Here is a 51,143-nt window from a genome sequence, read left to right as displayed (position 1 = left end):
TGGTCCTGGATGGTGACGAGGTCGAGACCGCTGACCTCGGCGATCTCCGCGAGCAGCAGCACGTGGTCGAGCTCGGCGGCGTTGGGCGTCGGGAACAGCCCGAACTGCAGCTCCTGTCCGTAGTCCACGCTCCCAGCGTAGGAGGGACTCGTCAGAGGGCGGCCAGGGGAGGGCGATCAGGCCGAATCACGTTGACGTTCAATGGCTTTGGCCGTCGATGGGCGTTGACGGGGTGTTGGTGTTCTTGGTACGATTCGTACATCAGTTCGACTGGGGAGGCATCGTGGACGGGTGGCCGGCGCTGGGTCTGGGCGTGATGCCGCGCGACGACGACGTGCAGGCGACGCCCGCCGAACGGGCACGCTGGGCCGCGGTCGAAGCCTCGTTCCACGACCGGCCGGTGACCGACCTGGCGCAGGCGTGGGTCGAGGAGGAGCTGCGGGTCATCGAGGCCGCCGAGGCGGTCAAGGCGTGGGCCGACGCGCAGGGCCTGGCCGCGCTGCGCCGGTTGCACGAGGCGGTCGGCATGGTCGTCCAGGAGCAGGCCGACAGCATCTCGATGTACGACGACGGTGTGCTGTCGTATGCCGCCGTGGTCGCCGAGACGACCACGGCGGCCGTGGACGAGGTGGCCCTGGCGACCGGGCTGCCCGAGGGCCAGGTCGCCGCCCGGCTCGAGCTGGCGCTCAATGCCGAGCAGCGGTTCACCCCGCTGCTGGAGGCGCTGACGAGTGGTGGGGTGAACCTCGAGCGGTCGCTGCGCATCGCGGAGGCGGCGTCGGCGCTCGACCCCGAGGTCTGCCGGGCGGTCACGCTGCGACTGTTGGCTCCGATAACCGACGGTTCGGTCCGCTCGCACCGGTCATTCGTCCGCGAGCTCCGCCGCCAGGTGGCGGTGCACACGCCGGACCCGGCCAAGGCCCGAGCGGACGCCGTGCGGCGTCGGTGTGCTTATGGGTGGCTCGAACCGGACGGGGCCGGGCGGCTGACGGTCACCGGTGAGGCCGGTCGGGTGACCGCGGCCCTGGACCGGGTCGACGGTCTGGCCCGCAGCCTGCGGTCGGGCGGGGACGCGCGGACTCTCGCGCAGCTGCGCTCCGACGTGGCCCTCGACCTGCTGCTCGTCGGCTGGGCCTCCCCCGACCAGGTGCCTGAGGCGGCCCGGCCGACGTTCGCGGGCGAGGCGCCCGTGGCCCGGGTCAACCTGGTCGTCGCGCTGACCACGATGCTCGGACTCGACGACCAGCCGGGCGAGATCCCCGGCCACGGGTTCGTGCCCGCGTCAGTCGCCCGCAGCATCGCGACCGCCACCGGCTCGGTCTGGCGTCGCCTGGTCACCGACCCCGTCGAGGGGACAGCGCTGGAGCTGTCGACGACGCGCTACCGCCCCACCCGGCGGATGGCGCAGCAGGTGGCCGCTCTCGACGGGATCTGCCAGGCACCCGGTTGCACCGTCCCGGCCGACCGCTGCGATGTCGACCACGAGGTGGGGTGGCCGAGCGGCACGACCACGGTCCGCAACCTCAAGTCCCGGCATCGACGGCATCACAACCACAAGACGCGGGGCACCTGGAAGGCCCGACCAGGCCCCGGCGGCGCCACGCGATGGACCACGGTCTCCGGTCGCGACTACCTCAGCCACCGCTTCCGCTACGACGATCAGCTGAGCCGCCCGGTCACCGCGGTCGACAGCGAGCCACCGCCCTTCTAGTCCACTTCTAGTCCCGGTCGCGTGCCGTTTTAGGCTGGTGCGGTGACCGATTCGACGACGCCGCGGACGCGGGTCCGTTGGGGCTGGATCATCGGGTGCATCGTGCTCGGGCTGGCCGGGATCGCGGCGGGGTTCGCGCTGGTCGCGCCGACCGATCGCACGGCGTATGCGGCGAGCGTGCTCGCCGGGGTCGGCACGACCCTCCTGCTGGTCGGCTTCGTGGTGCTGCTGGAGCGGCGGATCATCGACACCACGGCCAAGGTGGTGCGGCGGGCGGTGGACGCCGAGCGCCAGGCGAGTGACGAGCGCATCGACCGAATGGTCGGAGACTTCGAGGACCGGATGGCGACGGAGTGGGCACGGTTCCACCCGGCCGACGCCGAGGCGGTGCGGCGCCGGAGCGCGCAGCTGACCGATGAGATGGTCGACCAGGTCGTCGACGAGGCGACCGGCTACGCGAAGAACAGCCGTCCGAGCCCGGAGTAGCCCGAAGTGACCCGAGTGGCTCGGAGCGGTTCTGGTAGGCAGGAGACGTGACCCAGCTGCCCGCATACCCACCCGTCCGCTACACCGGGGAGTCCGGCGAGGTCTCTGCGACGATCCGGCCGACCGGCCACGAGCCGGAGCTGGTCTATCCGAACGGCACCCGCGTGCACCACCTGGCCACCGGGGCCGCCACCGACGGACTGTTCGGGCTCTACCGCTGGGAGTTCGGCCCCGGCGTCGGCGGCCCGGACCCCCACTTCCACCGGACCATGGCCGAGTCGTTCTACATCCTCACCGGCGAGGTCCAGATCTTCGACGGCACCCGCTGGGTGACGACGCGGCCGGGCGACTTCGCCAACGTGCCGCCGGGAGGTCTGCACGGGTTCAAGAACGTCGAGGGCACCGGCGCGACGATGCTGCTGCACTTCGCGCCGGGCGCCCCGCGCGAGGCGTACTTCGAGGGTCTCGCCCGTCGCGCGGCCGGCGAGACGATGACCGATGCGGAGGACGACGAGTTCATGCGCTACCACGACAACATCTGGGCCGACTGACGCTCACACTCCGACGGCAGCGAGCTGGAGGCGCAACGCCAGCCGCTCGGTCGGGTCGTCCAGTCGCAGCGGCGCGACCTCGCTCATCCGGACCATCCGGTGGCGCAACGTGTTGACGTGCACACCAAGGGATTTCGCGGCCGCCGTCGGCTCGCCGGGATGGTCGAGCCAAGCGGCGAGCGACCGCAGGTATGCGGTGTGGCGCCGACGGTCGTGGTCCGCCAGGGCGGTGACCGGGCCGGCGAGCGCGGCCGGCGTGGCGCCCGGCCCGGTGATCGCGCTCACCGCCCGGTCGACCGTCAGGCGCGCCCACCGGTCCTCTGCGGTCGATGCCGGACCGAGAGCCGGGTCGTCCTGGCGAAGCCCGGCGACCTGCGCGGCGCTGCGCGCGGACGCGGCGAGATCGACGGGCGCACCGACGACCACTCCGGCGGCAACCCAGCCGGGCGGCGAGGAGGGGTCCGACTCCTCGGCCTCCGCGGCCAGGGCGGCGAGCCACGGCCAGGTGCCCGCTGCCGCGGGACGTCCCGGCTCGGTAGTGGTCGTCACCACGGCGTAGGGCAGGTCACCGAGCTCGGTGAGCAGCGGCTGCCGCCAACCTCGTCGCCGGAACCGGGACTCCCACACGTCGAGGTCGGCGTCGACGCCGACTGAGGCCGACACCGGTCCGGTGGGGCCGAGGGCGACCGCGCGCCAGGGTCCCGGCGGCAGCCAGGCCGCGGCCGCGGGATCGACCGGTCCGCCGCCGAGCAGCGTGCGGAGCCGCTCGGCGGAGAGCCGACGCGTGAGGTCGGCCAGGGCCCGGTTCCGGAGCAGGTGCAGGGCCACGACCGAGGCGGTCCGCCGCAGCTCGGCCACGGCGTCGTCCGGCGGCGTCCGGTCGATCACCGCCCAGATGGAGCCGAGCCACTCCCCGCCCGCTCGGACCGGGACGACATAGCGTGGCTTCTCCAGGCCAGGACCGGGCGGGACGAGGAACGGTTCGTCGGAGCGGACCAGCCGGCGGAACACGCCTTGGGAGCGCATGTAGGCGATCACCGGCGCGGGGACCCGACGACCGAGGACGGTCGAGACGCGCGCGGTGTCGGTGACGTCCTGTCGGGTCGAGTAGGCGACGACCCGGGACTGCGCGTCCTCGATGGTCACCGGTCCGTCGACCAGCGCTGCGGCCGCGTCGGCGAGCGCGAGGAGGTCCGCCTCGCCGCCGGGGTCGACCAGCACGGAGTCCGGAGCGGCGGCACGGTCGACGATCCCCTGGATCACACCGACCGCGTGAACGAGCGAGGCCGAGTCGTCCAGCTCCAACAGGGCGACGCCCGAGCGCTTCGCCGCGGCTCGGACACCGCGAGCGCGGGCCGTGCCTCGGCGCAGGATCACGCCGGCGGCACCGGCCAGCCCGGCCCGCTCGACCAGCTCGACCGCGTCGGTCGCGTCGGCGACCCCCGCCCCGATGACGAGGTCGCCGCGCAGGTCGGCCGCCCCGTCGCCGGGCTCGGCGATGACCACGTCCGTCACGGACACCCCGGGCGCCGGCACGAGGGTGCGCAGCAGCCCTCCGCCCAGGGCGTCGACGACATCGGCGACAGCAACCACGGCCCGCCCTTCCGTCGTCCTTTAGGCCTGATCTCATGCTGAGTGATTGTGCTGAGCGTACAACGAGGACTCACGACGCCGTCGGCATCCTGGGGGACAACCCACCGCATACCCGCTCGTCTCGAAAGAGGTCCCGATGCCCGTCACCGCCGCCGGACGCTCCGTCTCCCACCACACTCCGCACCACGTACCCCACCGGGTCGCCGTGGTCGGCGCCGGCATGGTCGGGCTCGCCACCGCCTGGTTCCTCCAGGAGCGTGGCGTCGAGGTCACGGTCATCGACCGCGAGGGCGTCGCCGCCGGGTCGTCGTGGGGCAACGCGGGCTGGCTCACACCGGGCATCACCACGCCGCTGCCCGAGCCCGCCGTCCTCAAGTACGGCCTCCGTGCGGTCCTCAGCCCCAACTCCCCGGTCTACGTGCCCCCGAGCGCGAACCCGTCGTTCCTCAAGTTCGTCGCCGGCTTCACGCGTCACAGCACCGCCGGCCACTGGCGGGAGTCGATGGGCAAGCTGGTCCCCATCAACGGGCTGGCCCTCGAGAGCTTCGACCTCCTCAAGGCCGGCGGCGTCCGCGCCGAGACCGTCGAGACGTCGTCGTTCCTCGCGGCCTACCGCACCGCCGACGAGCGCCGGACGCTGCTCGAGGAGATCGAGCACATCCACGCCGCCGGCCAGGACATCGAGTTCGACGTGCTCACCGGAGACGAGGCGCGAGCCATCGAGCCGGTGCTGTCGGACGAGGTCGGCGCGGCGATCCGTCTGCGCGGCCAACGCTTCATCAACCCGGGCGCCTTCGTGCACGCTCTCGCCGACGCCGTCATCGCTCGCGGTGGCAAGCTCGCCACCGGCCCGAGCTCCGAGGTCCTCGACATCGTGGATGCCGGCCGCGCCGTCCGCGTCGTGACCACCGGTGGTGTCGAGGAGTTCGACTCCGCCGTCCTGGCCACCGGTGCGTGGATGGGCCAGCTGGCCCGCCGGTTCGGCGTGCGGTCAGTGGTCCAGGCCGGTCGCGGCTACAGCTTCTCGGTCCCCGTCGACCGCGTCCCCGACGGTCCCGTGTACCTGCCCGCCCAGCGCGTCGCCTGCACGCCGCTCGGCGACCGCCTGCGCGTCGCCGGGATGATGGAGTTCCGCTCCCCCGAGGCGCGTCTCGACGAGCGCCGGGTCCAGGCCATCGCGGCCGCCGCGCGGCCGTTCCTGCAGGGGGCCGACCTCGACGCCCGCGAGGACGAGTGGGTCGGTTCGCGGCCGTGCACCACCGACGGGCTGCCGCTCATCGGCGCCACGCGGTCCCCGCGCGTGTATGCGGCGGGTGGCCACGGCATGTGGGGCATCACCCTCGGCCCGGCCACCGGGCGCCTGCTGGCCGAGCAGATGGTCAGCGGCCGGACGCCCGCCGAGCTGGCGCCGTTCAGCCCGACCCGCTGACGGCGCATACCGTTCGCCCGGAACGAGGCCCGCGAGCCGTACTCTCGCGCCTATGACGCGGTCCTCGCTCGGGCGGACCTGGCACATCGTGGCGTTCGTCGTCGCGGTGATCGCCCTGGTGCTGCAGCTGATCCTCATCCTGCTCGGCCAGAACATCCTCGACTCGTCGTCCGTGACCAGCGGGCTGCCCGAGCAGGTCCGGCGCTACTTCAGCTACTTCACGATCCAGGCGAACCTCCTGGTCGCGATCTCGATGTTCATGCTCGTCACCGGACGGACCGAGACCCAGCTGTTCCGGGTGCTGCGGCTCGCGGCCCTCATCGGCATCACCGTCACCGGGGTCGTGGCCGCCGTCGCCCTGCCCCCGTCACCGAACTACACGGTCGCCAACCTCATCTGCGACCGGCTGCTGCACATCGTCGTCCCACTGCTGACCTTCGTCGGCTGGATCGCGTTCGGCCCGAGAGGGTTCGTGACCCGCCGCGACATCCTGCCGTCGCTGATCTGGCCGGTGCTCTGGCTCGTCGCGACGCTCGCCCTCGCGCCCTTGACCCACTGGTATCCGTACCCGTTCCTCAATGCCGACGTCATCGGCTGGGCGCGGGTCCTGGTCAACTGCGCGGGCATCGCCGTGCTGTTCCTGGTCCTCGCGGCCGTCGCTCTCTGGGCCGACCGCAGACTGCCCGGGGACCGCGCGCGGAGTGCCGAGACCGCACCGGTCTGACGGTCCTAGCGGCATACTCGCCGGCATGGACATCACCGAGGTCATCCTTCATCAGCACGCCGAGCAGCGGCGGATGTTCAGCATGCTGGAGGAGTGGCCCCGCGACGACGAGGACGGGCTTGACGCCCTCTGGAAGCGGCTGGAGATCCTCCTCGAGGTGCACGCCGAGGCGGAGGAGCGGTTCTTCTATCCCGAGCTGGTCAAGCTCGGCGAAGGTGCTGGCGACGCCGACTCCGTCGAGGAGGAGGTCGAGGACGCGATCAAGGACCACAACGAGATCCGGGACGCCATCCGCTCGGTGCGGCGGTGCAAGGCCGGCAGCGACAAGTGGTGGGAGGCCGTCGTCGAGGCCAACGTCGCCAACAGCGACCACATGGCCGAGGAGGAGCGGCAGGACCTCACCGACTTCCGCCAGCAGACCACGCTCGCGCTGCGGCACGGGATCGCCGTGCAGTTCCTGCGGTTCGAGGCCGAGCACTGGGCGACCGGCGTCACACCGGTGGACAAGGACCCCGAGGAGTTCGTGGAGGCCCACGAGCCCTCGTGAGGGCCGATGACTTTTCGGTATGCGGGGTGTCTCACCCCTCATGACCACGACACCATGCCTCTGGTTCGACACGAAGGGTGAGGACGCGGCGCAGTTCTACTGCTCGGTCTTCCCCAACTCGCGCATTCTCAACGTGACCCACTACGGCCCGGACACCCCGCGGCCCGAGGGCACGGTGATGACCGTGGACTTCGAGCTCGACGGGCAGAAGTTCGTCGCGCTCAACGGCGGCCCCGAGTTCACCTTCTCGGAAGCGGTCTCGTTCATGATCGACTGCAAGGACCAGGACGAGGTCGACCGCTACTGGACGGCGCTCGGCGAGGGCGGCGAACACGGCCCGTGTGGCTGGCTCAAGGACCGGTTCGGGCTGTCCTGGCAGGTCATCCCGAGCCGGATGAACGAGCTGCTGGCCGACCCCGACCCCGAGCGTGCCGCCCGGGCCATGCAGGCGATGCTGAAGATGGGCAAGCTCATCGTCGCCGACCTGGAGAAGGCCGCCGACGGCTGACCCCGTGGCGCTGGGATAGTCGGCGTATGCCCTACGACGTCGCCGCCGTCCGCGCCCACTTCCCCGCGCTGCGCGAGGGCGCGGCCCACTTCGACGGTCCGGGCGGGAGCCAGACACCGGACGTGGTCGCCGAGGCCGTCGCGAGGACGTTGACGTCGGCGGTGGCCAACCGGGGGGCGGTCACCCCGGCCGAGCGCCGCGCCGACCGGATCGTCCACGACGCGCGATCGGCGATGGGCGACCTGCTGGGCGTCGTCCCGGAGGGGGTCGTGTTCGGACGCTCAGCGACCGAGCTGACCTTCATGGTGGCGCGAACCCTCGCGCAGGGCTGGGGTCCCGGTGACGAGGTGGTCGTGACCCGCCTCGACCACGACGCGAACGTCCGACCCTGGGTGATCGCCGCGGAGCACGCCGGTGCCGCCGTGACGCTGGCCGACTTCGAGCCCCTGACCGGCGAGCTGCCCGGCGTCGACATCGCCCACGTGGTGTCCGAGCGGACCCGGCTCGTCGCCGTCACGGGCGCGTCGAACCTCATCGGCACCCGACCCGACCTCTGCGGGCTGGCCGAGATCGCTCACGCCGTCGGCGCCCAGCTCTACGTCGACGGAGTTCACAGCACCGCTCACGTGTTCACCGACGTCGAGGCGAGCGGTGCCGACTTCTGGGTCTGCTCGCCGTACAAGTTCCTCGGCCCCCACCTCGGGGTGCTCGGCGCCCGGCCCGAGACGTTGGAGGCCCTCCGCCCGGAGAAGCTGAAGCCCGCCACGGACACCGTGCCCGAGCGGTTCGAGCTAGGGACCCTGCCGTACGAGCTGCTGGCCGGGACGACGGCGGCGGTGGACTTCCTGGCCGGGCTGGCACCGTCGGACAGCGGCGCCTCACGCCGCGAGCGGCTCGCCTCGTCGTATGCGGCGCTGGAGGAGCACGAGGACGAGCTGCTGGCGTGGCTGGAGCCCCGGATCCGCGCGCTCCCCGGGGTTCGGGTCTACAGCAACGCGCGGCGTCGTACACCGACCCTGCTGTTCACGTCGGATCGTCTCCCGCCCCAGGCGATCCGGGCGGCCTTGGCCGAGGTCGGGGTGAACGCGCCGGCCGGCAACTTCTACGCCTGGGAGACGAGCCACCACCTCGGTCTCGGCGCCGAGGGTGGGGTACGCGTCGGGCTGGCGCCCTACACCGACCAGTCCGACGTCGAACGCCTCGTCGCCGGACTCACCGACGTCCTGGGTTGACCCGCAGCGACTGGCGGTCAGAAGCCGCTTCCCGCGCTCCCGTAGCGACCTTCCCGGCCTCGGGCCGCAGCGGACTCGTCGTGCAGACTCGTGATGTGCCCGCAGCGTCGGCAGATCAGCAGGTCGGTTCCTGACTGCCGCTCGCGGCGCCACTGGTGTGTGGTGATCGCGCACCGCCAGCGGATGAGCCTCATGCCCTCCGATGGTCCTCCCAGCGACCGGGTTTGAGAAGCCCGGACTCGTCGAACGGTCAGCCGGCGGTCAGGAGAGAACGACTCGATAGACGTCCGCGACCGCCGCCGCGACCGCCTGCCACCGGGGCGTGTCCGACCGGGGTAGCGTCCCCGACCGGGCGCTGGGCTGCTGTTCGATCTGGATGCCGTGACGCCGGTCCCTGGTCAGTCGGTTGACGATGTTGGCTGATTCGGCGCCCCCGAGCGGGTCGTCGGCCGCCGCGATCTCGACCCGGAGACCGGTTCCGGCGACCGCCTCGGCGATCACGGCCCGCAACACCTGCTTGAGCGAATCCGGCGCGGCTCCGCCGACCAGGATGTCGGGGCGTCCGTGCTCGATGAAGCCGTGGAACGACACCGCGTGACCGAACCCTCCGGCGACGGCGGTCGCCAGCCGAGGGAAGCTCGCGGTGCTGATGTCGGTGGACGTGATGTGCCAGCGGGCGGCGGCCCCGCCACCCGGCTTCCAGCCCTTGCACCGCCAGCAGCTCACGCCCAGATCGCACAGCTGGTCGCGGACGTGCTCTGCCTGGTGGTCGGTGAACGGTTCGATGTCGCCTCCGTGCGGGGCGATGACGATCAGTCCTCGGTGATCGCCGTCGTCGAACAGCTCCAGCAGCTTCTCGCCGCGACGGGCCTCCTCCTCGGTAGCGACGGGGTCGACGGCAACGCTGTCCAGGCGAGCGCGGAACTGCCGCTCCTCGGCGCCGTCGAGCCGACGGCGTCCATCGCGACCCATGCGCACCGTGTCGGTGGAGACGTCTGCCTCCGCGTCTGCTCCCGCGTCGGTGAGCGTGTAGAGGGCGAAGGTGTCGACCCCGCGCCGGATGACTGCCTGCCGGCCGACGTCCAGGCCGACGGACCTCATCAGGTCCGGAAGCGCGAACGCGTGCTCCGCGTGCTCGCGGAGGTCGACCTGATCGGGTCGCGACGATCTGACCGAGATGCGGGTATGGGGCATGTGTCGCCTCGGCCTCCGTGATCCCCGGCCCTCAACCCAGCCAGCGGCCGTCCCGCATGATCTCGCGTTCGTCCAGCTCGTTCTCCTCACGCCAGGCCTGGATCCGCCGGGGTCTGACCCGCAGGTACGCGTACGGAGACGACAGCCCGCGGGGGTCGAAGCCGGACCGCTCGGCGAAGAGGTCGGCCTCCGCCTGGTCCACGTCGGCCATGGACACGACGTCGGCGAGCCCGTGGATGAGGACGACATCGCGAACCGCTCCGATCCCCAACCGGATCCACGGCTGCGCAAGCGCGTTGAGGACGGTGCGGCTGTCCGCGCCGGTACCCAGCACGACGACCGAGCTCGTCCACGCGAACGACAGCGGCACCATCCACGGTCGGCCCGTCGACGGGTCCGCCGTCGCCACCCAGGCGTCGACAGTGGTCTCCAGCAGGTGCCTCGTGTCGGCGATGCGCTCGGCGAGCGGGCGAGGGGGCGCCACGGGAGTCATCGCGGCAGGGTGTCACATCTGTGGCGTTCCGTCCGTCAGGGGTGGAGGGCACGCCGACCCCGGAGGATGACGACATGACCGACGAGCTGACCGAGCGTTTCGAGGACGTCCGACCGCACCTGCGGCGCGTCGCATACCGGCTGCTGGGTTCACCCGAGGAGGCCGAGGACGCCGTCCAGGAGGCATGGCTGCGGCTGCACCGCAGCGACACCAGCGAGGTCGCCAACCTCGACGGCTGGCTCACGACGGTGGTCGCCCGGATCAGTCTCGACATGCTCCGCTCGCGGTCGTCCCGGCGCGAGCACCTCACCGAGCTGCCGGACGACCCCGGGTATGCGGTCGCGCCGGCCGCCACCCAGGTCCCGGACCCCGCCGAGCAGGCGGTCCTCGCCGACACCGTGGGCGTCGCGCTGTTCGTCGTGCTCGACCGGCTCACACCCGGCGAGCGGATCGCCTTCGTCCTCCACGACCTGTTCGGGGTGTCGTTCGACGAGATCGCACCCGTCGTGGGCACCAGCACGGCCGCCGCCCGGCAGCTGGCCAGCCGCGCCCGGCGACGCGTGCGCGGCGCGGAACAGGAGTCCGACGGCGACGTCGCGGCCCAGCGCGTGGTGGTCGACGCCTTCCTCGCCGCGGCCCGGGGCGGCGACCTGTCCGCCCTGCTCCGGCTGCTCGACCCCGACGTGACGCTCGACGTCGACGCGGCGGCCGCCGGGACCGGAGCCGAACGTCGACGCGGCGCCGCAGCCGTGGCCGACCAGTTCTCGGGCCGCGCCCGGGTCGCGCGCACGGCGCTGGTCGACGGGGCGGTCGGCGCGGTGTGGTCGGTGGGCGGGAAGGTCCGGGTGGTCTTCGACTTCGTCGTCCAGGGCGGCCGCGTCACCGGGATCACCCTGCTGGCCGACCCCGACACCCTCGAGGGGATGGACCTCGAGGTGTTCGACCGCGGCTAGGGGTGCAGCACCGCGCCCTTCACGCTCTTGTCGACGGCGTTCCGCGGGCCGACCAGCGCCAGCCCGGCGAGGACGAGATCCGCTCCGGGGACCGCCGCGACGACGGCCCGGTTGTCCACGTCGTTCCCCGTCGTGAACATCTCGTCGGTGAACACCGCCGTCCCGAGTCCGCGGCCGACCGCCCGGTCGCGGACGGCCGAGAGCACCGGCCCCGACGCCGCGTACACCATGATCGGGATCCCGAACGTCGAGAGGTACACGGTGCCGTCCCCGTCCGCATACGCCTCACCGAGCAGGTCCGGCCGGCGTCCGGCGACCGCGCCGCTAAGGAACGCCGTGGCGTTGAGGGCCTGCCACGTCGGCAGGTCGTCGCGCAGGACGACGGCGATCTTCTGGGGCGGGGCGGAGGCGTCGGTCACATCAGCAGTCTGAGGTAGCGTCGGCCCACGCCGCGGTAGCCGCGGCTCGGCCGTGGGAACGGAGGGTCGTGGCACACTCCTACACCCTCGACACTGCGCCAATGAGCGTCCGGGCGGCGTCCCGACGAGCGCGTGAGGTGCTCTGGGCCCAGCCCCGGCTCATCTCCATCGCGGTCGGCACCTGGTTCTGGTGGGCCGCCCTGGTCCCGTCGCTGCTGCCGCGCTCGGGGTCCATCCAGGGAGTCATCGGCGCGGTGTCCTTCGCCGTCGGCTGGGGCGTGGGCTCCCTCGTCGGCCAGGTCTGGGACCGGGCGTGGACGAGAGCCGGACGGCGCGACCCCCTCCTGGCCGCGCGACCCTGGCCGCTGGTCGCCGTGGTCGTCCTCGCGGTCGTCGCCGCCGTGGTGGGGACCGTCATGTGGCTGCGCTGGCAGAACAGCCAGCGACGGGTGGTCGGCCCGGACGAGGTCCTCGGTCTCGGCGACGCCGTGACGCTCTGGGTCGTGACCCTGGTGCTCGTGGCCGTGGTCGTCCTCATCGGGCGGCTGGTCGGCCTGGCGGTGATCCGCGTCGACGAGCAGCTCCCCCGCCGCTGGCCGGGCCTCGTCCGGCACCTCGTGGCCGGCAGCGCGTTCGCGGTCGTCGTCATCGGCATGGTCATGGCCGTCCTCAGCTTCGGGGTCATGCGGTTCCTTGACGCGAAGTACGCCGAGGCCGACGCCACACCGACCCCCGGCCTGCTCGCCCCCCAGACCGCGACGGTGTCCGGAGGCAGCGGGTCCCTCGTACCGTGGACGTCGCTGGGCGCCGAGGGCCGGCTGTTCACCGCCGGTGCCGTGTCGACCGACGCGCTCCGGACGTTCCGCCCCGGCAGCGAGCCCCTGGCTCCGATCCGGGTCTTCATCGGCCTCCAGAACGCGCCGGACGCCGCCGCGCGGGCCGACCTCGCCGTCAAGGAGCTCGAACGCACCGGAGCGTTCCAGCGGAAGTACCTCGTCGTGTGGACGGTCACCGGGACCGGCTGGGTCGACCCGGTGGCCGCGGCCGGCCTGGAGTACGCCGCGGGCGGCGACACGGCCATCGCCGCGCAGCAGTACTCCTACCTCCCCAGCTGGATCTCGTTCCTCGTCGATAAGGACGAGGCCGCCGAGGCCGGGACCACGCTCTACACCGCCGTGCACGAACGCTGGTCGCAGCTCCCCCCCGACACCCGGCCGCAGCTGCTCCTCTTCGGTGAGAGCCTCGGGTCGTTCGGCTCGGAGGCGACGTTCGGGCGGGCCACACCTACCGAGACCCTCCGGGCCGCGGAGAAGGCCGCCGACTCCGTGCTGTGGGTCGGACCCACCGGCGACAACGTCGGGTGGAACGCCCTGCTGGCCAGCCGTCAGCCGGGCTCGCCGGTGTGGGCCCCGGTCTACGGTGACGGGTCCGTACGACTCGTCGACCACAGCCAGGAGCTCGCCGGAACCCCGGAACCGAAGGTTCTCTGGGTCCAGCACCCGTCCGACCCGGTCGGCTGGTGGAGCTGGTCGACGCTGTGGTCACGGCCCGCCTGGATGGAGCAGCCGACCGGCGACGACGTCCCCCAGGAGCCGAGCTGGTTCCCGGTGGTGAGCTTCGTCCAGGCGACGTTCGACCTGATGAACGGATTCAGCGCGTCCCCAGGCCACGGCCACAACTACAACCCGGACTTCGCCTACGCCTGGGCGGCCCTCGTCGCGCCGCCCGACTGGACCATCGCCGACACCGAGCGGCTCGCCCAGACCCTCATCGGCGTTTCCGGATAGGTCGTCCAGATCGCCGACAGCACGAAGTACCCCACCCACGAGGACCGCGAGCGGACGGCCCGCGACACTCCCGCGCTGATCCTCACCGTGAGCCTGCTCGCCGCCTACAACGTCGCCCGGACGTTGTGGATCCCGGAGTCCTGGCAGCTGCTGACCAATGTCGGCGTCGCGCTGTTGATCGGCGCGATCGCCTGGTGGTCGAGCGTCGACACCACCGAGCTCGGCCTGCACCGTGACCACCATTCCCTCGGCGCGATCTGGGGTGGTGGCGCGCTGCTGCTGGTCCTGGGGGTCGTGGTCGGGTTCGCTCTCGTCTCGGAGGTCCGCGGCTCCTCCCAGGGTGCCCTCGACGACCCGCGCCTGCAGGTGCCGTTCCTCGACATGGTCTACGAGGTGGCCTTCAACACCCCGCTCGGGACGGTGGTCCTCGAGGAGTTCGCGTTCCGGGGACTTCTGCTGGCGCTGTTCCTCCGCCACACCTCGATGTGGCGGTCGGTGCTCTGGTCGTCCCTGCTGTTCGGGGCGTGGCACATCCTCCCGACCCTGACGACAGCCGCGAGCAACGGCGCGATGGAGCAGCTGGCCTCCACCCCGGCAGGTCTCGTGCTCGTCGTCATCGGCAACGTCCTGTCGACGGCGATCGCGGGGGCGGTCTTCGCCTACCTCCGGCTGCGCTCCGGGAGCCTGCTCGCGCCCGCGCTGGCCCACCTGGCGACCAACGACATCTCGTACGTGGTCGGCTGGCTGTTCAACCGGTACGGCTGAGGCCGGCCCGAGCTAGCATGGCTGCCGCCGGTTCGTCGCGTCTCTAGGCACGCGGAGGTTGGTATGCGGCTCGTCCAGGTGGCGCTCCACGCCGACGACCTCGACCGGGCGGCGGCGTTCTACTCACGGCTCCTCGGTGACGAGCCGCGGGCCCGGTTCGACCCGCCGGGGCTGCTGTTCTTCGACCTCGAGGGCACCCGCCTCCTGCTCGACCGCAACGCCCCCGCCGCCCTGATCTACCTCGGGGTCGACGACGTCCACGCCACGATCGACGCGATCCGTGGCGAGGTACGGGTCGTCGCCGAGCCGAACGCGATCTTCACCCACGACGACGACCGTCTCGGCCCGCCGGGGCACGAGGAGTGGCAGGCGTTCATCGAGGACTCCGAGGGCAACACCGTCGGCCTGATCGGGTTCGTGAGACCCGCGCCGAGCTGAGCCGAGCTACCGCATACCGTGTCGGCATGGCGACGACTGACCGGACGGCCGTGTCGGCGACGCGCGGCGAGGTGCCCGAAGCCTTCGACGAGGTCGCCGACCGCTACGACCTCATGGTTGCGCTCAACCCCGGTTACCACGCCCACCTGCGACACAGCGCACGGGCGCTGGTGGCCGGGCTGGTCCCGGGACTGGGTTCGCGCGTCGTCGATCTCGGCTGCGGCTCCGGCGCCTCGACCCGCGCGCTCGTCGACGAGCTGAACCGCGCCGGCGTCCGCGCGGAGGTGCTCGGTGTCGACGGGTCGTCGGGGATGCTCGCGCAGGCGGCCACGAAGTCGTGGCCGAGCTGGGTGCGGTTCGAGCAGGGTCGGGCCGAGGCCCTCGAGGAGGTATGCGCCGACGCCGGGTTCCAGCCGCTGGACGGGGTGTTCGCGGCATACCTGTTGCGCAACGTGCCCGACCGCGACGCGCTGCTGCGGTCACTGCACGACCTGCTGCGGCCAGGCGGGACGTTGGTCGTCCACGAGTACTCGGTCGCGGGACGTCCGGTGGCGGAGGCCGTCTGGACCGCCGTCTGCCGGGGCGTGGTCGTGCCGCTCGGCTGGCTGACCTCGAGGCGGACCCGGCTCTACCACTACCTCTGGCGCAGCGTGATGGACATGGACCCGGTCGAGACGGTCATGCGGCGGATGGTCGACGCGGGGTTCGAGGACGTGCGGACCCGGTCGGTCCGCGGCTGGCAGAACGGGATCGTCCACACGTTCCACGGGCGCCGCCCCGCATGATGCCCCTTCGCCGTTCGCGGGACCACTGGGTCCCCGGTCGCGACCCGCGTGCGGTCCGGCACGCGCCGCCGGCGCCTTCTGACGAGGCGCGGCTGGACCGGGCTCCGACCGCCGTGGTCGTCGGCGGCGGCATCGCCGGACTCGCGGCGGCCACCGGGTTGGCGGAGCGTGGGGTTTCGGTGACGCTGGTCGAGGCGGCGCCGACCCTGGGCGGGCGAGTCCGCGCGTGGCCGGTGGCGGCCGACGGCACGTCGACGACGATGAGCCGCGGGTTCCACGCGTTCTTCCGGCAGTACTACAACCTGCGCTCGCTGCTACGCCGCAGCGACCCGACCATGGGCCGGCTGCGACCGGTGGCCGACTACCCCCTGGTCCTGGCCGGCGGGCATACCGACTCCTTCGCCGGCCTGCCGACCCGACCGCCGATCAACCTCATGGCGTTCGTGGCGCGCAGCCCCAGCTTCACCCTGCGCGACCTCACCCGCGTCAACGTCGACGCGGCCCTCGGGCTGCTCGACGTCGCGTTCCCGCAGACCTACGACGACTACGCCGGACGCAGCGCCGCGGAGGTCCTCGACGAGCTCCGGTTTCCTGACGGGGCGAGGCATCTCGCGCTCGAGGTGTTCGCACGTTCGTTCTTCGCGGACCCGCGGGACTTCTCCGGGGGCGAGCTGGTCGCGATGTTCCACACGTACTTCCTGGGATCGGCCGAGGGGCTGCTCTTCGACGTGCCCTACGACGACTACGACACGGCGCTGTGGGCGCCCCTCGGCCGCTACCTGCACGACCTCGGGGTACGCGTGGTCATGCCGATGGCCGCGACCTCGTTGGAGGACCGCGGCGGTCCCCTGGCCGTATGGCTCGAGGACGGGTCGGCGGTCGAGGCCGACGCCGTGGTGCTGGCGACCGACCAGACGCCGTTGCAGCGCCTCGTCGCCGACTCGCCCTGGCTGGGTGACGAGGCGTGGCGGAGCCGGCTCGCGTCACGCCGGCCGGCGCCGGCGTTCGCGGTGTGGCGGCTCTGGTTCGACCGGCCGCTGCGCGAGGGGACGCCGCCGTTCCTCGCGACGAGCGGGTTCGGCCCGCTCGACAACGTCTCGGCAGTGCACCAGTTCGAGGCGGGAGCGGGGCGGTGGGCGCGGGGCCGGAACGGCAGCGTCATCGAGGTACACGCCTACGCGCTGCCCGACGGTACCGACCCGGCCGCCCTCCGGGTCGAGCTGCGCAACCGGCTGCGCGACCTGCATCCGGAGCTCGACCAGGCGAATGTCGTCCACGAGGAGTGGCTGGTCCGCGCCGACTGTCCGCTGGTCGGGACCGAGCCGTGGCGGGAGCGGCCCGAGGTCCGCACCCCCGACCCGCGGATCGCCCTGGCCGGTGACGGGGTCCGCTGCGACTACCCGGTCGCGCTGATGGAGCGCGCGGCGACCACCGGCTGGATGGCGGCGAACCACCACCTGTCCCGGTGGGGCCTACCCGGCCACGACCTCTGGACGGTCCCGATGACGGGACGTCACCAGGTGGTTCCGGTCCTGCGCAAGGCCCTCTCCCGCCTCCCGACTTCTGGAAAGCCGAAAGGTTAGGTGCCGTAGACGTCGCCCCTGGCGCGCAGGAGGTACCGGCGCTCGGCGTAGGCCATGTCGTCCACCCAGAGCCGGGCGGCGGTGCGCTTCATCGGCGGCTTCACCAGGGCCGCGACCGACCGGGCGATACCGAACCCGGTGCGCGGCGAGTGGGCGATGGTCGCCTCGGTCATCATCGTCCGCGGCCGGCCGAACGGGTCCGGGGCGATCGGCGTCGCGTGGGTCTCGACCACGCTGCCGGCGCCCTCACCGCCGACGATGGTCATGACGATGGTCCGCGCGTCGGGGCAGGCGAACTCCGCGCGAACGGGGACGCCGAGCCGCGGGGTGAGCCGGAACGTCACGTCCACCACGAGGACCTTCTCGTCGCTGGCGTCGTCGTCGACGACGAGGTGGCTGAACGCGTACGGGTGGTACCACGCACCGTGCCACGGGTCGAGCCGGTTGGCGATGATGTCCTCCGGCTCGCAGACGCCGGGGATCTCGATGACCGCGGCGATCGAGGCGTCCAGCGGCGGCCGCGTCGTCAGCGTCGGCCGGTCCGTGGGCGTCTCGCCGGGGGTCGGCAGCCGCACCCAGGCAAGCACCCCGTCGTCGTGGGCGACGACCGGCTTCCAGCCCGCCTGGCCGGCCGCACCGAGGGCCATGCCGTGCCACCGGCATACGACGTCGCCGCGGATGACTTCACAGTCGTCGAGCAGGGCGCCCAGGTGTGGGCAGGTGCCGGGCCCGGCCATCAACGTCCCCGACTCGTCCCGCCAGAGGACGATCTCGCGGCCGGCGACGGTCCGGGTGACGGAGCGCTTCGTGCCGACGTCCCCGCTGCGGCCGACGACGTACCATCCGCCCGGGTCCTGCGACTGCGCGACGTCGAACGAGGCCCGGATCCGGCCGGGCCGCGCCTGCTTCCACGTGCTCCGGAGGTGCTCGTGCGGCACGGTCGGGACGTTCTGGATCGGTATGCGTCGCCTCAGCTCCGCCCGGAACCTGCTCGATGCGGTCACGAAGTACCTTTCCGCCGTGGTGGCCCGGCCGCGAGGATCCGGACCGACGTCGTCGCCTTGCTCCATGATGCAACGCGCGCCCGCCCCGTGAACACGTCGTAGTCCCGGGCCTCGATCTTCTCGAGGATCCGCGCGTACAGGTCGCGGGCCGTCGCCACGCACCGCGCGGAGGACGGCGGCAGCATCGGTATGCCCGTGTCGGCCTGAGCGTAGAGCCCCCGGTTCCGGGCGATCTCGAACCGCATCAGCTCCCGCCAGCCCGGCGTCACCTCCCGCGACCACGGATCCGCACCGAACCGACGCAGGTCCTCCTGGGGGACGTAGACGCGTCCGCGGTCGAGGTCCTCGCCGACGTCACGCAGGAAGTTGGTCAGCTGGAACGCGAACCCCAGGGCCCGCGCCGGCTCGAACGCCTCCGGCGACCGCGGCCGCAGGACCGGCAGCATCATCTCGCCGATGACGGCGGCCGAGCCCTCCATGTAGGAGACGAGGTCGTCCCACGTCTCGTAGGTCGTCGTCGTGAGGTCCTGGGCCATCGCCCGGAAGAACCGGTCGACGTTCTCGCGAGGGATCGCGCACCGGGCGAAGGAGTCACCGATCGCCGCCAGCACCGGGTCGTCGGTCGGGCCGCCGTCGAGGACTGCCCCGACCTCGTCGCGGAACGCGGTGAGCGAGCCCGTCGTCTGCGGGACGTTGTCGCCCTGGGTGGCCCACGGTGCGTCGACGATGTCGTCGGCCAATCGGCACAGGGCGTAGACCGCATACACGTGCCGCCGTCGCTCCGGCGGGAGCAGCATCGTGCCCCAGTAGTACGTCGTGCCGTTGTCGCGGGTGATCCGAGCGGCCCGGCGGTACCCCTCCGCCAGGAGATCCGGTCCGGCGACGGTCGTCGTCACGTCGCCCTCACGGGCGCGCGATCCGGCGCGGGCAGGTACTCCCGGACCCGCTCCGCCGCGAGGCGTCCGCTGATGAGCACCATCGGCACGCCGACCCCCGGCACGGTCCCCGAACCCGCGAAGACCAGGCCCGGCATCCGGCGCTCGACGTTGGGCGGCCGGAACGGACCGGTCTGGAGGAAGGTGTGCGCCAGCGCGAAGGGGGTCCCCGACGCCATCCCCATGGCCTGCCACTCCAGGGGGGTGACCAGCTCCTCCGTGACGATGTCGGTCGGATATCCGTGCTCCGCAAGGAAACCCATCAGCCGCTCGCGCATCGGGCCACGCTCGTGGTTCCAGTCGACCGAGCCACCCAGATGAGGGACGGGCTCCAGCACGTACAGCGTCGAGCCGCCCGGAGCGGCGAGCGAGGGGTCGGTCAGCGACGGGACCGTGACCAGGCGGGACGGATCCGGCATCAGCTCGAGGTCGCCGATGAGCGCGTCGAACGCCGAGTCCCACTCCTGCGCGAAGTGGATGTTGTGGTGTGCCGCGTCGTCCGGCGGCGCACCCCGCGCTCCCACGTGCCAGACCACCGCGGACGGCGAGTACCGGCCGGACCGGACCGCCCGCGGTCCACGCAGTCCTGGCAGCAACCGCTCGTAGGCGACCGGGGTGTCGAGGGTGCACACGACCGCGTCGGCCCGAAGTCGCTCGCCCCCACCGAGGTCCACGGCGGCCACTCGTCCGTTGGGTCCACGCTGGATCTCATGAACCGTTGTCCCCCAACGGAACTCGACGCCACCCAACTCGGCGGCGCGGGCCATGGCGACGGGGATCGCTCCCATCCCACCCTCGGGGAAGTAGACGCCGGCGACCGAGTCCATGTAGGTGATCACCGCGTAGATGGCGAGCGCCCGGCTCGGTTGCAGCCCCGCATACATGGCCTGGAAGCTGAACAGGCGGCGCAACCGCTCGTCCCGGAACCGCTCGGCCACCACCGGACCGAGCCGGCGGAACCCGCCCATGCGCAGCAGCCGGGCGGCGGCCCGCGGCGAGGACACCAGGTCCAGCGGCGAGTCGAAGTTGCGGTCGATGAAGTGCGGCATCTCCAGCTCGTAGAGCTCGCGCAGCCAGACCACGAAGTCGTCGAAGGCCGCGGCGTCCGCCGGCCCACACGTCGCGGCGATCTCGTCGTGCATGGCCTCGTGCCCGGCGCGAACGAGGATCTCGCTGCCGTCGGCGAAGGAGGCGCGGTAGGCGGGGTCCAGCCGGACCATCGGCAGCAGGTCGTCGAGCGAGAATCGTCCCCGACCGGCCGCGTCGACGACGTCCGCCAGCAGGCCCGGCATCGTCATCACCGTGGGCCCCGTGTCGAAGGTGTACCCGTCGCGGACGATGCGGCCGGCGCGACCACCCGGAATCGTATCGCGTTCGACGACGGTCACCTCGAAGCCGGCCCCGACCAGATGGCAGGCGGCACTCAGACCGGCCAGGCCGGCGCCGACGACGACGACCCGGCTGCTCACCGCCCCAACGTACGCTGCGGCCACCACATCGAACGAGGGCAGGGGCGGTATGGCAGAGCGGATCCAGCGGTCCTACGAGCTGCTGTGCTCCCCGGACGAGCTGCTCGCCGGACTCGCTCAGCCGGAGGTGGTGCAGCGGCGTTCGGACGCCGACGGGCTGGGAACACGCATCGTCACGCACGAGGTGTCCGACGACGCGGTGCGGATCGTCGTCTCCACGGAGGTCCCCCTCGGCTGGCTCCCCTCCGCGATCACCTCCCGGCTCGGCGGTAGCCCGACGGTCGAGCGCATGGAGGAGTGGATGCGCTACCAGGACGGGCTGCGGACCCCGCTGGTCTTCGAGTTCGCGGGTCTGCCCGTCACGTGTCGGGGCAACGCGGTCCTGAAGCCCACCCGCACCGGCAGCCGCATGGACTGCGACCTGACGATCCAGGTCGACGTGCCGCTGTTCGGCGGTGCGGTCGAGCGGGGAGTGGCGCCGCGGATCGTCACTGCCCTCGACGCGGAGGCGGCGTTCTACGGCACGCTGAGCACACCCGGCCGGTAGCGTCGCGCCATGACCCCGGACGACGTCTACCAGCTGACCCTGGTGGCCGCTGCCGGGGTGCTCGCGCCGATCATCGTGGCGGGCGTGCGCCGGTTCGCGATCCCGTCCGTCGTCCTCGAGATCTCCTTCGGCATCGTGCTGGGTCCTCAGGTGCTCGACCTGGTGCAGCCCACCGGCCTCGTCGACGGACTGTCGGTCCTCGGCCTGTCCATGCTGATGTTCCTCGCCGGCTACGAGCTGAAGCTGGACACCATCCGTGGCCGTCCGCTCAAGCTGGCCGGAATCAGCTGGGGCCTGTCCGTCGTCCTGGCCACCATGGTCGGCCTCGGCGTCCACGTGTCCGGCGGCCACAGCGGCGAGATCGTCATCCCGCTCGCCCTGACCACGACGGCGCTCGGCACGCTGCTGCCGGTCCTACGCGACGCCGGAGTGCTGGGCACACCGCTCGGCCGGTATGCGATGGCCCTCGGCAGCGTCGGTGAGTTCGGTCCGATCGTGCTCGTCGGCCTCCTCCTCGCGGGGACGGACCCGGTCCAGTCGATCCTCGTGCTGGGCGCCTTCGCGCTCCTCATCGTCGGTTCCGCCCTGCTGGCCAACCGGCCGTGGGGCGATCGGATCGTCACCTTCATCGCCAAGAGCATGTGGGCCAGCTCGCAGCTGCCGATCCGGCTGACCCTCCTGTTCATGCTGGCCCTCGCCGCCGTCGCCAACACGCTCGGGATCGACGTCCTCCTGGGCGCCTTCGCCGCCGGTGCGGTCGTGCGGATCGCGGCCGCGAAGCACGACGACGAGGAGGACGAGACGGACGCCTCGTCGATCTTCGGCTTCAAGCTGGAGGGCATCGGGTTCGGCATGCTGGTCCCGGTCTTCTTCGTCGTCAGCGGCACCCGGATCGACCTCAAGGCCCTCTTCAGCCAGCCCTCGTCCGCGCTGGTCGTGCCCGGGTTCCTGCTCCTCATGCTGGTGGTCCGGGCCATCCCGACCTTCCTGGTCTACCGCACCGGCCTCGAACGTCGGCAGCGCCGGGCGCTCGCCGTCATGTCGGCGACCGGGCTGCCGCTCATCGTCGTCATCACGACGATCGCGACGGAGAACGGCTACCTCAGCTCCGCCGATGCCGCCGCCATGGTCGCCGCCGGGATGCTGTCGGTCGTCATCCTGCCCGCCGTGTCGATCGCGCTGCTCGGACGCGTCCGGGAGGCGCGGCCGATCGAGCCGGGCGCCGGCCTCTAGGAACTCGCCTCGCTGGAAGATCCACCACAGCCCACTGTGGTGGATCGTCCACCCTGTGGTGGTGGATCTTCCACGTAGCGGCGTCAGTCGGGCGGGTCCAGCCCCTCGAGCACCGCGAGGTCGTGCTCGTCCTGGGGACGGTGCGCATACCCCTCGTGGGCCGTCCGCTGGGCGGCGGCGGAGACGCAGCCCACGACGATCCCGCCGAGCCGACCCGTGGTGAAGATCGCCGCGGGGTAGTGGAACTCGGTGTCGTCGAGCCCGGCCTGGACCCCGTTCCCGTCCCCGTCGAACACCACCGGGTGGACGTCGACCCAGCCCGCGCCAGCGCCGGCGCGACGGGCCAGCTCCACGCGGACCGGCCGCCAGTCGGTCTCGACGACGTAGCCGAGGTCGCCCAGCACCTCCAGGGTCACCGCCTCGTCGGCCGCGTCGACGAGCAGGTCGAGGTCACGGTGCGAGCGGGTCTGCCGCCCCGCCAGTGCGTCGACGCCCCATCCGCCGGCCAGCCAGAACCGGACTGCGGCATCGGCGAGTCCGGCACAGACGAGGACGGCCTGCGCGACACCGGTCTCCTCCGCCACGAGGCCCATCATCGCGCGATACTGCCGCCATGCGGTTCGAGACGACCATGGCGCAGACCGGCAACAACACCGGAATACCGGTGCCCGACGAGGTCGTGACGGCTCTCGGCGGCGGCAAGCGCGCCGCCGTGTCGGTCACGGTCAACGGGTATGCGTACCCGTCCACGCTCGCGTCGATGGGCGGCCGGTTCCTCATCCCCTTCAGCGCGGACAAGCGCAGGGAGACCGGGATCGGCGGGGGCGACGCCATCGTCGTCGACCTCGAGCTGGACACGGCGCCGCGATCGGTCGAGGTGCCCGACGACCTCGCCGCCGCCCTCGACGCGGCCGGGCTGCGGCCGGCGTTCGAGGCGCTGGCGCCGAGCCACCGCAAGGCGCACGTCACCGCGATCGAGGAGGCCAAGGCGGCGGCCACCCGCGAGCGGCGCATCGCCGCGGCGGTCGCCAAGATCGGCACCCCTCCGGCCTGATCCCGCCACCGTGCCTAGGCTGGCGCGATGAGCGTCGCCTTCCTGCTCACGACCCTCGTCGTCGTGGCCACCCCCGGGGCCGGGGCGCTGTTCACCATCGGCGCCGGGCTCGGTCGTGGTCGGCGGGCCGGCCTCGTGGCGGCCGTCGGGTGCACCCTCGGGATCGTCCCGCATCTCCTCGCGGCCGCCACCGGGCTCGCCGCGCTGATGCACGCGAGCGCGCTGGCGTTCCAGGGACTCAAGTACGCCGGCGTCGCCTACCTGCTGTTCCTCGCCTGGACGACGCTGCGCGACAAGGGCGCACTCGGCGTCGACGCGGCTGAGCCGTCGTCGGCGTGGCGCACCATCCGGCAGGCGGTCCTGCTCAACCTCCTGAACCCAAAGCTGACCATCTTCTTCGTCGCCTTCCTCCCCCAGTTCGTCCACCCGGACGAGCCGAACGCCGTGTGGCACCTGATCGGCCTCAGCGCCGTGTTCATGCTGGTGACGCTGGTGGTCTTCGCGGGCTACGGCGTTTGCGCCGCGGCGATGCGCACCCGCGTCCTCGAGCGGCCCCAGGTGCTGTCGTGGCTTCGCCGCTCGTTCGCCGGGTCCTACGTCCTGCTCGCCGGACGGCTGGCGGTGACGGACCGGTGACCGTCGAGGTCACCTACCAGGGCGTGCTGGCCGCGGCCGAGACCATCGCCCCGCACCTGCCTCCGACGCCGGCGTGGTCGTACCCGCTGCTCGACCAGGCCGCCGGCGTGACGGTCGTGGTGAAGCACGAGAACGTCCAGCCGACGGGGGCGTTCAAGGTCCGCGGCGGGATCAACCTCGCCCTGGCGCTGAACGCCGACGAGCGGGAGGCCGGGTTGGTCACCGCCTCGACCGGCAACCACGCGCAGTCCGTCTGCTACGGCGCCCGGCTGGTCGGGGCGACCGCAGTCATCGTCGTCCCGGAGTCGGCGCCGCCCAGCAAGGTGGCCGCGGTACGCGCTCTCGGCGGCGAGGTGGTCGTGCACGGCCCGACGATGGACGAGGCGGTCGGGGAGGCGAAGCGGCTCGCCGGCGAGCGAGGTCTGCGCTACGTTGACCCGGGCAACGAGCCGGCCATCGTGCACGGTCACGCGACGGTGTATCTCGAGCTGCTGCAACGACATCCGGAGCTCGAGGCGATCTACGTGCCGGTCGGCAGCGGGACCGGCGCGTCCGGCGCCTGCGTCGTCCGGGAGGTTCTCGCTCCGAACTGTCGGGTGATCGCCGTGCAGTCGTCGGCCGCCCCGGCCGCGCACACCGCGTGGCAGGACGGCCGTCCCGCTCAGGCCCCGTGCCGGACCCGGTCGAGCGGCCTGGCGACGGGCACCAGCTACGCGCTACCGCAACGGGTCATGGCCGGAAGACTCGACGACTTCGTCCTCGTCTCGGACGACGACCTCGACGCCGCTGCCGGCCTCCTGGCCAGCCACGCGCATACCCTCGCCGAGACCGCCGGTGCGGCCGCCCTGGCCGCCCTGCTCGCCGACCCGGACCGCCCGCAGCGCTGCGCCGTCATCGTGACCGGCGGCAACGCGAGCGCGGCCGAGATCCGGGCCGTGGCGCAACGAGTTGGCGACGGGACCACCCACCCCTGAATGGTCCCGCCGCCGTTCCTGACCTTGCGCGGGAAGGGTTGGTCAGGGCTTGAAGGTGCCCAGCGGGCCGGCCGTGTCGGCGAACTGAGCGGTGTTGAGGACCTGGACTCCAGCGTTGTGCTCCCCGTTGAAGGGGGTCGTGTTGCCCGGGCACCCGGCCTTGACGGCGTCGGCCGGCGAGTTGAACCAGACGCCGACGTGGAAGGTGTGGATCGGGCCGAACGGCGGGTTGGTCGTGTCGTCCGGCGTGGGCGTGGAGTGCACCGACGGTGCGGGGGCCGACTTCGGAGCGATGGCGAACGTCTCCTGCTGGAACCGGCCGACGTACTCCTGGTGGGCGACGCCGTAGCCGTTGGTCTCGAGGTCGCCCTGGTACCACGACACCCCGAACGGGGCGTTGGGGACCTGGATGACGAACGTGTCGAACTCGGTGTTGGCCGGCAGACCCCACGCGGTGATGTTCATCCGCTCGACGGGGCCGTCGTGCTTGACGGTGACCCGGGCCGCCGCGTAGGGCAGACAGCCCGCGGCGACGATGCCCGGGGAGCGCTGGAGCGCGAAGTTGAGCCGGCCGCCACCGGCGTCGGCCGTGGAGGTCTGGGCGATACCCAGGCCGGCGGTGGCGAGCGCCACGGCGCCGGCGGCGATGGTGAGCTTGTTCATGAGAGGTGTCCTGTCTTGTGGTGGACCGGATCCCTGCGACCCGGTGGCTGGGTGGACGACACCGCCGCAAGCGGACGGGGCCGATGGGTGACGCCGTGGCCGAGCCCGTACGGCGTCGGGACGACGCCCGGAGCCGGACCGGCCACGGCGGCCCGGTTCAGCAGGACCCGCGCGAGCACGCGGGCCGCGAGGCCCGGCGTCATCAGGCTCTGCGGCGGAGCGGTCATGTGGGCGACCCGCAGAAAGGCGCGGGCCAGCTTCGGGTCGTCGACGGCGGCGTACCGCAGGGCGGTGAGGTAGGAGCCGACCAGCCTGGCCGCCATCGGTGTGCGCACGGTGGTCCCGGGTGCCGGCGGCATCCCGCCGACGACGATCTGCCACGGCGTGTCGATGTGCTGCGCCGCGCGGTGGAAGAATCGACGGCCGAGATCCTCCCGGCCCTCGGCCAGGGCCGCCCGGAGAGCGACGGCCTGGAGCGCTGCCGTACTCATCCCTTGGCCGAACGCGGGGTCGAACGAGCACAGCGCGTCCCCGATGACGAGGATCCCGTCCGGAACGTCGAGCAGTCGCTCGTACCGCCGCCGCACGCTGGCCTGGAACCGGTAGGTGCACCCGTCGTCGAGCGGTTCGAGCCGCTCGAGGACCTCGGCGATGGCCGGCGCCTCGAGCGTCCTCGCATACGCGAGGAAATCGGACAGCTCCGTCGGTGGCCGAACGCCGTGGTACCCGGTGAGCCCGCCGATCCACTCGTCGTTCTCCTGGGCGATGAGGACGCCGGACCGTGGCACGCCGGCGCTGGCCGGCTGGAGGATCGCGAGCGCCGTCCCCGCGTCGCCCGGACGCCGCCGGAACCTTCGCGTGGCGTAGCTGATGTCACAGCGGACTCGCTCCTCCTCGGGCGGCTGGAACCCCCTGCGCTCCAGCCACTCCGGCGTCCGCGAGGTCCGCCCGGAGGCGTCCACGACGAGGTCGGCCTCCAGCCGCCGCGGGCTGCCCGGCCGGTCCACGCCGGACACGACCAGGCCGGTGACCCGCCGACCGTCCTCGCTGAACATCAGGTCGAGGACCGAGCTGCGGTCGTAGAACACGACTCCCGGCATCTCGGCGACGCGACGGCGGATGGTCCACTCGAGGAGCACCCGGCTGACCGCGACCGCCGTGAGCCCGCTGGTACCGGTGGGGTACCGGCCTGTGCCCACGTAGTAGTGCAGTGCCTCCTGCGCGTCGCCGGCCGTGGCCCCCGCGGCCACGAGGTCGGCGGTGAGCCCCGGCAGGAGCTCCTCCATCGCCTCCCGGCCGCCGGCCAGCAGCCCGTGGGCGTGACGGATCTGCGGCACACCCCCTCGGGCCACGGGACCGTAGGGCAGCTCGTCGCGGTCGAGGACGATGACCTCGCCGTACGCCTCGCTCAGGGCCCGCGCAGCCAGCAGGCCGGCGATGCTCGAGCCGATGACCAGCGCGCGGTCGACAGTTCCGGTCATGGGAGCCTCCTGACAGACGGGGTATGCGGGTGGGTCGGGTCTATGAGTGGTCGAACAGCGGCGCGACGATCGCCCCGGCCAGGCCGCGGACCTTGGACACAGGAACCATGGAGAACGACGGCTTCCCGGCGGTGAGGTCGGCGACCATCGCCGTTCCGGCGTAGGGACCCGGGCACACGACGGTTTCCATGTCCTTGACGCGCAGCGTGTTCAGCAGCGGGCCACCGGCGGTCAGACGGAGCAGGTACTGCACGCCGAGGTGCTCCGAGTCGGGGACGGGGACCAGCTCGCAGGTCTGGTTGGTGGCGCCGGCGAGGTCGACCTTGGGGATCGCACGGTTGAGGGTCCAGGTGTCGAGCCGGAGCCCGGTGCTGTTGGTGAGGACCGGGCCGACGATCAGCGTGTCGTTGCCGTCGTTGCCGTCGGCGATGTCGTTGCCGTCACCGGGCGACCAGATCTCGACGTCGTCGCCGTCGTCGGCCACCATGACGTCGTTGCCCGAGTCGCCGCCGCGGTCGATCCCTCCCACGAGGATGTCCGGGCCGGGACCGCCGAGCAGGACGTCGTTGCCCTTGTTGCCGACGAGGAGGTCGGCGTTCCCGCGGCCGAAGAGCAGGTCGGTGTCGTTCATGTGCTGCGGCGCGGCGACGCCCGGCGGCTGGATGAACGGGTTCGACGCGTTGTCGTTGTCCTTCCCGATGTGGACGTCCTTGTCCGGCGTCCCGGGGTCGACGCTGGCCATGGCGGCCGCTGCGCTCGTCGCGAGCGCGACGGCGGCGAGCAGGGCAGCGCCGGTGAGCCGGCGAGAACGTGGGGTGGTGAGGGTCATCACAGGTCCTTTCGTGGGTGGCCCGAGGTCTCCCGAGTGGGTCGAGCGCTGACGAAAGGGTGCGGCGACGCGGCATACCCGGGCATTGGGTGCGCGCCTTAGATGTGCCGACCCACGCCTTAGTCGGCGAAACAGGGGTGACGCGGCGGGGTCGAGCCCGTCATCATGAAGCGATGGTGGGACGTCCACCCGCGGCGTTCGTCGGGCGGGACGAAGCCCTCGGGGTGCTCAGAACGGCCGTGCGCCGTGCCTCCGCGGGCCATCCCAGCGTGCTCATCGTCACCGGCGAGACCGGCGTCGGGAAGACCAGGCTGGTCCGCGAGCTCATCGACCAGGAGCGGGTCACCCTGCTCGCCGGCTCCTGCGTGCCGATGGCCGGGGACCCGCTGCCGTTCGCTCCGCTGACCCAAGCCCTGCGCCGCCTCGACCGGACCGGGACGCTGAACCTCCAGCTCGAACGGCTCCCGGAGCTCGCTCGGCTGGTCCCCGGCATCGCCCCGGCCAAGTCCACCCGTACCGCCGACCTCGCCGCGGCGTCCCAGCTCGGGCTGTTCCAGTCGGTGCTCGACCTCGTCGACCGGCTCGGCGCAGCAGCCCCGGTCCTCCACGTCGTCGAAGACGTGCACTGGGCCGATCGGTCGACGCTCGACCTGGTCCGCTTCCTGGCAACGAACCTCACCAACGAGCGAGCCGTCCTGCTCGTGACGCTGCGCGCCGACGCGGTAGTCCCGGGGACGCCGCTCGCTCTCTGGGTTGCGGAACTGGCCCGGCTGGAGAACACCGAACGCGTGGAGCTGAACCGTCTGAGCCACGAGGCGACCGCCCGCTTGGTGCGCCAGCTGGCCGGAGATGCCGCCGATCCCGAGTTCGTCGAGACCACGCTCGCCCGATCGGCAGGCAACCCGCTGTTCGCGGAGCAGCTCGTCCTGCAGGCGACCCAGAACCCGGGCCACCCGGCCCTGCTGCCCGCCACCCTGCACGAGCTGCTCCACGCCCGGGTGCACGCCCTGCCCGAGGACACCCAGTCGGTGCTGCGCGCGGCCGCCGTCATCGGCCGACCCGCCCTGGTCCCGCTCCTCGCCGCCACCAGCGGCACGCTCGTCGAGCAGACCGAGACCCTGCTGCGGGCGGCCATGGACCAACACGTGGTCGAGGTCCGCCGCGACGACACCATCGCGTTCCGGCACCCGGCGTTCGGCGAGGTCGTCTACGCGGAGCTGATGCCGGCGGAACGGCAGCGACTCCACCGCGCGGCCGCCGAGGCGCTCGAACCTGCCGACGGCCTCGACACCGGCCAGCGCAGCTCGGTGGCCGGCGACGCCGTCTCGGGTGAGCTGGCCCGGCACTGGTTCGGAGCCGGTGACTCCGAGCGCGCCCTCGACGCGGCCGTCGCGGCCGGCTGGGCGGCGGAGCGGATGTACGCGTTCGCCGACGCGTACACCAACTTCACCCGGGCTATCGCCCTGATGGACGAGATCACCGGCACCGAGCACGACCGGGTCCGGTTGCTGAAGCACGCCGGCCAGGCCGCCAGCCTGGTCGGGGACAGCCCGGAGGCGGTCCGGCTCGTCGAGTCGGCGCTCGCGCTCACGACCGAACCACCCGCCCGCGCGGCCCTGCTCACCCGGCTCGGGCTCATCCACTACCGGGCCGGTCGCGGGTCGCTCACGGAGAAGTGCCTCCGCGAGGCGCTGACCCTGCTGCCGCCGGACGAGGAGAGCGTGCTCGTGGCCCGGATCCACGCCGGGCTGGCCCTGTTCGGGGCGGCGTGGTCACGCCTCGACCTCGCGGAGCAGTCGTGCCGTCGGGGTCTCGAGGTCGCCCGGACGGTCGGGGCCCGGCGCGAGGAGGGGCTGCTGGTCAACGCCTCGGGGCTGGTCGAGTCGGCCCACGGCGACATCGAGTCCGGTGCGAGGCTGCTGCGCCAGGCCCTAGCCATCGCGCTCGAGGTCGGCAACCCGGACGACCTCGCGACGGCCTACGTCAACCTCACCCACATCCTCGGGCTCGGCGGCCGGGTCGACGAGATCGTCGTGGTCGCCCGCGAGGGCGCGGACGTCCTCACCCGGATGGGCCTGGCCCGCCAGCGGGTCAGCTTCCTCAAGGCCAACCTGGCCGAGGCCCTCGGAAACGCCGGGCGGATCGCGGAGGCCGGCCGGGTGATCGCCGAGGCGGTGTCTCAGCATCCCCGCGGGGTCATGGCCGTGCCGGTCCTGTGGCAGGCCGGCCGCGTCGCGATGACCCGCGGAGACCTCGACGAGGCGTGGGAGTGGCTGGAGCAGGCCCGGGTCATCGTCGAGGCCGAGAACGCGCCCGAGTCCTACCGCCGCAACCTGATCGAGACAGGGGCGGAGGTGGAGCTGTGGGCCGGGCGCCCCGTCGCCGCCTACCACCTCGTCGTCGACGGCCTCGACCTGGTCCGCGGCACCGACGAGGCCGCGTATGCCGGCACCCTCGTCGCACTGGGACTCCGGGCGCTCGCGACCGAGGCCGAGGCGCACCGCGACCGGGAGTCGCGCCTGCGCCTCTCCGGTATGCGGCGACCGCTGGATGACGCCCGCGCCTGGCCCGCGGCCAACCAGCCGGAGGACGCCGCCGTGCACGCCTCGGCGCGGGCCGAGGCGACCCGGTTGGACCTGGCCAGCGACCCTGTCGCCTGGACGGAGACCGGGGTGGCGTGGCGAGCCCTCGGCCGACCCTTCCCCCAGGCCTACGCGCGCTGGCGGGAAGCCGAGGCGCGGCTCGACTCGGGGGTCGACGCGAGGGCCATCGACGCCCTGCGCGGCGCGCACACCGCCGCGTTGGGGCTGGGCGCCGCCCGTCTGGTGCAGGAGTGCGAACGGCTCGCCGGCTGGCACCGCATCGACCTCGTCGCCGAGCCGGTCGAGGCCGAGCCAAACGCGCTGGACAAGTACGGACTCACGCCGCGCGAGGTCGAGGTGCTCGCCGGGTTGTCGGCGGGCCGGACCAACCAGGAGATCGCCGACGAGCTGTTCATCAGTGTGAAGACGGCGAGCGTGCACGTCTCGAACATCCTGCGCAAGCTGGACGTCGGGGGGCGGCAGGAGGCCGCAAGGGTGGCCCACCGGCTCGGCGTCTGACCGCCCGGGTCCCCGGATCGGAGGACCCCACGTTGGTCCGGGACGTCCACCGGTCCGGCGACCGTCCCGGAGTGCGCCGCGCGGGATCCTGAAGGGGCACAGCACAACCCGCGTTTCTCGAGGCCCTCGGGAAACTGGGCGCAAGACATCGTCGGTCGACGTGGGGTTAGGCGGGCAACAAGGATCGTGTTGGCCCCCGTCACCGCCGGAAGGATGGGGGGCGTGACGGCGGCCGAACGCACGACCTCGGGTCCGCCTCGTCGATCGCTCGAGCGCTGCCGGTCATCCGCTCGCCGCGATCCGACGTCGAGCTGCGGACCGTCAGCCCCGGACCCGGATCCCTCGGGTCGCCTTCGAGGACAGCACCGAGAACCGCGACCCGCTGGACAGGATGCTGCCCACCGACCGGAACGAGAGCAGCGACAAGAGGCTGACCGACGAGCCCGCGCAGCCGATCGAGAGGAACGACCCGCTGCACCCGATCGACAGGCACGAGCCCACGCTGCCGATCGACAGCACCGATCCGGTCGACCCGATGGACAGCAGCGAGTCCCGTGAGGCGATGGACCAGCGCGAGGTCGGCACCCGTTCACGATATCGGCCACCCGTAGCCTGACCGGATGGGCGACCTCGACCTCGACGCCCGGGCGGCGGCGGCCGAACGGTCGGTCACGGCGTTGTTCGGCGGACGTCTGCTCGGTCTGCCCGGTACCCATCTGGCGCGGGTCGAGCATCCGGCTCGTGGCCGCACCGACGTCCATTGGAACTACTGGTGGCAGGCGCACTACCTCGACTGCGTCGTCGACGCCGGCCTGCGGGCACTGCGGCGCGGCAACACCGAGGACGCCGCGGAGCGAGGCCGCCGTGGGGAACGGCTGCTCGCCACCATCCGGCTGCGCAACGTCGGCCGCTTTCCCAACGCCTTCTACGACGACATGGCGTGGCTCGTCCTCGCTGCGGGCCGGCTGGCGCTCCTCCAGGCGTCGCTCGGGCGAGCCCGGCCGGGTCGCCGGCTCCGGGCGTCCGAGCGGGTCCTCACGGCGCAGCTGCGGTCGGCCGTCACCGACGACCTCGGCGGTGGGGTCTTCTGGAGCACCCACCGCGACTTCAAGAACGTCCCCGCCAGCGGACCGGTCGCCCTGCACCTGGCCCGGATCGGGGACCTCGACGCCGCGCGGTCGCTCGTCGGGTGGATGTATGCGCGGCTGTTCGACCCGCAGTCGGGCCTCTTCCTCGACGGGGTACGTGTGGTCGACGCCCAGGAGGTCGTGATCCGCGACGTCTACACCTACAACCAGGGGACCGTGCTCGGCGTCCTGACGACGCTCGCCGACGAGGAGAGCCGCCACCGGGCGGCGGCGCTCGTCGACGCGGTGGACCGCCGGCTCACCACCGGTACCCGGCGGGTGCTCGTCACGCACGGCGGCCACGACGGCGGCCTGTTCACCGGGATCCTCGCGCGCTACCTCGCACTCACAGCGGCGGACCCAGGGGTCGACGCGGCCACCGCGGCCACGGCCGGCCGGCTGGTCGCCGCGACGGCCGACGGCTTCTGGTCGGGACGGGCGGACTCGTCCGCCGGGTCGCGGTTCCCGGTCGGTGCGAACGACGCCGCGACCGCGGAGGGGCGGCTCGAGCTGTCGACGCAGCTGCAGGCGTGGATGACCCTCGAGGCCGCCGCGGCGCTGGGGTAGCGACCGATGCTCAGGCCGCCCGACAGAAGATCTGCAGCTGAACGCCGTTCGCGTAGCGAACCACCCTTACCCTCGCGCAGCGTCGCCACGGCGTCCACGGCGTCCACGTCGGGGAGGACGGTCGTGTTGTGCCACGCCGGGTCGGTGAGCGTGCCGGACACGACGTACGTGGGCATGCCGTTGAACCGGTCGTAGGTCCGGCGTCCCAGCAGGAACGCGCCTGCCTCGGTGGCCTCGTCGAGCTCGTACGCACACATCGTGTCGTCGGTCTCGATGTCGAGGGTCCAACCCGTATGACGGAAACCCGCCTAGCCCCCCCGGAGCCTCCATGACGCCGTCCGGGGAGACGAACTCGGTGACGATGACGTTGCGCAGGGGATGTCCTCTCGGGTCGCGGCTTCGGACGGTGCCTCATCATCTCCACGCACGACATCGATCCGACGGGACACGGGGTCGGCCAGGATGTCGAGAACACGTCCCCGGTTCCGACGTCACTGGTGAGCGGGCCGACCGGGCCCGACGACAACCGACAGGAGCAGACCGTGAAGTACGTCATCCTCATCCACTCGAACCCGCAGCCCTGGGGCCACCCGACCAGCGAGTTCCTCGCCGAGCAGCAGGCCCTCCCGCAGGAGCAGCGCGACGCCGGAAACGCGGCCTTCGAGGCGCTGCTCACCGAGCTGTCGCAGAACGGCGAGCTGGTCGGCGGTGAGCCGCTGGCCGCGCCGAGCACTGCCAAGCTCTACCGCTGGGACGCGGGACGGCCGGTCGTCACCGACGGCCCCTACTCGGAGGCCAAGGAGCACTTCGCCGGTTTCTTCCTCGTCGACGTCGAGACCCAGGAGCGCGCCGAGGCCATCGCCGCGCGGATGTCCGGACCCGGGGAGACCGTCGAGCTGCGGATGTCGATGTCCGCCGGCGGCGACGACCAGTGACCGCCGGGCGGTGACGAGCACCGAGCTCGAGGACGTGTGGCGGCGGGAGTCGCCCCACGTCCTCGGAGCGCTGCTGCGCCGGCACGGCGACTACGCCGACTGTGAGGACGCCGCCCAGGAGGCGCTGGCCGACGCGGCCGAACAGTGGCCGACGGAGGGGACGCCGGACAACCCTCGGGGGTGGCTGGTCCGCGTCGCGTCCCGCCGCCTCGTCGACCGGGTCCGCTCGGACCGTGCTCGCTCGGTCCGGGAGGAGACCGTCGGCACCGCCCGGGCCGCCGACGCCTTCGTGGCGCCGCCGGCCGACGAGGACACCGAACCCGGCGACGACACCCTCCTGCTCCTGCTGCTCTGCTGCCACCCCACCCTCAGCCGGCCCTCGCAGGTGGCGCTGACCCTGCGGGCCGTCTCGGGGCTCACCACCGCCGCCATCGCCACGGCGTTCCTCGTCCCCGAGGCGACCATGGCCCAGCGGCTCAGCCGCGCTCGGACCACATTGCGCGTCAACGGAGCCCGGTTCGAGGCGCCGACCGGCGAGGAGCTGCCGACCCGCGTCGCCGCGGTCCTCGACGTCCTCTACCTCGTCTTCAACGAGGGGTATGCGCGGAGCTCCGGCGACACGCTGGTCGAGACCTCGCTGGCGGAGGAGGCGATCCACCTCACCCGCCGGCTGCACGCCTACCTGCCCGGCCACGACGAGGTCGCCGGCGCCCTCGCTCTCATGCTGCTCACCGACGCTCGGCGGGCCGCACGTATCGACCCTCGCGGGGACCTCGTGCCGCTGGCCGAACAGGACCGCACCCGGTGGGACCCCCGCCTCATCGACGAGGGCGTGGCCATCCTCGAGCAGGTGCTCCCGCGAGGGCCCGTCGGCGCATACCAGCTGCAGGCGGCGATCTCCGCCGTCCATGCCGAGGCCCCCCGCGCCGAGGACACCGACTGGGCGCAGATCGCGGTGCTCTACGCCATGCTCGACGACGTCGCACCGAGTCCGGCGGTCACGCTCAACCGGGCGGTGGCCATCGGGATGTCGACCGGTCCGGGCGCGGGACTGGAGGCGTTGCGGCCGCTCCTGGACGACCCGGCGATGGACCGCTACCACCGGCTCCACGCCGTCCGGGCCCACCTGCTGGAGCTGTCCGGCGACGTGCGGGCGGCGGAGGCCGCGTACGCGCGCGCCGCCGAGCTCACCCGGAGCACGCCCGAGCAGCGTTACCTCACCCGGCGGTTGGCGCGGTTGCGGAACGAAGGGGCGACGAGGGCTTAGCCGCCTCGATATCCTCTGGAGACCCGACGGCGGTGGCCGAGCGGCGAGTGTTCAGGAGACCGATCGGCCGTGGTGAGGAAGGGCAGTGCCAGGGTCACGCTGTCCGACGTGGCGTCGCGAGCGGGCGTGTCGGTGACGACTGCGTCCTTGCCGCACCGACCCGGGCGACCGACCTCGCCGGACTGCCGCCGGCGTTCATCGAGTGCTGCAGTGCCGAGGTCTTCCGGGACGAGGACGTCGCGTACGCGTCCGGCCTCTGGGCCGCCGGCAGCCAGGCCGAGCTGCCCGTGTGGCCGGGTGGGTTCCACGGGTGCGACCAGCTGGCCCCGACGCCCGGCTCACCAAGGACATGACCGCAGCCCGCGACGCGTGGATGGCGCGCCTCCTCGGTTCGTGACCGGCGGCTGACCACCGGGTTTACCCATGCCCGAAGCGTATTCGGCACTTTCGAGTGCGTAGGTTGACGTTCCATGAGCGACGTCGCCGAGGCTGCGGTGGCCTTGACCGCTGAGCTGGTCGCCATCGACAGCGTCAACCCCGGGCTGGTGCCGGGTGCCGCCGGCGAGGACGAGATCGTGAGGCATCTGCGGGCCCGCCTCGACGCGGCGGGCTTCGCCACGCAGGTCGTGGAGGCCGAGGGAAGCGGTGGACGGCCCAGTCTCGTGGCCGTCGGGCCGGGATCCCGCGGTGACCCGACCGTCGTCCTCAACGGCCATCTCGACACCGTCGGCGTGGCGGGGATGACCGCGCCGCACACGCCGGTCCGGGACGGCGACCGCCTGAGCGGTCGGGGTGCAGCCGACATGAAAGGCGGCGTGGCCGCGCTGGTCACCGCGGCCGAGGCGGTGGTGGCCTCGCGCCCGCCGGTCCGCGTCGTCCTGACTCTCGTCGCCGACGAGGAGGACGCCAGCCGAGGCAGCGAGGCAGTCATCACCGCGTTGCCGTCCCTGGGGATCCGGCCGGACGTCTGCGTCATCGCCGAGCCCACCGATCTCACACCGGCCCGGTCGCTGCGCGGGTTCGCCGTGGTGCGTGTGCGATTCGAGGGCCGGGCGGCTCACAGCTCTCAACCCGAGCTGGGTGTCAACGCGGTGAGCCACCTCGGCCGGTTCGTCATGTCGGTCGACGCGCACGCCCTGGCGGTCCGGGCCCGGGGCGGCGATCTCATGGTCACCGTCGCCCGCGGCGGCGACTCGCCCTTCGTGGTCCCCGAGTGGGCGGAGTGTCTCGTCGAGCGGCGGACCGCCCCCGGAGAGTCCGCGGCGACCGCGCTGGCCGAGGTACGCGACCTCCTGCCTCCGGGAGCCGACGCCACGGCCGAGCTCCAGGCGTACCGGGAGGCCTGGGAGCTCGACGCCGAGGGCCCGGCGGCCGAGCTGGCGACCCACCTGGGCGACGCACTGGGGACGAGTGCGACGTTCGCCGCTCCGTACTGGATGGAGGCGCCGCTCTGGCAGGCGGTGTGCCCGACGCTCGTGTGCGGGCCGTCGGGCGGCGGTCTGCACGCGGCCGACGAGTGGGTCGACCTGCGCCAGGTGCGCGCGTTCGCCGAGGCGCTGCCCGGCGTGCTCCGCGAGTGGGCGGACGCCAGACGTGCCCACTGACCCGCGGCGGTTGCGGGGCGACGCGCCGCTGCTGGATGCGTGGCTGCGGTTCCAGGAGGAGGCGCCGACCCCGTTCACCATCCCCGGCCACAAGCACCGCCGCGACATCGTCGGCGACATCGTGGCCGGCGACGTCCCGCTCTACGCAGGGCTGGACACCATGAAGCTCTCGCGTGGGGTCCTGGTCGACGCGGAGGCTCGGGCCGCCCAGCTGTGGGGCGCGGACGTCTGTCGGTTCTCGGTCGGCGGCGCCACCCACGCGAACCAGGCGCTCGCCCTGGCGCTGGCCGAGGGCGGCGACGGCGGCCGCGTCGTCGTGGGTCGGACGCTGCACCGCTCGATGCTCCTCGGCCTGGTCCTGGCCGGGCTGACCCCGGTGTGGGTACGTCCCGACATCGACCCCGCTACCGGGCTGCCGGCCGGTGTCTCGCCCGCGGCCGTGGCCGACGCGCTGGCGTCGGCCCCGGACGCCCGCGCGGTCCTCGTGGCCGACCCCTCCTACGTGGGAACCGTCGGCGACGTCGCGGGACTGGCCGTCGTCGCCCACGCGCACGACGTCCCGCTCGTCGTCGACGCCGCGTGGGCGGCGCACTTCGGCTTCCACCCGTCGCTCCCCCGGCACCCGTTACAGCTCGGCGCCGACGCGATGGTGGTCAGCGCTCACAAGACGCTGCCGGCGTGGAGCCAGGCGGCGCTGGTCCTGGCCCGGACGGACCGCATCGACCCGTCCCGCCTCGACGCCGGGGTCGAGGCCACGCAGACGACCAGCCCGGCCGGCGCGATCCTCGCGAGCATCGACGCGGCGCGGGCACTGCTGCAACGCGACGGTGAGTCGCTGCTCGACGACGCGATCGCGGCCGTGGCCACGGCGCGGGACCGGCTCCGAGAGGTCGACGGGCTCGTCGTTCTCGGCGGCCCTGGCGTGGACCCACTCAAGCTGACCCTCGTCCTCGGCGGTACCGGAGCCGACGGGATCGCCGTCGAGGACGACCTGCTGGCGGCCGGGCTGCCGGTCGAGGCGGCCGAGCGGGACACCATCGTGGCCCAGGTGTCGATGGCCGACGACGCGGACAGCCTGAGCCGGCTCACCGGGGCACTGGTGCGCTCGCTGTCGCGGCACCGCGGCCGGCCGCGGCCGGTGGTGACCGGTGCGGCATACGTCGTCGACCCGGTGACCGTCCTGTCGCCCCGGACCGCGTTCTTCGCGCCGAGCGAGACGGTTCCGATCGGGCAGGCGGTCGGCCGCGTCACCGTCGAGCTGGTCGCGCCCTACCCGCCCGGCATCCCGATCCTCGCGCCCGGCGAGGAGGTCACGCGGGCCGCGCTCGACGCGTTGTCGCAGGCCCGGACGGCCGGGGTGCGGATCGCGTATGCGACGGACCCGACCCTGGCGACCCTCCGGGTGGTCCGCTAGCGTTCAGACGTCGAACACCGACCAGCAGATGTCGTTCCGACGCCGTTGGTCGTCGAGGACCAGCGCGCGAACGGCGTCCGGCAGCTGGTCCCGCTGCCACTGGCCCTCGAGTCGTCCCGCCGCGAGGTCGTTGCCGCTCGGAGCGGCAGCGCGGACGGCCTTGATCGCGTAAGCGGCGGCCCCGAGGTCGTGCTCGGCGACGTGCGCGACACACGCGGCCTGACCAGCGGCGTAGGCGGCGTGACGGGCGGCGCCCCGCAGGTCGCGGGCCGCGCCCATAGCGTGCCCGCCCGCCGCGCGGGATTGCCTCATCGCGACCTCACCGCGTACCCAGGCATGGGCATGCTCGACGGCGGCGCGTGGTCGCGGGTCGTCGGGCCGCGCCGACTCGAAGAGGTGGAGGACGTGCTCGGCGCAGGTCGCCGCCCACAGCGCCAGGAGCCGGTGGTCGGCGTCCGTGAGGGTGCCGCCGCGGCGAATCGTGACGAGCCGGGGGTCCCGGACCTGCGGAAGGATCACATCGCTGATCCTTGCGGACGGGGTGGCGGAGGTGGGTGAGACCGGCACCGGCGGTCGCCGTGGGGTTACCCAGGACCGCGGTCATACTCGTGTGGAGATCCACGGAACACTGCACCGTCCAGGGGACGGCAACGTGCGCAGAAGGTCTCGGCTGGCCGACTTGTGCAGAGCTCGTTGCGCGGGCCGGCGGCGAGATCGGACGTCCCGTCCGCCGCATGAGCGAGCGGCTCACGAGTGTCCACTCCTGGTTCATCGTTCACCGGTACCGGCCGCCACTGGTGACGGATCTGGTGGGAAGGCTTGGTCCGCGCTAGTGGTTTTTCGACTTTTGACGTCGTCGGGTCGCCAGGTTTGGTCGTAGAAGTCGGTGGCGGTGGGCAGCACAGAGCCTCACGATGGACCTGCGTCAAAGGCGGCGTAGGGGGATCATCTGGGGATGCTTGTCGAACCCGAGGCGACCAGCGCTCTGCGGTTACGGGGGCAAGGTCTGGTGTCCGGTCCAACCGATCCGAGCTGGGTGGACCTGCACCCGGACCGTGGATGCGAATGGTGCTCTGTCGAAGCGGGCGTACCCGACGAAGACCCTTCGGGGCGGCGTTGTCGCTTCCTTCTTCCCAGACTCTGACTCGCGGCAAAGATGTCTGGCGAGGTCACCGCCCTCCCCGTGGCAGGCGCGGATGCCAGGACAGCGGACGGGTCATGGGCCTGGCGCCACGACAACTGACGAAGCTGACAGCTGTTGCAGTCCTAGCGCGCCGCGGTCGCGGCCGCAGGTGTGTTGTCCCCCGCGGGGGCGCGACGGCCAGTCGCCTCGGACCCCGATCCTTCATCACGGGTCAGTGGCGGGGACACCGTCGCCACGCAGTCTCAAGGAGTCGCCCTCACTGATCACCCTCTGCGAACACGCCCGAGGTGCTTAACGTCGGCTAATTCTTGGAGTCAACCGCCGTTCTTACAAGATTGACTGCATCTCGACAACAACGCGGGCATACCCGCTCAGAAGCTCGGCGCCATGTTGGTGAACCGACTGTAATGGCCCTGGAACGCCAGCACGATCGTGTCGGTGGGCCCGTTGCGGTGCTTGGCAACGATGAGGTCGGCCTCGCCAGCGCGGGGGCTCTCCCGCTCGTAGGCCTCCTCGCGGTGCAGCAGGATCACCATGTCCGCGTCCTGCTCGATACTGCCTGATTCGCGCAAATCGGACATCTGCGGCTTCTTGTCGGTTCGTTGCTCGGGACCACGGTTGAGCTGGGAGATCGCCACGACTGGGACCTCGAGCTCCTTGGCCAGCAGCTTGAGTGCCCGCGAGAACTCGGAGACCTCCTGCTGTCGCGACTCGACCCGCTTGCCGGAGGACATCAGCTGGAGGTAGTCGATGACGACGAGCTTGAGGTTGTCGCGCTGCTTGAGCCGTCGGCACTTGGCCCGGATCTCCATGAGGTTCATGTTGGGCGAGTCGTCGATGAACAGCGGCGCCTCGGACACCCGGCCCATCGTCGACGCCAACCGAGTCCAGTCCTCTTCGCGCATGGTGCCCTTGCGCATGTGCTGCAGCTGGATCCCGGCCTCGGCGGAGAGCAGTCGCATGGTGATCTCGGTCTTGCTCATCTCGAGCGAGAAGATCACCGACGCCAGGTTGTGCCGAATCGCGGCCGACCGGACGATGTCCAAACCGAGCGTTGATTTCCCAATCGCCGGTCTAGCGGCCAGGACGATCATCTGCCCCGGGTGCAGTCCGTTCGTCAGCGAGTCGAGATCCGTGAATCCCGTTGGTACACCGGTCATCTCGCCGGACTTGCCCGACGCGACCTCGATCTCGTCGACGGTCATCTCGAGGATGTCGCCGAGGCGGTGGTAGTCCTCGCCGCCCCGCTTGTCAACGACCGCGTAGACCTCGGCCTGAGCCGCGTTGACGATGTCCTCGACGTCACCGCCACCCTGGGCGTAGCCGAGCTGGACGATCTTCGTGCCCGCCTCGACCAGCCGCCTCAGCACCGCGCGCTCGGCGACGATCTGCGCGTAGTAGCCGGCGTTCGCGGCCGTCGGCACCGAGGAGATCAGCTGGTGGAGGTAGGCCTGGCCGCCCACCCGACCCAGGTCGCCGCGCTTGCCGAGCTCGTCCGAGACGGTGATCGCGTCGGCGGGCTCGCCCCGGCCGTAGAGGCTGAGGACCGCGTCGAAGATCGCCTCATGCTGCGGCCGGTAGAAGTCGGCCGACCGGAGCACCTCGACACAGTCGGCGATGGCGTCCTTGGACAGGAGCATGCCGCCGAGGACCGACTGCTCCGCGTGCAGGTCCTGGGGCGGGAGCCGGTCGTCGGTCGGCCCGTCGGTCCGCTGGGGGAAGAGCTCCTGGATCGTCATGTGATGGTCACCTGGTCGCCACCGCGCCTCGCGTTCCTCTCCGAGCTGGCCGTTCGAACTGGTGTCCACTCCATGGCACCATCGACCGCCGACAGCCACCGGATCAGGGTGGTTCGGGCTGGGCGACGCTGGCGCCCTGTCACGCTAGGGGTGGCGGGGTCGGCGTTCAAACCCGCCCTGTGGACCAGGTGTGGACAACGGTGTGCACCACGCCGGGGCAGCCTGGGGACAACCTGGGGAGGGCCGGTGCATGGGGCTCCCAGGTTCGGCCGCGTTCGTGCGGGGCGACGTGCCCGGATCGTCGTCCACCACCTGTGGACAACAGAAAGTCACGAACCAGTTTCGGCGTGTCCACCGACGGTGCCTAGAGTCGAGGCATGTGCCGGAACATCCGCCAGCTGTACAACTTCGAGCCCCCGGCGACGACCGACGAGGTGCGCTCGGCCGCCCTCCAGTACGTCCGTAAGGTCTCCGGGTCGACCAAGCCGTCACAGGCGAACCAGGCCGCGTTCGACGAGGCCGTCGAGGAGGTCGCGCACGCCACGCAGCACCTGCTGGACCACCTGTCGACCACGGCGCCGCCCAAGAACCGCGAGGTCGAGGCCGAGAAGGCCCGCGCCCGGGCTGCGGTGCGTTACGCCTGACCTCCAGCTCCACGTCCACCTCGACCTCGTCGAGACGGTCCGCGCCGAGCTGACCCGCCACGCCGACCCCGATCGGGCCGCGGGCCAGCAGCGCTACATGAAGTCGGCACTGCCCTACAGGGGGCTCACCTCACCCCAGCTCACCACGGTGCTGCGCCCGATCTTCGCCGACCCCGGCTTCCGGATGGCCGGGCGGGAGCAGTGGGACGCGACCATCCGCGCCCTCTGGGACGGGGTCGCCTACCGCGAGGAGTGGTACGCGGCGATCGCCCTCGCGCGGTACCGCGCCTACCGCCTCTGGCTCGACAGCGAGTCCATGCCGCTCTGGCGGCACCTGGTCATGACCGGGGCGTGGTGGGACGTCGTCGACGAGGTCGCGACCCACGTGGTTCGCGAGGTGCTCGAGGGCTCGCCGGACGTCGAGGGGCTGCGGCTGCGCGAGTGGGCTGTCGACGAGCACCTCTGGCTTCGGCGGACGGCGATCATCAGCCAGGTCGGTCGAGGGGAACGGCTCGACCAGGACCTGCTCACCGACGCCATCGAACCGAACCTCGCCGACCGGGACTTCTTCATCCGCAAGGCGATCGGGTGGGCGCTGCGCGACCACGCCCGCGTGGCACCGGACTGGGTGCGCGCCTTCGTCGACGCCCACGCCGCAGAGCTGTCCAGGATGTCGAGGCGGGAAGCCCTGCGGCATATCAGCCCGGGAGCCACTCCAGCAGCTTCGCCGAGACCTCGGGTCGGGTGAAGTACGACGCGTGGTCGACGCCCGCCTCCGCCGGGAAGACGAGGGGGTCGGCGATCGGGAACCCCGTCACGCCGTCGACCTCGTACGCCCCGTTGGTCGGGACGACGAGGTCGTTGTTCGCCTTCTGGAACACGAAGTCGGTGCCGGCGTTCCGGGCGATCCGGGCCAGTGACGAGCCGCGTACCGGCTCGTAGTTCGACCCGATCGCCCGGTATGTCGCGGTCGAGCCCGGTGTCCTGTTGAACGCCCTGAGGTAATCGCCCTGCGGGTCCATGGACATGATTCCCTCGAGACCGCCGAACGCACCGACGGTCAGCTGCTTGAGGATCGACAGCACCAGCCCGACGACGTCGGTCACGCCGGCGTCGGGGATGAACTGGGCGAGGTCGGTGACGCGGTCCATCAGCTGCGACAGGTGCGCCTTGTCCGCGAGCGCCGTCCCGGCGTTGGGCGACGCCACCATCACGAAGTTGCGCACCGTGACCTTGCCGGACAGCCCGACGTCGGCGGCCCGTTCAGCGAGCACCCGACCGACGAGGCCACCACGGGAGTGGCTCACGATGTCGAGCGTGAGTGGAGAACCGCCACCCAGCGCCGTGAGCTGCTCGGCCAGCCACGTCACGTTGTCGTGCGGCGTCACCGAGATCGTGAAGTGGTCGAGCGCGAAAACCCTTCCCTGGTAACGACGTCCGAGCTCCGTCAGCGTCTCGGCCGGCAGCTGGTCGAACGCGGTGTTGGACTGTGCGGTCGTGCCGTGGATGAACAGGAGCGCGGTGCCGCCGCTCACCCGCGTCCAGTCCGGCGCCGCGAATGCCACGACGTCGGCGCGCTGGTAGTCGCCCGGGTCGAACCACCGCACGAGGTTGCGCCGGTTCTTCTGTTCCCACCGGGCGGCGAAGTAGTCGCCGACCTTGCCCAGGATCGGGTCGATGAGCGGAAACACGAGGATCTTGAACAGCTTCGACCCGACGGCCCCGAGGATGCCGCGCTGCCCACCGGCCGAGGCCGGGTCGGCGAGGACCACCTCGCGCGGCAGCCGGTACGTGCGCCGGTCGCCACCGCGGCTCACGGCCTGGTCCGGAGGCACGTCGTCGGGAAGGTGCCACGAGAGCGAACCGTCCTCCGCCGCATACAGGAGCAGCTGGCCGTTGCCGGTGCCCGGCGGCGGGACCTCGACCACGATCTCGCTGCCGCCCCCACCGCCGCGGCTGCCTCCGGCGTTGTCCAGCTCGCGCTGACCGGTGATCTCGACGGTCAGCTGCTCCACCACGCCGGCGTCGTCAAGCGCCCGGCGGAACGCCTCCGTCGAGCTCTCGGCCCCCCGCATCCCGGCGGTCCCCGGTTGGTACACCTCGACGCGGCCGGTCAGGCCGGGCGTGGAGATCCGAACGGTCCCGATGGTGACGGGGATTCCTTCGGGCCGCAGGTTCTCAGCCATCGCACTCCTTCGTGGGTCGGGTCAGCTCGGGGTCGGGTCAGCTCGGGGTCGGGTCAGCCCCGGTCGAGCCGGAGCCGGGGGTGGCCGAACACCTGGAAGGCGATCAGCGTCGCGTCGATGCCAGGCGTCGCGGTCTGTGTCGCCGACTGGGTGTACTTCGCCCGCAGCGACCGGACCGCCTCCGCCGCTGACACCCGGGTCGACGCGTCGCCCTCGCCGATCGCGCTCCACGTCGCGGCGTAGAAGGCGCGCGCGCATTCGGCAGCGGTCACGTCGTTGACGTTCCACAGGGGAGCGACGACACCGGTAGCGCCGATCTGGAGCAAGGTCGAGGCGAACCCCCCGTTGTCGGCGAGCACGCGCTTGTCGGAACCCACCTGGCAGGCGTTGAGAAAGACGAACGGACCGTTGTCGAGGCGGCCGTTGAGGACCTGGTCCGGCTTGAGGAACTGGGCGGTGGTCGTGAGGTTCCCGGCCGCGTCCTTCGCGAGCAGGACCAGTCCGCCCTCGTCACCCTGCGCGTCGAACTGCCCGTGCAGTGCGACGTGAACCACGTCCGCGGACGGGTTGCCGCTGAGGAGATCGATGACGTCACCGAGGGAGGGCGTGACCGGGAACGCCGACGTGAACAGGGTGGTGACGAAGTCGGCCTCCTCCTGCGCCTCCTTCAGCTCACCCCAACCCATGACACCGGTGTAGTCGGCCGTGAGGACCGCCGCCCGCTTGACGGCAACCGCCGACCTCGGCGTCGGGCGCGGACGCTTCTCGCTGAGCGGCCAGCGCGCGATCGCCGCGTGGGAGCCGAGGAACGGCGAGATCCCGCCCCACGCACTGTCTAGCGGGGGGTCGAAAACCGCGAGTTCCCAGGGCAGCGTCACCTCCTCGGTGAGGAGCAGGATCGTCGGTGCTGTGGTGCGCGCCGGGTCCTCCACGACCTTCCGCAACACGGCCTGGATCCCGTCCGGGACCGCCCGCCCCATGCGGATGGCCGCGCCGGCCAGCGACAGGTACTCCTCGTACGTCCCCTTCGCCCGCGAGACGGTCTGCCGCATGTCGCTGACGAAGCCCTGCAGGTCGGAGTCGAGCCTCGAGGACCGCGGCGCGTCCGGCACCGTGACGTCGGAGGCCGCCGCGTACGCCGTCCAGATGAACTCCCCCGTGGCGGCGCCGTCGGAGGCGCAGATCGACAGGATGAGCTCGGGCTGGTCCACGCCGAGCAGGGGTTCGAGCTCCATCAGCGCGTCCGGGCCGGTCTGCGGGGTGGGGGCGTTCGCGACGTCCTTGGCATAAGGAACGGCGATCAGACTGCGCCACGCGATGCCGACCACCTGGCCACCGACGATGTAGTGGACGCCGATCCGGCGCTCACTGGGCAGGTCCGGCCGGTACGCCGCGACGAACGAGACCGTCGCCGTGGGATAGGGCTCGGCGTCGCTGACGTTGAGCGTCAGCCGCGTATCGCCTTGTGCCTGAAGGGAGTTCGGGTCGTAGACGAGAACCAGCTGGAGCTCTGTGGTCGCGCCGGCCATGAACCGCATCGCCCCGGTCTGCGTGATCGCCGCGTCCTGGAACTTGGCCAGCCCCACGACCACGTCGAACGGCTCGTCGATGACGACGACCTCGGGGCGCACCTCGCGATGGGCGTCGACGTCGATGCGCGGGTATGCGGACCGCAGGACTCCCCCGGGTGGTTGCTCCTGCGCGGGTACGGCCGGCTTCGTCGGGGGCTTCCGGGCGATCTCCGCGTGTCCGCCGGCCGGGCCGCGGAAGACCGTCTCGGACGGAACCGGCGCTGCGCCGAGGTCGATCTCCCGGTCGGCGGCCGCTGGCGGTGGGGGCGGCGCCTGGGTGTCGCGCAGTAGGGCGACCAGCTCGAGGAGCTCCAGGACCGCCCGAGGCTCCGTGCCGTCACGGAGGGAGTCGAGGACGCCGGAGAGCAGTCGCGACGACGAGGTCCGGGCCAGCAGCCTCGCGACCAGCTCGCGGTCGCCGTCCGGCGGTCCTGCCTTCACCACCTCGGTCACCACCGTCGCCACCGGGAGCCGGCCCATCGTCACGGAGCTGGTGGCGTCGACGACGGTGGCCAGTGCGGCGGTGCGCATTGCCGGGTCGGTCATCGACAGCGATGCGGTGACGAGCCCGGAGACCAGCGAGCCGGCGGCATCGGCCGGCAGGTGCGCCAGCACGTCGCGGGCGGCAGCACCGAGGCGGGCGGCCATCGTGGCGGCCGGACCCGCGAGCAGCCGACCCGAGAGGGCTATGGCCGCGTCCATCTGGTCCGGTGTCGCCGAGCTGGTCACCGGTGCGTCGTCGGACCCGTCGGTATGCGCGTACGCCACCACCTGCGCGAGGAGCAGGCCGGCCGGGTCCTCCCGCCCGCGGATCGTCTCCGCGAGCTCGGCGCGCTCGTCGTCCGTCACGCCGAGGCTGACCAGCATGGTCCGCGCGCGGTCCTCGATCGCCGGGTCGTTGGCGGCAACGACCTGGTCGGCCAACGCGCACCACGCGTCCACTCCTGGCATGGGTCCCACGATCCTCACGGAGTCGTCGAGCGAGGGCCAGATACCCGTATGTCGCCCGGGCATCTTCGATGAGGTCATTTTCCGGTATGCGACAGACGCGGCGGAAGGGTTCTCGGCGGCGGACCACGGGACGAATCCCCCCATACCGATGCGGCTACGGCGGTATCATCGCGGCAGGTCGCGGCTCCAACATGGGGTAAACGGGACCGTGCGAAAGGGCCGGCGATGGCCTCAAGGACCTATCAGAACTTCGACCTCCTTCTCGAAGCGGCGGAGGGCGATTCGTTCCGCGCTCGGGTGACGACGAGCCCGCTCGGCGAGTCTCCCAGCGGCCGGTTCTCCCTGCCGTTCGACGCGACCCAGCTGGAGAACCTGCTACTCAAGCTCGACCCCGGTCGCAGCGGCACCCGTCGGGCCGGTTCCGACCCGCAGAGCCAGGCGTCGATGGACCTCGGTGGCCCGTTGTTCGAGAGCGTCTTCTCCGAGGACATCATGCTGACCTGGCAGCGGTCGCAGGACTACGCCCGCGACCACGGCGACGGCCTGCGGCTGCGGCTGCGGCTCACCGACGCGCCCTCGATCGCCGGCCTGCCGTGGGAGCTGCTCTACGACCGCCGCGGCAACAGCTTCATCGCGCAGTCCGAGCGCACTCCGGTGGTCCGCTACCTCGAGGTGCCCCAGCCCCCGCGGCCGCTGACGGTCGACGGTGCGCTGCGCATCCTCGTCGTCATCTCCTCGCCCACCGACCTGCCGGAGCTCGACGTCGAGGCCGAGTGGCGACGCGTGCAGGACTCGCTCGCCGCGAAGGTCGACGAGGGCACCGTGAAGATCGACCGGTTGCCCGCCCCGACGATCCAGGCGCTGTCGGCGTGGTTGCGGCAGAACGACGTTCACATCCTGCACTTCATCGGACACGGTGACTACGACGACCGTATCCAGGATGGCGTCGTCTACTTCCAGGACCGCTACGGGCGCAGCACCAAGGTCAGCCCGACCGTCCTCGGTCCCTACCTGCGCGACCACGACCCGCTGCGGCTGGTCCTGCTCAACGCCTGCCAGTCGGCACGCGTCGACAGCACCGACCCGTTCAGCGGGATGGCGCAGGGCCTCGTGCAGCAGGACTGCACCGCGGTCGTCGCCATGCAGTTCCCCATCTCGGACGGCGCAGCGACCGCGTTCACCGGTGAGTTCTACGGCGCGCTCGCCGACGGCTTCCCCGTCGACCAGGCAGCGACCAGCGCGCGCAAGGCACTCATCGCGGAGTTTGCGGCGGAGTGGGCCACCCCGGTGCTCTTCCTTCGCTCTCCGGACGGTCGCGTGTTCGACCACATCGTGGCGCAGCCCGCGGTGACCGCCGTCCCCTCGCCGGCGCCCCCGGTGGAAGCCGAGGACGAGGAGCGCGCCCGGGACGCGCTGGCCACCGATGCCGAGACGACGGAGACCACCCGCAAGACCGCCGAGGAGGTGCTGCTCGAACCGGCTCCGACGCCGCAGGGTGTCCAGCCCGAGGAGCTCAAGCCGGTAGCCCTCGCCCCGGTATCCCTCACCCCGCTAGCCCTCACCCCGGAGGTTGAGCCGACGGCAGCGAGAACCGACGAAGCCTCCCCCGAGACCGGCCCGCTGCGCGGGGTCGCCGCGGCTGCAGCGGCGACCACGGCCGCTGGGGCGGGGGCGGGCGCAACGACCGCGCCGACGCCGCCGGTGACCCGGGCGATGCCCGCGACAGCGGCAGCGACGGCGCCGACCGGAGCACCCGCATACCGGCCGACGTACCAGCCGCAGCCCACCTACCCTCAGCAGCAGCCGACCCAGCAGTCGCCTCCATGGCAGAGCGGTCCCGGCCAGGCGCCACCGCGGTACGTCAACCCCCCCAACCCGAAGAAGCCCCGGTGGGGCCTCATCATCACCATCGTCCTGGCGGTCGCGGCTATCGCGTTTGGCGGGCTCGCCTGGTACGGCTCGCAGCTGCCGGACAAGGTCGACCCGACGAGCAACAACAGCGGGGAGGCGAGCACCCTGACCGGTCCGAAGATCTCGGCGGTGCACCTGACGACCGGCCTGACGATCAACGGGGACGCCTCCGACTGGCCGAGCAACATCCCGACCTTCGACAGCAACGTGCTCATCGCGGGAAGCGACACCGGTCTGCTCGGCCACTGGGGGCTGGCCTGGGACGACTCGAACCTGTACGCCATCGTGCACGTCGTCGACCGGACCGCACTGCAGACCCACGGGTCGGACACGTCCCAGCTGTTCAAGGGCGACGGGGTGAGCTTCGAGTTCGGGACCGCCCTGCCGAAGAACAAGAACGCCTCGCTCGAGACCGGTGACAAGCACGTCCTGCTCGGGCCGGCGACCTTCACCGACGACACCGTGATCAGCGCGATCAACGTGCCGAACGGCTCGGTCTTCACCCGCGGCCCGAACACCATCCAGGGGCTGCGCGCGGCCACCGCGAAGACCAAGGACGGGTACGTCATCGAGGCGGCGATCCCGTGGTCGACGCTCGGCGCCGAGAGCATCTCCGGCGGCAACGAGTACGGCATGAACCTCAACGTCAGCGACTCCGTGGCGACCGGTGCCAAGGCGGGCGAGCTCAGCTCCTTCGTGAGCAACAACCCCGCACGGAAGGGCAACGACGCCCAGTTCCGCAGCATCTGGGGCACGCTCCATCTCGAGGGTTGACGCGAGCCACCGTGGCGTCCCGTCGGTACGAGAACTTCGACCTCCTCATCGAGGAGGAGCACGGCGGGTACCAGGCCCGAGTGACGGCATGCCCGTCCAACGAGACCCCTTCGACGCGGTTCGTCCTGCCTTTCGACGAGACGAAGCTGGAGAACCTGCTCCTCAAGCTCGACCCCGGTCGCACGGATATGCGCCGCGGCCCGGGTGATGCCCGGGAGGTCGCCTCGAAGGAGTTGGGTGGCGCGCTGTACTCCGCGGTGTTCACCGAGGACATCCGGGACGCCTGGACGCGCTCCCTCGAGCAGGTCCAGGCCCGCGACTGCGGGCTCCGGCTCCGGCTGAAGCTCACCGACGCCCCGTCGCTCGCCGGGCTCCCGTGGGAGCTGCTGTACAGCGTCCGGACGAACCGGTATCCCGCGCAGTCCGAGTCAACGCCGGTCATCCGGTTCCTCGGTGACCGAGGCACCTCGAAGGCCCAACGGGTCGAGGGCCCGCTGACCATCCTCTTCGTGATCTGCTCGCCCACTGATCTTCCCGACCTCGACACCGAGAACGAGTGGCGTGCGGTGCAGCAAGAGCTGAAGCCACTCATCGACCGTGACGTGGTCCGCCTGGAACGACTACCCGACCCAGCGACCCCCGCACGGTTGCTGGACCGGCTCAGCGACGGCCCCGTGCACATCGTCCACTTCGTCGGGCACGGTGACTTCGACGAGGCCTCCCAGGAGGGCGTCGTCTACTTCTGCACGAACTACTCCACCAAGAACCCCATCGGTGCCGACCGGCTCGGGTCGGTGCTGCAGGACGTCGAGGAGCTGAAGCTCGTCGTCCTCAACGCCTGTCAGTCCGCACGCGGAGACTCGCACGATGTCTTCGGCGGGATGGCCCAGGGCCTGGTCCAGTTCAGCGTCAGCGCTGTCGCCGCGATGCAGTTCCCCATCAGCGACAAGGCGGCAAGTACCTTCAGCCGCTCGCTCTACCGAGCCATCGCGCGAGGTAATCCCGTGGACCAGGCGATCGCTAGTGCCCGCAAGGCGATCCTCATGGCCTACCCGAGCGAGTGGGCCACTCCGGTCCTGTACCTGAGGACGAACGACGGAGTCATCTTCGACCTAACCAGAGAGGTCGGCAACGCCAGCGCAGAGAGCCCTGGCGAGCCTCCCCCACCCGAGGATCCACGCCGTCGGTGGACCCGACTGCCGGGGGCTCGTCGCGCTCTCGCCATCGGCGCTGCAGTCGTCGTCATGCTCGTCCTGGCGTACGCCGGCCTCCAGTACTACATCTATCGTCAGACCTACGACAACCTCCCTAGGTTTTCCTCGCCGACGTCGCCGTCGCTCAACTACTTCTCCGCACTCAGCGGCCCGGCCGTGGACGCGCATCGACTAGGGGCACCCCCCGTCTTGGACGGTTCGGCCGAGGACTGGTCTGCGAACATCACTCCGGTCTCGAGCGACGACCTCGTCCAGGGCTCGGCGACGAACGTGCGCGCCACGTGGCGGTTGGGATGGGACCACGACTGGCTCTACGTCTTCGCCGACGTCACTGACCCGCAGCTGACCCAGATCCACGGGGACAACGCCCAACAGATCTCCAACGGTGACGCCGTCGCCATTGAGTTCGGATCCTCACAGCCGCACACCCTCGACGAGATGGAGTGGACGGACCACGTTCTCGTCTTTGCCCCGATCCCACCTGGGCGCCAGATCGCCAACGCCCTGGGCTACCGCGACGCAGCGGGTCAGAACTACAGTTTCCTGGTCCCGATGGCGAACGTCGACGGCGCAAGCAAGATCACGTCGACCGGGTACACCATTGAGGCGCGCATGCCCCTCCGGACGATCGATCTGGCCGACGCACGCGGGGCGATGATGGGGCTGAACCTCTACGTCATTGACGCTGCCTCAACGGGACCTGAGCGCGGGCAGCGGCGTTCGAAGCTCAGCAACAACAGCGCACTCGCAGAGGTCAAGGACCCCGGCTCGGCCAGAGGCCGCTGGGGCACCATGACGCTGAGGGACTGACGGGAGCCGACGAGGTGCCAGCGCGCGCATACGAGAACTTCGACCTGCTCGTCGAGTCCACGGGGGACGGCAGCTTTCGCTCCCGCGTCGCGGCGAGCCCGGTCGGTGCCGGCGCGAGCGCGACGTTCGCGATGCCCTTCGACGCGACCGGGCTGGAGAAC

The 51,143-nt window shown here is 71.8% G+C and carries 46 protein-coding genes; 30 read left to right on the top strand and 16 right to left on the bottom strand.

What is annotated here, in order from left to right:
* The first annotated feature begins 283 nt into the window (after nucleotides 1-283).
* Genes VIG79_RS14880 through VIG79_RS14870 form a run of 3 tightly spaced genes read left to right on the top strand, consistent with a single transcriptional unit; the run spans nucleotide 284 to nucleotide 2,748 of the window.
* On the top strand, nucleotides 284-1,711 hold the full coding sequence (locus VIG79_RS14880; RefSeq protein ID WP_331887035.1) for an HNH endonuclease: 1,428 nt from the start codon (nucleotides 284-286) through the stop codon (nucleotides 1,709-1,711).
* Between the two features lie 42 nt (nucleotides 1,712-1,753).
* Nucleotides 1,754-2,197, top strand: a complete 444-nt coding sequence (locus VIG79_RS14875; RefSeq protein WP_331887033.1) for a hypothetical protein — start codon at nucleotides 1,754-1,756, stop codon at nucleotides 2,195-2,197.
* Between the two features lie 47 nt (nucleotides 2,198-2,244).
* Nucleotides 2,245-2,748, top strand: coding sequence for a cupin domain-containing protein (locus tag VIG79_RS14870; protein ID WP_331887031.1), 504 nt, complete (start codon nucleotides 2,245-2,247; stop codon nucleotides 2,746-2,748).
* Between the two features lie 3 nt (nucleotides 2,749-2,751).
* On the opposite strand, the gene VIG79_RS14865 is transcribed toward VIG79_RS14870, so the two are convergent.
* Nucleotides 2,752-4,341 (bottom strand): helix-turn-helix domain-containing protein, encoded by a 1,590-nt coding sequence (locus tag VIG79_RS14865; protein ID WP_331887029.1) that lies wholly within the window; start codon nucleotides 4,339-4,341, stop codon nucleotides 2,752-2,754.
* Between the two features lie 136 nt (nucleotides 4,342-4,477).
* On the opposite strand from VIG79_RS14865, the gene VIG79_RS14860 reads away from it, so the two are divergent.
* The 5 genes from VIG79_RS14860 to VIG79_RS14840 are packed head-to-tail and all read left to right on the top strand — an operon-like array spanning nucleotide 4,478 to nucleotide 8,781.
* Nucleotides 4,478-5,770, top strand: a complete 1,293-nt coding sequence (locus VIG79_RS14860; RefSeq protein ID WP_331887027.1) for an NAD(P)/FAD-dependent oxidoreductase — start codon at nucleotides 4,478-4,480, stop codon at nucleotides 5,768-5,770.
* A gap of 52 nt (nucleotides 5,771-5,822) precedes the next feature.
* Nucleotides 5,823-6,494, top strand: coding sequence for a Pr6Pr family membrane protein (locus VIG79_RS14855; RefSeq protein WP_331887025.1), 672 nt, complete (start codon nucleotides 5,823-5,825; stop codon nucleotides 6,492-6,494).
* A gap of 25 nt (nucleotides 6,495-6,519) precedes the next feature.
* Entirely contained in the window at nucleotides 6,520-7,041 is a 522-nt protein-coding gene (locus tag VIG79_RS14850; RefSeq protein ID WP_331887023.1) for a hemerythrin domain-containing protein, read from the top strand.
* 40 nt (nucleotides 7,042-7,081) lie between these two features.
* On the top strand, nucleotides 7,082-7,549 hold the full coding sequence (locus VIG79_RS14845; protein ID WP_331887021.1) for a VOC family protein: 468 nt from the start codon (nucleotides 7,082-7,084) through the stop codon (nucleotides 7,547-7,549).
* 26 nt (nucleotides 7,550-7,575) lie between these two features.
* Nucleotides 7,576-8,781, top strand: coding sequence for a cysteine desulfurase-like protein (locus VIG79_RS14840; protein ID WP_331887019.1), 1,206 nt, complete (start codon nucleotides 7,576-7,578; stop codon nucleotides 8,779-8,781).
* A 261-nt stretch (nucleotides 8,782-9,042) separates the two neighbouring features.
* Here the strand turns inward: VIG79_RS14840 and VIG79_RS14835 are convergent, their stop codons facing one another.
* Both VIG79_RS14835 and VIG79_RS14830 read right to left on the bottom strand, forming a co-directional pair.
* On the bottom strand, nucleotides 9,043-9,975 hold the full coding sequence (locus VIG79_RS14835) for a poly-gamma-glutamate hydrolase family protein (RefSeq protein WP_331887017.1): 933 nt from the start codon (nucleotides 9,973-9,975) through the stop codon (nucleotides 9,043-9,045).
* A 31-nt stretch (nucleotides 9,976-10,006) separates the two neighbouring features.
* Nucleotides 10,007-10,468 carry a pyridoxamine 5'-phosphate oxidase family protein gene (locus VIG79_RS14830; protein ID WP_331887015.1) on the bottom strand — a complete coding sequence of 154 codons (462 nt, stop codon included), beginning with the start codon at nucleotides 10,466-10,468 and terminating at the stop codon, nucleotides 10,007-10,009.
* Nucleotides 10,469-10,542: 74 nt separating this feature from the next.
* Between VIG79_RS14830 and VIG79_RS14825 the strand changes: the two genes are divergently transcribed.
* Complete coding sequence (locus VIG79_RS14825) at nucleotides 10,543-11,421, top strand: sigma-70 family RNA polymerase sigma factor (RefSeq protein ID WP_331887013.1); 879 nt, start codon at nucleotides 10,543-10,545, stop codon at nucleotides 11,419-11,421.
* Here the strand turns inward: VIG79_RS14825 and VIG79_RS14820 are convergent.
* Nucleotides 11,418-11,840, bottom strand: a complete 423-nt coding sequence (locus tag VIG79_RS14820) for a DUF2000 domain-containing protein (RefSeq protein ID WP_331887011.1) — start codon at nucleotides 11,838-11,840, stop codon at nucleotides 11,418-11,420. The genes VIG79_RS14825 and VIG79_RS14820 overlap by 4 nt on opposite strands.
* A gap of 101 nt (nucleotides 11,841-11,941) precedes the next feature.
* On the opposite strand from VIG79_RS14820, the gene VIG79_RS14815 reads away from it, so the two are divergent.
* The 5 genes from VIG79_RS14815 (at nucleotide 11,942) to VIG79_RS14795 (ending at nucleotide 17,198) form a co-directional block, all read left to right on the top strand.
* On the top strand, nucleotides 11,942-13,627 hold the full coding sequence (locus tag VIG79_RS14815) for an alpha/beta-hydrolase family protein (RefSeq protein WP_331887009.1): 1,686 nt from the start codon (nucleotides 11,942-11,944) through the stop codon (nucleotides 13,625-13,627).
* An 87-nt stretch (nucleotides 13,628-13,714) separates the two neighbouring features.
* Nucleotides 13,715-14,392: a CPBP family intramembrane glutamic endopeptidase gene (locus tag VIG79_RS14810; RefSeq protein ID WP_331887007.1), complete on the top strand. Its 678-nt coding sequence runs from the start codon at nucleotides 13,715-13,717 to the stop codon at nucleotides 14,390-14,392.
* Between the two features lie 63 nt (nucleotides 14,393-14,455).
* Complete coding sequence (locus VIG79_RS14805) at nucleotides 14,456-14,830, top strand: VOC family protein (RefSeq protein WP_331887005.1); 375 nt, start codon at nucleotides 14,456-14,458, stop codon at nucleotides 14,828-14,830.
* A 26-nt stretch (nucleotides 14,831-14,856) separates the two neighbouring features.
* Nucleotides 14,857-15,615 carry a class I SAM-dependent methyltransferase gene (locus VIG79_RS14800; RefSeq protein ID WP_331887003.1) on the top strand — a complete coding sequence of 253 codons (759 nt, stop codon included), beginning with the start codon at nucleotides 14,857-14,859 and terminating at the stop codon, nucleotides 15,613-15,615.
* Complete coding sequence (locus VIG79_RS14795; RefSeq protein ID WP_331887001.1) at nucleotides 15,612-17,198, top strand: FAD-dependent oxidoreductase; 1,587 nt, start codon at nucleotides 15,612-15,614, stop codon at nucleotides 17,196-17,198. Before VIG79_RS14800 ends, VIG79_RS14795 begins: the two co-directional genes overlap by 4 nt.
* On the opposite strand, the gene VIG79_RS14790 is transcribed toward VIG79_RS14795, so the two are convergent.
* Genes VIG79_RS14790 through crtI form a run of 3 tightly spaced genes read right to left on the bottom strand, consistent with a single transcriptional unit; the run spans nucleotide 17,195 to nucleotide 20,606 of the window.
* Entirely contained in the window at nucleotides 17,195-18,202 is a 1,008-nt protein-coding gene (locus tag VIG79_RS14790) for a DUF5914 domain-containing protein (protein ID WP_331886999.1), read from the bottom strand. The genes VIG79_RS14795 and VIG79_RS14790 overlap by 4 nt on opposite strands.
* Complete coding sequence (locus VIG79_RS14785) at nucleotides 18,199-19,098, bottom strand: phytoene/squalene synthase family protein (protein ID WP_331886997.1); 900 nt, start codon at nucleotides 19,096-19,098, stop codon at nucleotides 18,199-18,201. The genes VIG79_RS14790 and VIG79_RS14785 overlap by 4 nt, the downstream gene beginning before the upstream one ends.
* Nucleotides 19,095-20,606 (bottom strand): phytoene desaturase family protein, encoded by a 1,512-nt coding sequence (gene crtI, locus VIG79_RS14780; RefSeq protein ID WP_331886995.1) that lies wholly within the window; start codon nucleotides 20,604-20,606, stop codon nucleotides 19,095-19,097. Before crtI ends, VIG79_RS14785 begins: the two co-directional genes overlap by 4 nt.
* A 49-nt stretch (nucleotides 20,607-20,655) precedes the next feature.
* On the opposite strand from crtI, the gene VIG79_RS14775 reads away from it, so the two are divergent.
* On the top strand, nucleotides 20,656-21,153 hold the full coding sequence (locus tag VIG79_RS14775; RefSeq protein WP_331886993.1) for a DUF2505 domain-containing protein: 498 nt from the start codon (nucleotides 20,656-20,658) through the stop codon (nucleotides 21,151-21,153).
* Nucleotides 21,154-21,162: 9 nt separating this feature from the next.
* Complete coding sequence (locus tag VIG79_RS14770; protein ID WP_331886991.1) at nucleotides 21,163-22,386, top strand: cation:proton antiporter; 1,224 nt, start codon at nucleotides 21,163-21,165, stop codon at nucleotides 22,384-22,386.
* An 83-nt stretch (nucleotides 22,387-22,469) separates the two neighbouring features.
* Here VIG79_RS14770 and VIG79_RS14765 read toward each other — a convergent pair whose 3' ends face one another.
* A complete protein-coding gene (locus VIG79_RS14765) occupies nucleotides 22,470-22,982 on the bottom strand; it encodes a nucleotidyltransferase domain-containing protein (RefSeq protein WP_331886989.1) in 513 nt (170 codons plus the stop codon).
* 17 nt (nucleotides 22,983-22,999) lie between these two features.
* Between VIG79_RS14765 and VIG79_RS14760 the strand changes: the two genes are divergently transcribed.
* Genes VIG79_RS14760 through VIG79_RS14750 form a run of 3 tightly spaced genes read left to right on the top strand, consistent with a single transcriptional unit; the run spans nucleotide 23,000 to nucleotide 25,050 of the window.
* Nucleotides 23,000-23,440 carry a YdeI/OmpD-associated family protein gene (locus VIG79_RS14760; RefSeq protein ID WP_331886987.1) on the top strand — a complete coding sequence of 147 codons (441 nt, stop codon included), beginning with the start codon at nucleotides 23,000-23,002 and terminating at the stop codon, nucleotides 23,438-23,440.
* Nucleotides 23,441-23,467: 27 nt separating this feature from the next.
* Nucleotides 23,468-24,076 carry a LysE family translocator gene (locus tag VIG79_RS14755; RefSeq protein WP_331886985.1) on the top strand — a complete coding sequence of 203 codons (609 nt, stop codon included), beginning with the start codon at nucleotides 23,468-23,470 and terminating at the stop codon, nucleotides 24,074-24,076.
* Entirely contained in the window at nucleotides 24,073-25,050 is a 978-nt protein-coding gene (locus tag VIG79_RS14750) for a threonine ammonia-lyase (RefSeq protein WP_331886983.1), read from the top strand. Before VIG79_RS14755 ends, VIG79_RS14750 begins: the two co-directional genes overlap by 4 nt.
* Nucleotides 25,051-25,092: 42 nt before the next feature.
* Here the strand turns inward: VIG79_RS14750 and VIG79_RS14745 are convergent, their stop codons facing one another.
* The 3 genes from VIG79_RS14745 to VIG79_RS14735 are packed head-to-tail and all read right to left on the bottom strand — an operon-like array spanning nucleotide 25,093 to nucleotide 28,023.
* Nucleotides 25,093-25,713, bottom strand: coding sequence for a hypothetical protein (locus VIG79_RS14745; protein ID WP_331886981.1), 621 nt, complete (start codon nucleotides 25,711-25,713; stop codon nucleotides 25,093-25,095).
* Nucleotides 25,710-27,194: an NAD(P)/FAD-dependent oxidoreductase gene (locus tag VIG79_RS14740; RefSeq protein ID WP_331886979.1), complete on the bottom strand. Its 1,485-nt coding sequence runs from the start codon at nucleotides 27,192-27,194 to the stop codon at nucleotides 25,710-25,712. The genes VIG79_RS14745 and VIG79_RS14740 overlap by 4 nt, the downstream gene beginning before the upstream one ends.
* Nucleotides 27,195-27,234: 40 nt before the next feature.
* Nucleotides 27,235-28,023, bottom strand: coding sequence for a hypothetical protein (locus VIG79_RS14735; RefSeq protein WP_331886977.1), 789 nt, complete (start codon nucleotides 28,021-28,023; stop codon nucleotides 27,235-27,237).
* A gap of 173 nt (nucleotides 28,024-28,196) precedes the next feature.
* On the opposite strand from VIG79_RS14735, the gene VIG79_RS14730 reads away from it, so the two are divergent.
* Nucleotides 28,197-31,124 (top strand): helix-turn-helix transcriptional regulator, encoded by a 2,928-nt coding sequence (locus VIG79_RS14730; protein WP_331886975.1) that lies wholly within the window; start codon nucleotides 28,197-28,199, stop codon nucleotides 31,122-31,124.
* Between the two features lie 321 nt (nucleotides 31,125-31,445).
* Here the strand turns inward: VIG79_RS14730 and VIG79_RS14725 are convergent, their stop codons facing one another.
* On the bottom strand, nucleotides 31,446-31,709 hold the full coding sequence (locus tag VIG79_RS14725) for a hypothetical protein (RefSeq protein WP_331886973.1): 264 nt from the start codon (nucleotides 31,707-31,709) through the stop codon (nucleotides 31,446-31,448).
* A gap of 35 nt (nucleotides 31,710-31,744) precedes the next feature.
* Between VIG79_RS14725 and VIG79_RS14720 the strand changes: the two genes are divergently transcribed.
* The 6 genes from VIG79_RS14720 to VIG79_RS14695 all read left to right on the top strand — a co-directional run bounded on the left by VIG79_RS14720 (nucleotide 31,745) and on the right by VIG79_RS14695 (nucleotide 38,038).
* Nucleotides 31,745-32,818, top strand: coding sequence for a glycoside hydrolase family 76 protein (locus tag VIG79_RS14720; protein WP_331886971.1), 1,074 nt, complete (start codon nucleotides 31,745-31,747; stop codon nucleotides 32,816-32,818).
* A 497-nt stretch (nucleotides 32,819-33,315) separates the two neighbouring features.
* Nucleotides 33,316-33,753 (top strand): YciI family protein, encoded by a 438-nt coding sequence (locus VIG79_RS14715; protein ID WP_331886969.1) that lies wholly within the window; start codon nucleotides 33,316-33,318, stop codon nucleotides 33,751-33,753.
* Between the two features lie 10 nt (nucleotides 33,754-33,763).
* Nucleotides 33,764-35,020: an RNA polymerase sigma factor gene (locus tag VIG79_RS14710; RefSeq protein WP_331886967.1), complete on the top strand. Its 1,257-nt coding sequence runs from the start codon at nucleotides 33,764-33,766 to the stop codon at nucleotides 35,018-35,020.
* 47 nt (nucleotides 35,021-35,067) lie between these two features.
* The gene (locus VIG79_RS14705) at nucleotides 35,068-35,373 is read left to right on the top strand and encodes an alpha/beta hydrolase (RefSeq protein ID WP_331886965.1); all 306 of its coding nucleotides are present in this window, start codon (nucleotides 35,068-35,070) and stop codon (nucleotides 35,371-35,373) included.
* Nucleotides 35,374-35,490: 117 nt separating this feature from the next.
* Complete coding sequence (locus tag VIG79_RS14700) at nucleotides 35,491-36,624, top strand: M20 family metallopeptidase (protein WP_331886964.1); 1,134 nt, start codon at nucleotides 35,491-35,493, stop codon at nucleotides 36,622-36,624.
* The gene (locus VIG79_RS14695; protein WP_331886963.1) at nucleotides 36,614-38,038 is read left to right on the top strand and encodes an aminotransferase class I/II-fold pyridoxal phosphate-dependent enzyme; all 1,425 of its coding nucleotides are present in this window, start codon (nucleotides 36,614-36,616) and stop codon (nucleotides 38,036-38,038) included. Before VIG79_RS14700 ends, VIG79_RS14695 begins: the two co-directional genes overlap by 11 nt.
* Before the next feature lie 3 nt (nucleotides 38,039-38,041).
* Here VIG79_RS14695 and VIG79_RS14690 read toward each other — a convergent pair whose 3' ends face one another.
* A complete protein-coding gene (locus tag VIG79_RS14690; protein ID WP_331886961.1) occupies nucleotides 38,042-38,557 on the bottom strand; it encodes a putative immunity protein in 516 nt (171 codons plus the stop codon).
* 996 nt (nucleotides 38,558-39,553) lie between these two features.
* Nucleotides 39,554-40,921: a replicative DNA helicase gene (gene dnaB / locus VIG79_RS14685; RefSeq protein ID WP_331886959.1), complete on the bottom strand. Its 1,368-nt coding sequence runs from the start codon at nucleotides 40,919-40,921 to the stop codon at nucleotides 39,554-39,556.
* 377 nt (nucleotides 40,922-41,298) lie between these two features.
* Between dnaB and VIG79_RS14680 the strand changes: the two genes are divergently transcribed.
* Together VIG79_RS14680 and VIG79_RS14675 are read left to right on the top strand one after the other, a co-directional pair.
* Nucleotides 41,299-41,565 carry a DUF2277 domain-containing protein gene (locus VIG79_RS14680; protein ID WP_331886957.1) on the top strand — a complete coding sequence of 89 codons (267 nt, stop codon included), beginning with the start codon at nucleotides 41,299-41,301 and terminating at the stop codon, nucleotides 41,563-41,565.
* The gene (locus VIG79_RS14675) at nucleotides 41,546-42,313 is read left to right on the top strand and encodes a DNA alkylation repair protein (protein WP_331887037.1); all 768 of its coding nucleotides are present in this window, start codon (nucleotides 41,546-41,548) and stop codon (nucleotides 42,311-42,313) included. The genes VIG79_RS14680 and VIG79_RS14675 overlap by 20 nt, the downstream gene beginning before the upstream one ends.
* Here the strand turns inward: VIG79_RS14675 and VIG79_RS14670 are convergent.
* Nucleotides 42,264-43,751 carry an alpha/beta hydrolase gene (locus VIG79_RS14670; RefSeq protein WP_331886955.1) on the bottom strand — a complete coding sequence of 496 codons (1,488 nt, stop codon included), beginning with the start codon at nucleotides 43,749-43,751 and terminating at the stop codon, nucleotides 42,264-42,266. The two genes, VIG79_RS14675 and VIG79_RS14670, sit on opposite strands and share 50 nt — an antisense overlap.
* A gap of 53 nt (nucleotides 43,752-43,804) precedes the next feature.
* The gene (locus VIG79_RS14665; protein WP_331886953.1) at nucleotides 43,805-46,273 is read right to left on the bottom strand and encodes a CHAT domain-containing protein; all 2,469 of its coding nucleotides are present in this window, start codon (nucleotides 46,271-46,273) and stop codon (nucleotides 43,805-43,807) included.
* Nucleotides 46,274-46,498: 225 nt separating this feature from the next.
* Here VIG79_RS14665 and VIG79_RS14660 point away from each other — a divergent pair, with 225 nt between their 5' ends.
* Both VIG79_RS14660 and VIG79_RS14655 read left to right on the top strand, forming a co-directional pair.
* Complete coding sequence (locus VIG79_RS14660; RefSeq protein ID WP_331886951.1) at nucleotides 46,499-48,958, top strand: CHAT domain-containing protein; 2,460 nt, start codon at nucleotides 46,499-46,501, stop codon at nucleotides 48,956-48,958.
* A gap of 11 nt (nucleotides 48,959-48,969) precedes the next feature.
* Nucleotides 48,970-50,982, top strand: a complete 2,013-nt coding sequence (locus VIG79_RS14655; protein WP_331886949.1) for a CHAT domain-containing protein — start codon at nucleotides 48,970-48,972, stop codon at nucleotides 50,980-50,982.
* The last annotated feature ends 161 nt before the right edge of the window (nucleotides 50,983-51,143 follow it).

Origin of the sequence: Lapillicoccus sp. (assembly GCF_036559105.1) — a bacterium.
Taxonomy (GTDB): domain Bacteria; phylum Actinomycetota; class Actinomycetes; order Actinomycetales; family Dermatophilaceae; genus Lapillicoccus.
Note: the sequence above shows the minus strand (reverse complement) of the source record. Positions and strands in the feature narration are given on the sequence as shown.

Excerpts from the sequence above, each read along its gene's own strand:
- VIG79_RS14860 (WP_331887027.1), top strand. The coding sequence starts at position 4,478 with ATGCCCGTCACCGCCGCCGGACGCTCCGTCTCCCACCACACTCCGCAC.
- VIG79_RS14855 (WP_331887025.1), top strand. The coding sequence starts at position 5,823 with ATGACGCGGTCCTCGCTCGGGCGGACCTGGCACATCGTGGCGTTCGTC.
- VIG79_RS14850 (WP_331887023.1), top strand. The coding sequence starts at position 6,520 with ATGGACATCACCGAGGTCATCCTTCATCAGCACGCCGAGCAGCGGCGG.
- VIG79_RS14845 (WP_331887021.1), top strand. The coding sequence starts at position 7,082 with ATGACCACGACACCATGCCTCTGGTTCGACACGAAGGGTGAGGACGCG.
- VIG79_RS14840 (WP_331887019.1), top strand. The coding sequence starts at position 7,576 with ATGCCCTACGACGTCGCCGCCGTCCGCGCCCACTTCCCCGCGCTGCGC.
- VIG79_RS14835 (WP_331887017.1), bottom strand. The coding sequence starts at position 9,975 with ATGCCCCATACCCGCATCTCGGTCAGATCGTCGCGACCCGATCAGGTC.
- VIG79_RS14830 (WP_331887015.1), bottom strand. The coding sequence starts at position 10,468 with ATGACTCCCGTGGCGCCCCCTCGCCCGCTCGCCGAGCGCATCGCCGAC.
- VIG79_RS14825 (WP_331887013.1), top strand. The coding sequence starts at position 10,543 with ATGACCGACGAGCTGACCGAGCGTTTCGAGGACGTCCGACCGCACCTG.
- VIG79_RS14815 (WP_331887009.1), top strand. The coding sequence starts at position 11,942 with ATGAGCGTCCGGGCGGCGTCCCGACGAGCGCGTGAGGTGCTCTGGGCC.
- VIG79_RS14805 (WP_331887005.1), top strand. The coding sequence starts at position 14,456 with ATGCGGCTCGTCCAGGTGGCGCTCCACGCCGACGACCTCGACCGGGCG.
- VIG79_RS14800 (WP_331887003.1), top strand. The coding sequence starts at position 14,857 with ATGGCGACGACTGACCGGACGGCCGTGTCGGCGACGCGCGGCGAGGTG.
- VIG79_RS14795 (WP_331887001.1), top strand. The coding sequence starts at position 15,612 with ATGATGCCCCTTCGCCGTTCGCGGGACCACTGGGTCCCCGGTCGCGAC.
- VIG79_RS14775 (WP_331886993.1), top strand. The coding sequence starts at position 20,656 with ATGGCAGAGCGGATCCAGCGGTCCTACGAGCTGCTGTGCTCCCCGGAC.
- VIG79_RS14770 (WP_331886991.1), top strand. The coding sequence starts at position 21,163 with ATGACCCCGGACGACGTCTACCAGCTGACCCTGGTGGCCGCTGCCGGG.
- VIG79_RS14765 (WP_331886989.1), bottom strand. The coding sequence starts at position 22,982 with ATGATGGGCCTCGTGGCGGAGGAGACCGGTGTCGCGCAGGCCGTCCTC.
- VIG79_RS14760 (WP_331886987.1), top strand. The coding sequence starts at position 23,000 with ATGCGGTTCGAGACGACCATGGCGCAGACCGGCAACAACACCGGAATA.
- VIG79_RS14755 (WP_331886985.1), top strand. The coding sequence starts at position 23,468 with ATGAGCGTCGCCTTCCTGCTCACGACCCTCGTCGTCGTGGCCACCCCC.
- VIG79_RS14745 (WP_331886981.1), bottom strand. The coding sequence starts at position 25,713 with ATGAACAAGCTCACCATCGCCGCCGGCGCCGTGGCGCTCGCCACCGCC.
- VIG79_RS14740 (WP_331886979.1), bottom strand. The coding sequence starts at position 27,194 with ATGACCGGAACTGTCGACCGCGCGCTGGTCATCGGCTCGAGCATCGCC.
- VIG79_RS14735 (WP_331886977.1), bottom strand. The coding sequence starts at position 28,023 with ATGACCCTCACCACCCCACGTTCTCGCCGGCTCACCGGCGCTGCCCTG.
- VIG79_RS14730 (WP_331886975.1), top strand. The coding sequence starts at position 28,197 with ATGGTGGGACGTCCACCCGCGGCGTTCGTCGGGCGGGACGAAGCCCTC.
- VIG79_RS14720 (WP_331886971.1), top strand. The coding sequence starts at position 31,745 with ATGGGCGACCTCGACCTCGACGCCCGGGCGGCGGCGGCCGAACGGTCG.
- VIG79_RS14700 (WP_331886964.1), top strand. The coding sequence starts at position 35,491 with ATGAGCGACGTCGCCGAGGCTGCGGTGGCCTTGACCGCTGAGCTGGTC.
- dnaB (WP_331886959.1), bottom strand. The coding sequence starts at position 40,921 with ATGACGATCCAGGAGCTCTTCCCCCAGCGGACCGACGGGCCGACCGAC.
- VIG79_RS14680 (WP_331886957.1), top strand. The coding sequence starts at position 41,299 with ATGTGCCGGAACATCCGCCAGCTGTACAACTTCGAGCCCCCGGCGACG.
- VIG79_RS14670 (WP_331886955.1), bottom strand. The coding sequence starts at position 43,751 with ATGGCTGAGAACCTGCGGCCCGAAGGAATCCCCGTCACCATCGGGACC.
- VIG79_RS14665 (WP_331886953.1), bottom strand. The coding sequence starts at position 46,273 with ATGCCAGGAGTGGACGCGTGGTGCGCGTTGGCCGACCAGGTCGTTGCC.
- VIG79_RS14660 (WP_331886951.1), top strand. The coding sequence starts at position 46,499 with ATGGCCTCAAGGACCTATCAGAACTTCGACCTCCTTCTCGAAGCGGCG.